We start from the raw sequence: 51,756 nt of genomic DNA on the forward strand, positions 1-51,756 counted from the left end.
GCGCGAGGCGGGCTGGGAAAACCACAGCGGCGATCGGAGGGAAAACAGGATCGCCGGTAGTGGTTGCATTGTGCCATCAGTGTGACGCAATTCACATTTATTTTTTCAAGCCGCCCTGCAGCTGCCTGCAGGAGGTCGGCCTAGCGATCCGCTGCCTCGCTCGCCAGGGCGCTGTCGGTGCGGACCTTGCGTTCGTTGCCGAAGCGGCGGGTGAAGCCGATGCGGTCGAAGTGTTCGAGCAGTTGGATGCTGCGTTTGCGGCCGAGCTGGATGCGGTCGCGGAAGGCGGCGGCGCGGATTACGCCGCTTTGTGCTTCCAGTTGCAGTACATGCCCCGCGAGTTGGCGAATGGTGAATTCGGGGTAGAACAAATCTTTCACCACCTGTTGCAGCAGGCCGAGGCGGGCGAGCTTGCGTAGCAGGTTGCGCATCTGCGCTTCGTCGACGCCGAGTTCGCGGGCGAGGTCGCGGACCCAGGGCGGGTCGAACTGGCCGGCTTCGAGCAGCGGCCACAGGCGTTCCTTCAAACCTTCTTCCGTATCGCTCAGGCGCACCCTGTGATCGGGGCGGTGCAGCCAGGGGCCGCTGGTTTCGATGCTGCCGGCGGCCAATGCCTGTTCCAGCAGGGCGATGAAAACAGGGCGTTCCAGTTGCGGCAGGGCATAGCGGCGCAGGCGGTCGCGGTCGGGGCCGAGCTCGTCCGGTTGTTCTTCGTGAAAGCGTTGCAGGGCGCCGAGCAGGCTGGCTTCTAGCTCGCTCCAGCGCGTGTTGTCATACAGCCGCGGCCCCAGCCGGGTGGCGATCTCCAGCACGCCCTGTGGCAGCTGCCAGCCTTCGCGCGGCCGGTTGAACTGGTGTTCCAGGCTTTGCGGGTCGATGCCGTTGGCGGCGCTGGCGAGCAGTGGCGGCAATGCCTGTTCCAGGCTCGGCTGGTCGAGTGCGCGCAGCTGCTCCAGGCGTGCCGCGCGGCGGCGGTTGCGCGGTGGCGCGTAGGGATCGAGCACGCGACCGCCGCCCAGGGTGCGCTGGGCGGACTGGTCGCGCAGGACGATGCGGTCGCCATGCACGGCATGGCTCGGTGCATTGAGCAGCAGTTGAGCGAAAGCACGTTCCCCCGGCGCCAGGCTGGTGTCTTCGAGCAGGGCGATGCGCGCAGTGACGTCCTGGGCGCCGAGGTGCACGTGCACGGGCGTCCAATGCTTGAGTTCGTGGGCTTCGCCGGGCAGCAGCCGCAAGTCGATGTCGATGCGCTGGGTCGGTGCATGCAGCAATGGGTGCAGCAGCCAGTCGCCGCGGTGGATCTGCTCCACCGCCAAACGGTCGCCGGCCAGATTCAGCGCCACCCGTTGGCCGGCATGGGCTTCACTGGCTTCCCGGTTTTGCGCGTGCAGGCCGCGCACCCGCACGGGCTTGCCCCTGGGTCCGAGCAGCAGCTCGTCACCGATGCACACGCGCCCGGCGAAGGCGGTACCGGTGACCACAACCCCGGCGCCGGTCACGCTGAAGGCGCGGTCGATGGCCAGGCGGAAATGGCCACTGTCGCTGCGTGCGGCCGTGCGCGCGGCTTCGTCGATCAGCGCGGCGCGCAGGGCGTCGATGCCATCGCCGCGGATGCTGGAAACCGGAAAAATCGGTGCGCCGGAGAGCGGCCCGGCGGCCAGCAGGGCTTCGATCTGCTGCTCGACTTCGGCGATTCGCGCTGGTTCGACGCGGTCGATCTTGGTCAGCGCCACCAGCGCGCGGCGAATGCCGAGCAGTTCGACGATGGCCAGGTGTTCGCGGGTCTGCGGCATCACGCCATCGTCGGCGGCGACCACCAGCAACACGCAGTCGATGCCGCTGGCGCCGGCCAGCATGTTGTGCACGAAACGCTCGTGGCCCGGCACGTCGATAAAACCGGTAAGGCTGCCCTCACCGAGGTCGGCATAGACGTAACCCAGGTCGATGGTGATGCCGCGCTCACGCTCCTCGCGGCGACGGTCGCCCTGTTGCCCGGTGAGCGCTTGCAGCAGTGCGGTCTTGCCATGGTCGATATGGCCGGCGGTACCGACGATCAACGGGCCAGCTCCTCTTGCAGGTGCGTCAGTTGCTGCAGGAAGGCCGGCTCGTCGTCGAGCTGGCGCAAGTCGAGCCAGAGGGCGTCGTCGTCGATGCGCCCGAGCACGGGAATCGGCAGGCAGCGCAGGGCTTCTTCCAGCTGGCGCAGGCTACGGCCGCGCAGGCGCCTGGGCTGCTGCGGGCGGATGCACAGCGCGGCGCTGGGCAGGCGTGCCACCGGCTGCGCGCCGCTGCCGATCATGCCCAGGGCGTCGACCACGGCAACGCTCCAGGTTTCGTCCAGGACCGCGGCCAGCGCCGGAGCGATGCGTTCGGCCTGGGCGCGGATCTCCGTCTGCGGGCGGCTGAGCAGGCGCAGGCTGGTGAGGCGTTCGGCCAGGCGGTCGGGGTCGCGATAGAGATTGAGCACCGCCTCCAGCGCGGCGAGGGTCAGCTTGTCGACGCGCAGGGCGCGCTTGAGCGGGTTCTTCTTGATCTTCTGGATCAGCGCCTTGCTGCCGACAATCAGCCCGGCCTGCGGGCCGCCGAGCAGCTTGTCGCCGCTGAAGGTGACGATGTCGGCGCCGTCGCGCAGCGCTTCCTGCACGGTGGGCTCCTTCGGCAGGCCCCAGCGCGAGAGGTCGAGCAGGCTGCCGCTGCCGAGATCTTCCAGCAACGGCAGGTCGTGGGCATGGGCGATGCGCGCCAGGTCGGCGGTGGCGACGCTGGCGGTGAAGCCCTGCACGCTGTAGTTGCTGGTGTGCACGCGCATCAGCAGGCCCGAGCGCGGGTTGATCGCCGCTTCATAGTCCTTGGCGTGGGTGCGGTTGGTGGTGCCGACTTCATGCAGCTTCACGCCGGCGCGGGCCATGATGTCGGGGATGCGAAAGGCGCCGCCGATCTCGATCAGCTCGCCGCGGGAGATGATGCCTTCCTTGCGTGCGCCGAGGCTGTTCAAGGCCAGCAGCACGGCGGCGGCGTTGTTGTTGACCACGGTGACCGCCTCGGCGCCGGTCAGCTCGCGGATCAGCCCTTCGATCAGGTCGTCGCGGTCGCCGCGCTTGCCGGTGGCCAAGTCGAATTCCAGATTGAGCGGGTAGCGCGCGGCCAGGGTGATGGCCTCGATGGCTTCATCCGGCAGCAGGGCGCGGCCGAGGTTGGTATGCAGCACCGTGCCGGTGAGGTTGAACACCCGGCGCACGCGGCTGCGGTGCTGGCTGGCCAGGCGTTCGCCGGCGCGCCCGGCGAGTACTGCCTCGGACAGCTCCAGCGCGGCGAGCTGGCCATGGCGGGCCGGTTCGCGCAACTCGTCGAGCAGGTCGCGCAGGGTCGTGAGCAACGCCTGGCGGCCATAGCGCTGTTGCAGCGGCTGGCAGGCCGGGTCACGCAGCAGCTTGTCGACCGAGGGCAGGTGGCTGCTGCTCATGCATCGCCCCCCGGCGCCAGCAGCAGGTTGGGTGCCTGGCGCTGGAAGCCCTGCTCGGCCAGCAGCAGGTCGAGATCCAGGGTGGCGAGATCGGCGGAGAGGCTTTCGCCGTCCGGCGCCAGTTCCAGATAGAGCTGCTTGAGGTAGCCGTTGCAGTCCGGGCAGACCTCGGCCTTGACGCCCTGCGGCGAGCCTTCGAAGTGCAGGTAGTCGAGCTTCCTGGTGCTGCGGCAGTGGCTGCATTTCAGCCGTACGTAGTGCCATTCGCAGGCGCACAGCGAGCAGACCAGATAGCGCAGGCCGTTGAGCTGCCCACGATGGCGGATGATGCCGGCCATCGGTGGCGCGCCGCAGCAGGGGCAGAGGGTCTGGTCTTCGCGCTCGCGCATGGCTGACAGGTCGAGCTGCAGCAGCCAGTGGCTCCAGGCCAGTTGCAGGGCGGCGCCGAGAAAGGGCACCAGGGCCGGCGGCAGGCTGTCGTACTGGCCACTGACCAGCGCCACGGCCCAGGCCTTGCGCTGGCCGCTGTCGGCGTGCCGCAGTTGATCGATGACCGCCGCCACTGACGGCTTGTCCGGCACCGTGAAAGCCTCAAGCCAGGCGTCCAGCAGCGGCAGCCAGGCGTCGTCGCGCACCAGGGTATCGGCGGCGAGCGGTGGCAGGTCGTGCTTGAGGCATTGTTGCGTGCGGTGTTCATCGACGGGCGCGGTGCCCGGCGGGTTGTCCAGCACCTGCTGCTGCGCCTGGCAGATCGCTGCGAGCAGGTGCAGGTAATCGGCGAGTGGATGGTCTTGCGCCAGTCTGTTCAGGCGCTCGCTGCGCTGGGCGAACAGATCGTGCGGCGGCAGGTTGAGGAAGGGTGGTTTGTTGGCAGCGGCTTCGATCTGCCCTGGCTCGAGAATGGTGCCTGCCACGCAGGACTCCTTTTCTTTCTGGTTGTGCCGAACAGCATAGTCCGTCGTGACCTGTTGCACGGCTTTCGAGGGTGCGCGCAGCCGAAGATTCCCGCGCATCGCACGGGAATCTTCGGTTGGGCATTGGTGCCGCCGCTCACTTGCGTTCGTTGATCTCCCTGTACCAGGCCGGATGGTGCTTGCGCGCCCAGGCGCGGCTGACTGTGCCGTAGAGCATCGAACCCATCGAGCCCTTGAGCCAGATGGCCGCATAGATGTGCACGATGATGCTGAGGATCAGCACGAAGGCCGCCGCTGCATGCAGCAGGCTCGCCCAGCGCAGCGAGGCGATGCCGAAGAAGCTGCTGAAGTACTCGCGCCAGATGACGATGCCGCTGAGCAGCAACACCAGCATGCTGACGATCAGCACCCAGAACAGCACCTTCTGCCCGGCGTTGTAGCGGCCGACTTCAGGCAGCTTGTCCTCGCGGTTGTGTACCACGTCGTTGATCTGCCTGAGCCACTGGCGGTCGCGCGCTTCGAGGCGGTTGTGCCCGGCGAAACGGATCGCCAGCACCAGGAAGAAGACGAACATCGCGACCCCGATGAACGGGTGCAGGATGCGCGTCCAGGTGCCGCCACCGAACAGTCCGGAGAGGCCGAACAGGGCGGGATGGAACAACGCCAGGCCGGACAGCGCGGCAAGGACGAAGAGGATGGCCACGGCCCAGTGATTGGTCCGCTGCGAGGGGGTGTAGCGTTCGATGTCGTTATTGTTCATCGTTGGCTCCTTGAGCGATCGACTCCGAGGATGGCCCCGCGAACGGGGCCGCCGGATTCAGGGTCGCGGCTCCTTGGGGTCGACCACATGCACCGAGGGGTCGACCTGGTGCACCACGGGCTCGCTGAGTTCGGCCTTGTCGTCCTCCTCCTCGACGCGCACCGGGCCGACCCGCGTGTAATGGAAGAAGCCGGCCAGCACCGCCGCACCCATGCCCAGCAGGGCCAGCGGCTTGGTCACGCCCTTCCACAGGCTGACCAGCGGGCTGATGGTCGGCTCGTCCGGCAGTGCGCTGTACAGCGACGGCTGGTCGGCGTGGTGCAACACGTACATCACGTGCGTACCGCCGACGCCATCGGGATCGTACAGCCCGGCCTGGTCGAACCCGCGCTCCTTCAGGTCGGCGATACGCCCGGCCGCGTGCTCCTTCATGTCATCCTTGCTGCCGAAGACGATCGCCCCGGTGGGGCAGGTCTTCACGCAGGCCGGCTCCAGCCCGACCGATACCCGGTCGGAACAGAGCGTGCATTTGTAGGCTTTCTTGTCCTTCTCGGAGATGCGCGGGACGTCGAACGGGCAACCGGTGATGCAGTAACCGCAGCCGATGCAGCGGTCCTGGTTGAAGTCGACGATGCCGTTGGCGTACTTCACGATCGCCCCCGGCGCAGGGCAGGCCTTGAGGCAGCCGGGGTCGGCGCAGTGCATGCAGCCGTCCTTGCGGATCAGCCATTCGAGGTTGCCACTGGCGGGGTTCTCGTACTCGGCGAACTTCATCACCGTCCAGGATTCGGCGGTGAGGTCGATCGGGTTGTCGTAGGTCCCGTTGCTGGTGCCGACTTCGTCGCGCAGGTCGTTCCATTCCGAACACGCCACCTGGCAGGCCTTGCAGCCGATGCACTTGGAGACATCGATGAGTTTCGCCACTTCGCCGATCTCGCGGATCGACGGCCGCTCGGTGGTCGTGGCGGAGCGGGCAATCACGTCTTGGGTAGCCATCATGCCTTCTCCACGTTGACCAGAAACGACTTGAACTCCGGCGTCTGGGTGTTGGCGTCACCCACGAACGGCGTCAGCGTGTTGGTCAGGTAACCGTTGCGCGCCACCCCGGCGAAGCCCCAGTGCAGCGGAATGCCGATGTGGTGCACGGTCTGGCCGTCCACCGTCAGCGGCTTGATGCGCTTGGTCACCACCGCCACTGCCTTGATGTAGCCGCGGTTGGACGACACCTTGACCCGCTCGCCGGCCTTGATGCCCAGCTCGTTGGCCAGCACTTCGCCGATCTCGACGAACTGCTCGGGCTGGGTGATCGCGTTGAGCCGGCAATGCTTGGTCCAGAAGTGGAAGTGCTCCGTCAGGCGGTAGGTGGTGGCCGCGTAGGGGAAGTCCTCGGCGGTGCCGAACAGCTCCATGTCGTTCTTGAACACCCTCGCGGCCGGGTTGCTGATCGCCTGGGCGTTGTCCGGGTGCATGGGGTTGCGCCCGATGGGCGTCTCGAACGGCTCGTAGTGCTCGGGGAAGGGGCCTTCGTTCATCTTGTCCACGGCGAACAGCCGCGCCACCCCTTCGGGGTTCATGATGAAGGGGTTCATCCCGGCCTCGGGTGGCGAGTCGACCTTGAAGTCCGGCACGTCGGTACCGCCCCACTTGCTGCCATCCCACCACACCAGGCGCTTCTTCTGCGCATCCCACGGGTTGCCGGCCGGGTCGGCCGAGGCGCGGTTGTAAAGGATGCGCCGGTTGGCCGGCCACGCCCAGGCCCAGCCCAGCGTCTGGCCCATGCCGTAGGGGTCGGCATTGTCGCGCCGGGCCATCTGGTTGCCGGCCTGGGTCCAGGAACCGCTGAATATCCAGCAGCCGCAGGAGGTGCTGCCATCGGCGCGCAACAGGCCGAAACCGGACAGCTGCTCGCCGGCCTTGGCCAGCGGGGCACCGCTTTGCAGGTCGAACACGTCGCCCAGCGCCTTGCCGTTGTACTCCCGGGCGATTTCCTCGGCGGATGGTTCCTCCGGCTGGCGGTAGGCCCAGTCGATGTTGAGCAGTGGCTCGGCGTAGGCGCCACCTTCCTTGCGGTACAGCTCGCGCAGACGATGGAACAGCCCACCCATGATCACCACGTCGGTCTTTGCCTGGCCCGGGGGCTCGGCGGCCTTCCAGTGCCACTGCAGCCAGCGCCCGCTATTGACCAGCGAACCGTCCTCTTCGGCGAAGCAGGTGGTCGGCAGGCGGAACACCGTGGTCTGGATGCTCGCCGTGTCGACGTCGTTGTACTCGCCGGCATTGCGCCAGAACTCCGAGGTCTCGGTGGCCAGCGGGTCCATGATCACCAGGTACTTGAGCTTGGCCAGCGCGGCGCTGACCTTGGCCTTGTTGGGGAACGAGGCGATGGGGTTGAAGCCCTGGCAGAAGTAGCCGTTGACCTGTCCCTGGTACATCATGTCGAACACCTTGAGCACGTCGTAACCAGGAATATCCAGCTTCGGCAGCCAGTCGTAGCCCCAGTTGTTCTCGGCCGTGGCGTTCTTGCCATACCAGGCCTTCATCAGGCTGACGTGGAATTTCTCGTAGTGCTGCCAGTAGGACAGCTGCCCCGGGCGCAGCGGCTTGGCGGTGCGCTTGGCGATGTAGGCGACGTAATCCTGCTCGGCCTCCAGCGGCAGGGTCAGGTAACCCGGCAGCAGGTTCGAGAGCAGGCCCAGGTCGGTCAGGCCCTGGATGTTGGAATGGCCGCGCAGGGCGTTCATGCCGCCACCGGGCATGCCGATGTTGCCGAGCAGCAGCTGCACCATGGCGCCGGTGCGGATCATCTGCGAGCCGACCGAGTGCTGCGTCCAGCCCAGCGCGTACATGATGGTCATGGCCTTGCCCGGCGCGGCAGTCTCGGCGATGGTTTCCCAGACCTTGAGCATCCTGTCCTGCGGCGTGCCGCAGATGTTGCTGACCACGTCCGGCGTGTAGCGGCTGTAATGCTGCTTGAGCAGGTTGTAGACGCAGCGGGGATGGGTCAGGCTCTTGTCGACACGCGCGAAGCCATCCTCGTCCAGCTCGTAGCTCCAGGCCGACTTGTCCGTATAGCTGCGCTTGTCGGCGTTGTAGCCATTGAACAGGCCGTTCTCGAAGCCGAAGCCTTCCTTCACGATGAACGCCACGTCGGTGTAGTTGACCACGTACTCGTGCTGGATCTTGTCGTTCTCCAGCAAATAGTTGATCAGTCCGCCGAGGAAGGCGATGTCGGTGCCGGTGCGGATCGGTGCGTAGAGATCGGCCACCGATGCCGAACGGGTGAAGCGTGGATCGACCACCACCAGCCGCGCCTTGTTGCGTGCCTTGGCTTCAGTGACCCATTTGAATCCGCACGGATGCGCCTCGGCGGCATTGCCGCCCATGATCAGGACCACGTCAGCGTTCTGGATATCGCTCCAGTGATTGGTCATGGCGCCGCGGCCAAACGTCGGGGCAAGACTTGCCACCGTCGGGCCGTGTCAGACACGTGCCTGGTTGTCGAATCCCAGAATGCCGAGCGAGCGCACCACCTTGTGGGTGATGTAGCCGGCCTCGTTGGACGACGCCGAGGCCGCGAGGAAACCGGTGCTCAACCAGCGGTTGACCGTCTGCCCCTTGTCGTTGCGCTCGATGAAATTGGCGTCGCGGTCGTCCTTCATCAGCCGGGCGATGCGGTCGAGGGCTTCGCTCCACTCGATGCGCTTCCACTCGTTGCTGCCGGCTTCGCGGACTTCCGGATGGGTCAGGCGGTTGGGGCTGTGGACGAAGTCCAGCAGGCCCGCGCCTTTCGGGCAGAGGGTGCCACGGTTGACCGGGTGGTCGGAGTCGCCCTCGATATGGATGATGTTCTGCGCGACGTTCTTGCCGCCGCTGCCCTGGCTATAGAGGATCAGCCCGCAGCCGACCGAACAGTAGGGGCAGGTGTTGCGGGTTTCACGGGTGTTGGTCAGTTTGAAATGCCGGATCGACTCGGCATACGCCGCTGGCGGGGCCATGCCCAATGCCGCCATGCTCGACGCCCCAAGGCCTGCACCGCAGACCTTGAAGAACTGTCGACGGTTCATATCCATCGGAGGTTCTCCTTATCAGGCTGTAACGCCGATACATTGCCGGCGCCTCCAAGGAGCTTAGTCAAACTTGCGCAATGTGAAGGGATTAATTCCTCGTTTCGCTAGCGCCTCGCTGGACATCTCCGGCAAGGCACCGGCTGCGCAGGAAAAGGGCGAAGCTGATCGTCCCGCACGGCCTGACCAACACCCATCAGGCGCGTTTCAACCAGGATCTGCTGGATTTGAAGTGGTGAGCGCTGCGTCGTGTCGGCCGCGGCTTGCTCCGCAGCCGGCTTTTTCGTGGCTGCCGAACAATGGTCCTGCTACTGGCGACCCGGAAACGAACAACCCCGCCAGAAGGCGGGGTTGTTCGTTGGTCGGCCCTGAGGCAGACCCTGTGGTTTCCGGCGTTATGCCGATCAGGCGTTCTGGCGGATACCGGCGACCAGCCACGGCTGGTTCTCGCCCTGCACGCGCTCCATGCGCCAGCTTTCGCTGAACGGCTCGCCCTGGTCGAAGCGCGAAGTCTTGGCCACGCCGCTGAAGGTCAGGGTGGCGGTGGTCTTCTCGGCATCGTCGTCGACGCCGTCGAGCTGGATCTGCAGATCATCGACAAAGGTCGACTGATAGGCATCACCGATCTCGGCACGCTCCTGCTTGAGGAAGCCCAGCAGCTGCGGGGTGACGAACTCGGCAATCTTGTCCATCTCGTTGGCGTCCCAGTGCTGCTGCAGCGACAGGAAGTGCTCGCGGGCTGCGGCGACGAAGCTCTGCTCGTTGAACCATGCCGGAGCGTTGATCACCGGAGCGGCGGCGGCCGGTGCGGCACTGCCGCCGAAGATCGAAGCCGGCTGCTGCGGCATTTCACGCTGCATCGGCGCGTGTCCGGCCATGGCAGGCTGCTGCTGGCGACGGCGGGCGGCGAGGAAGCGGAACAGCAGGAACGCGATCAGGCCGAAGATCAGGATATCCATGAACTGGATACCCTCGAAGCCGTCACCCATGAACATCGAGGCGAGCAGGCCACCGGCGGCCAGGCCAGCCAGCGGGCCGAGCCAGCGCGAGGCGCCGCTGGCGGCTGCCGGCGTCTGACGGCCGGCCTGAGTCGGTGCGGCCTGAGTCTGCTGAGGCGCCTGGCGGGTCTGGTGGCTGGGCGCCGAGCCGAAGCTCTTGCCGCCGCCGAAGCGCTTGGCGTGGGCGTCCAGCGCGAAGGTCAGGCTGATACACAGCGCCATGAAAATGCTAAGCACACGTTGCATTGAGTGTTCCCGCTTGAATTAAGTGGAGGTACGCGCGCCATCCTGACGAGCCGGACAGTGGTTGGCGAGGGGCAGTATGTTACGAGCTTTTGCTTGCGACCGTTGGTCGCGTCCGGCTGCGCCGACAAAGAATCGACTGGCCCGCAGATGTGAACGGAGCCTGGCGGCTCCGTTCACGAGGGATCAACGCCAGTTGTACAGTTCTTTCTCGGAGATCTCGTGCATCGGCTTGACCTGCGCCTGGAAGGCCTTCATCGACGCCCAGATACGACCGTTCAGTTCGCTCTGCGCGGCCAGTTCGCCGAGTACCAGTTCCGATTGTTCCTGCATGGCCCCGAGCACTTCGTCGGGGAAGCGCTTGAGTTCCACGCCCTGCTGCTTGAGCTGGTCGAGTGCCAGGGCATTGTTGTAGACGTAGTCATCCATCATGTCGCGGCTGGCCGCGCGGGTCGCCTCGGTGAGGATCGCCTGCAGGTCCTGGGGCAGGCTGTCGAACGCCTTCTGGTTGACCAGCAGCTCCAGCACCGCCTGTGGTTCCTGCCAGCCGGGGTAGTAGTAGTACTTGGCGGCCTTGTGCAGGCCGAAGGCCAGGTCGTTGTACGGGCTGACCCAGTCGGTCGCGTCGATGGCACCGGTCTGCAGCGCGGTGAACACTTCGCCGCCGGGCAGGTTGACGGTGGTGGCGCCGAGCCGGGCCAGCACTTCGCCGCCCAGGCCCGGCATGCGGATCTTCAGGCCGTTCAGGTCGTCCAGCGAGTTGATTTCCTTGTTGTACCAGCCGCCCATCTGCATGCCGGTATTGCCGACCACCATCGGCTTCACGCCGAAGGGGGCGTAGGCCTCGTCCCAGAACTTCTGGCCGTCGCCCTTGCTCAGCCAGGCGTTCATCTCGATGGCGGACAGGCCGAAGGGGACCGAGGTGAAGAACTGTGCGGTCGGCACCTTGCCCTTCCAGTAATAGGCGGCGCCGTGACCCAGCTCGGCGGTACCGCGGGAGACGGAGTCGAACACTTCCAGTGCCGGAACCAGTTCGCCAGCGGCATAGACCTTGATGGTCAGACGGCCATCGCTCATCACCTTGACGCGCTCGGCCAGGCGTTCGGCGGCGGTGCCCAGGCCCGGGTAGTTCTTCGGCCAGGCGGTAACCATCTTCCACGTGTAGGTTTTGGCGGGTTCGCTGGCGGCCTGCTGGCCGGTGGGTTCGACTTTCTTGTCATCGTTGCAACCGGCGAGGCCGAGGGTAGCAAGCAAGGCAGCGGCAGCACCGAACAAATGGCGGCGTTTCATGGGGGCGGTTCCTTGGTGACTTCTTTCTTTTGTATGGCGCGTTCACGTCATCGTGAACGTCATGGTTTTGGGTGGCAGGGCGGGAGCGACCCGTCGTTCAGCTTCACAGCGCTTCTAGCTTGGCATAACTGAGCATCAGCCATTTGCTGCCCTCGGCCTCGAAGTTGACCTGTACCCGGGCCTGGGCACCGGAGCCTTCGAAATTGAGGATGGTGCCTTCGCCGAACAGCGAATGGCGCACGCGCTGGCCGAGGCTGAACGGCGTTTCCGGCACGCCGGCACCGTCGAACAGCGACGAGCCGCTCATGCTCTTGCCGCTGAACGAGCGCGTCACGGTATTGCTCAGGCGCACTTCCTGGATCAGCGCCGGCGGCACTTCGCGGACGAAGCGCGAGATCTTGTTGTAGGTCTCGCTGCCGTACAGGCGGCGCGTTTCGGCGTAGGTGATGACAAGTTGCTGCATGGCCCGGGTGATGCCGACGTAGGCCAGGCGGCGTTCCTCCTCCAGGCGGCCGGATTCCTCCAGGCTCATCTTGTGCGGGAACAGCCCTTCCTCCATGCCGACCAGGAACACCAGCGGGAACTCCAGGCCCTTGGCGCTGTGCAGCGTCATCAGCTGCACGCTTTCCTCGTGATCGCCGGCCTGCTGTTCGCCGGCCTCCAGCGAGGCGTGGTCGAGGAAGGCGGCCAGCGGCGACTGGACGTCGTCATCCTCTTCGCTGTAGCTGTCGAAGGCGCGCGCGGCGGAGACCAGTTCCTCGAGGTTTTCCACCCGCGCCTGGGCCTTCTCGCCCTTCTCGTCGCGATGATAGGCGAGCAGTCCGGACTGCTCGATGACCAGCTGCGCCATGCTGTGCAGCTGCATGTCCTCGACCTTCAGCGCGAGTGTATCGATCAGCTCGACGAAGCCGTTCAGCGCACTGGCGGCACGCCCCGAAACCACCTTGGTGCCGACCGCCTGGTGCAGCGCGGCCCACATCGAAGTGCCTTCCTGACGAGCCAGCTGGCGCAGGCACTCGACGGTCTTTTCACCGATGCCGCGCGCCGGCACGTTGATCACCCGCTCCAGCGCCGCGTCGTTGTCGCGGGTCTGGATCAGGCGTAGGTAGGCCATGGCGTTCTTGATCTCGGCACGCTCGAAGAAGCGCTGGCCGCCGTAGATGCGGTAGGGAATCTTCTCGCGCAGCAGGGCCTCTTCCAGCACCCGCGACTGGGCGTTGGAGCGGTAGAGGATGGCGATTTCGCTGCGGCTCATGCCGTCGCGGATGGCCTTCTCGATGCTCTCGACCACGTAGCGCGCTTCGTCGTGTTCGTTGAAGGCGGCATACAGGCTGATCGGCTCGCCCTCGCAGCCGGAGGTCCAGAGTTCCTTGCCCAGGCGGCCCTGGTTGTTGGCGATCAGCGCGTTGGCGGCCTTAAGGATGCAGGCGGTGGAGCGGTAGTTCTGCTCCAGGCGGATGGTTTCGGCATCCGGGAAATCGGCACTGAACTGGTGCAGGTTCTCGATGCGTGCGCCGCGCCAGCCGTAGATCGACTGGTCGTCGTCGCCGACCACCATCAGGCTCTCACCGCCCTTGGCCAACAGGCGCAACCAGGCGTACTGCACGGCGTTGGTGTCCTGGAACTCATCCACCAGCACATGGCGGAAACGCCGCTGATAGTGCTCCAGCAGGCCCGGGTGATCGCGCCACAGGTCCAGGGCGCGCAGCAGCAGCTCGGAGAAGTCGATCACCCCGGCCCGCGCGCAGGCCTCTTCGTAGGCTTCGTAGATATTCAGCTGGGTGGCCAGGAACAGATCGCCACCGGCCTGGATATTGCGCGGCCGCAGGCCCTCGTCCTTCTGTGCGTTGATCCACCACTGCGCCTGGCGTGCCGGCCAGCGCTGCTCGTCGAGACCGAGCTCGCGGATCACCCGCTTGACCAGGCGTTGCTGGTCGTCGGAATCGAGAATCTGGAAATTCTGCGCCAGCTTGGCTTCCTGCCAGTGCGCGCGCAGCAGGCGGTGGGCCAGGCCGTGGAAGGTGCCGACCCACATGCCCTGCGGGTTGACGTGCAGCAACTGCTCGATGCGCTGGCGCATCTCGGCGGCGGCCTTGTTGGTGAAGGTCACCGAGAGGATCGAATGCAGCGAGGCGCGCTCGACCTGGTGCAGCCAGGCGATGCGGTGCACCAGCACACGAGTCTTGCCCGAGCCGGCGCCGGCCAATACCAGTTGACGACCCAGCGGTGCGGCCACGGCCTGGCGCTGGGCGTCGTTGAGGGAGTTCAGGAGGAGAGAGAGATCGTCATGCATCGCGGCATTCTATTGGAAATGCCTGCGCTGCGCTCGCCCTGTAGTCCGTTCGGATAAGTCGCATTGGCCGGCAGGACCGCATTCAGGTCGGCCTCCGCTTAGCCATTGGTCGATGATTGTGGCTGTTGTCGATTTTCCGACGCGCCGTAATATGACGCGGCGCTAGCAACGTGCCATTATCGGGCGTGTTTTGGTTCCTGAGGAGCCTGATTCGGGTGCATCTACTATTAGAACAACAGTCATGACCGATTCCATTCGAACCGCCTGCCCGGCCTCTGCGACGTCAGTTCCAGGCAGTCCGGCAGCCTTCGACCACGCTGCCGAACGTACGCGCCTGCTTTATCAGGGCTCGCGTATTCCAGCCCTGCTGCTGTTGCTTCTCACGCTGGTCTGCGGCGTGCTCCTCTGGGGGGAAAGCGCCGCTGTCGAACTCGCGGCCTGGCTGGGCTGGATGCTCACCCTGGGCCTGCTATGGCTGCAGCAGGTCATGGCGTTCAACAAGGCCGACACCGAGGCACAGGCCGCGCCACACTGGAGATGGCGGTTCTTGCTGGGTAGCAGCGTCTCGGCGCTCAGCCTGAGTTATGCGATGGTGGTTCTGGTGCCGGCCGATAACTTCGCCATCCAGGCGCCGCTGTACGGACTGATCGGTTCGGTAGTGGTAGCCGCCAGCGTCGCGTATGGCGTCAGCCTGCCGGCCTTCTTCAGTTTTGCGGTGCCCAGCCTGTTGCCGGCCGGGCTGTTGCTGATGAGCAGCGAACATCCGCTGCAGCAGGGCTGGGGCCTGCTGGCGATGATCGTGTTGGCGACCCTCAGTCTGATTGCCTGGCAGATCAGCCGGCTGGTTCGCGATGGGCTGGACCAGCGTCTGCACAAGTTGCGCCTGATCGAGCGGCTTGAGGCGGCCGGCCGCGACGCGGATCTGCTCAACTGTCGGCTGGCGTCGGAAGTGGAGCACCGGCGCCACGCCGAGCAGCAACTGCGCAGCGCCTACGATGGTCTCGAGCAGCGAGTGGCCGAGCGAACGGCGGAGCTGGCCCGGGTCGCCGAGGAGCTCGGGAAAAGTGAGGAGCGGCTCAATCTGGCACTGGATGCCAGCGGCCTCGGTCTGTGGGACTGGGACCTGCAGAACAATCGTGTGCACCACTCACGCCTGGAAGTGGTCTTCGGCATCGGCCAGCAGAATCATCAGGATGACAATGGCTCGCCGCTGCCGGATATCCATCGCGACGATCTGGATCGTGTTCGCGCCGCCTTGATCGCGCACCTGAAAGGCGAAACCGAGCTGTATGTCATCGAATACCGTGCGGTGCGAGCCGACGGCACTGAGCTGTGCTTCGAGGACCGCGGTCGGGTTATCCAGCGCGCCACCGACGGCCGGGCCCTGCGCATGATCGGCACCCGCCGCGATATCAGCGAGCTGCGCCGCCAGGCCGAGCAGCAACGGCTGGCGGCGGCGGTGTTCGAGGCAGCCAGCGAAGGCATGGTGATCATGAACGACCGGTACCGCGTGCTGGCGGTCAATGACGCCTGTTGCGCGCTGTCCGGCTACAGCCGTGAGGAACTGCTCGGCCGCAGTGTGGCGCGCATCTCCAGCTCGCCGGAAAGCCAGCGTCAGTACGAAGCCATGCGCGAAGCGCTGGAGCGCCACGGTTACTGGCAGGGTGAGCTGATCGAGACGCGCAAGAGCGGCGAGGTCTACCCGCAGTGGGTGCAGCTGCGCGTGGTGCGCGATGCCAACAACAGCGTCACCCACGTGGTCGCCTTCCTTTCGGATCTCAGCGTGCGCCGCCAGATCGAGGAGCGCCTGCGCTACCTGACCCATTACGATGACCTCACCGGGCTGGCCAACCGCGGCCTGCTCAAGGAGCGCCTGCACCAGGCCTGCCAGCGGGTGCGTCGCAACGGCCGCAACATGGCGGTGCTGTACATCGATCTGGATCGCTTCAAGCTACTCAACGAAAGCCTGGGCCATGAGGCGGCCGATGCGCTGCTGCGCGAGGTGTCGCGCCGGCTGACGCAGACCCTGGCCGACGCCGACACCATCGCGCGCCTGTCCGGTGACGAGTTCGTCGTGCTGCTCGACGCCTACGGCGGCCTCGGCAGCCTGACGCAGCTGGGCAGCCGGCTGCTGCGCCGCATCCGCAAGCCGATGCTCATCTGCGACCAGGAACTGGTGATCAGCGCCTCCATCGGCGTCAGCCTACTGCCGGACAACAGCCGCGATCCGGAGCTGCTGCTGCGTCAGGCCAACATGGCCATGCAACAGTCCAAGCATCTGGGCGGCAACACCCTGCAGTTCTTCACCGAACGCCCGCAGGCGTCGAGCATGCAGTACCTGCAGCTGGAGAATCAGCTGCGCAAGGCGCTGGAAGCTGGCCAGCTGGAGGTCTTCTATCAGCCACGTCTAAGCCTGGCCGACGATGCGCTGGAAGCCGCCGAGGCCCTGGTGCGCTGGCGCCACCCGCAGCGCGGCCTGATCGCCCCGGCCCATTTCATTCCGCTGGCCGAGGAAACCGGACTGATCATTCCGCTTGGCGAGTTCGTGTTGCGCGAGGCCTGCCGCCAGGCACGCCAATGGCAGCAGGAGGGACTGGCCGAGATTCGCGTGTCGGTGAACCTATCGGCCAAGCAGTTGCGCCAGGGCAACTTCGTTAGCCTGGTGCGCCAGGTACTGGACGAAACCGGCCTGCCGGCGGTGATGCTGGAACTGGAGCTGACCGAGAGCCAGCTGCTCGACGATATCGACAATGCCATCAACATCAGCGAGCAGCTGCGTGCGCTGGGCGTGAAGCTGGCAATCGACGACTTCGGCACCGGCTTCTCCTCGCTGAGTTACCTCAAGCGATTCCCGGTGGACTACGTGAAGATCGACCGTTCGTTCATTTGTGAGCTGGAGCACTCCAGCCAGGATGCCGCGATCACCCGGGCGATCATCGCCATGGTGCACAGCCTGGAGCGCCGCGTGGTGGCCGAGGGTGTGGAAACCCAGGCGCAGATGGATTTCCTCAAGGCGCACCAGTGCGATGAAATCCAGGGCTATCTGCTCAGCCCACCGGTGCCGGCCGAGCAGTTCGCCGAGCTGCTGCGCTAGGCCAGCGCGCCGGGTCGGTTTCAGCCGCGGGTGGTACTACCCTCCAGCTCGCGCATCAGCAGCGCGTAGCGCAGGTCCACATCCTCCGGCACCGGCAGGTAGACCGTATGGCCGTCGCCGGGCGCCACCTCGATGGCTTCGCCGCGGCTGTTCAGCAGCTGCTCCAGGCGCAGGTTGAGATTGCCCTGGGGCGTCATCAGCTCCAGCCTGTCGCCCACCGCGAAGCGGTTCTTCACCTTCACCTCGGCCAGGCCGTCGCGGCGTTCGCCGGTCAGTTCGCCGACGAACTGCTGGCGCTCGGAAAGCGAGAAACCGCGCTCGTAGTTCTGGTATTCATCGTGCACGTGACGGCGCAGGAAACCTTCGGTGTAGCCGCGGTGGGCCAGCGATTCCAGGGTATCCATCAGCGACCTGTCGAACGGCCGTCCGGCGAGGGCGTCGTCGATGGCCTTGCGGTAGACCTGTGCGGTGCGCGCCACGTAATAGTGGCTCTTGGTACGGCCCTCGATCTTCAGCGAGTGCACGCCCATCTGCACCAGTCGCTCGACATGCTGCACGGCGCGCAGATCCTTGGAGTTCATGATGTAGGTGCCGTGCTCGTCCTCGAAGGCGGACATGAATTCGCCCGGTCGGCTGCTGTCTTCGAGCAGGAACACTTCGTCGGTCGGCGCACCGACGCCCAGGGTCGGTTCGGGACGGTCCGCTTCGGCCGGCTGCACGACGATCGGTTCGTACTTGTGGACGATATCGCCGACCTCGTTTTCCTTCGCTTCGTAGGTCTTGTACTCCCAGCGACAGGCATTGGTGCAGGTGCCCTGGTTGGGGTCGCGCTTGTTGATGTAGCCCGACAGCAGGCAGCGGCCGGAGTAGGCCATGCACAGCGCGCCGTGGACGAAGACCTCGAGTTCCATGCCCGGCACCTGCTCGCGGATCTCGCCGATCTCTTCCAGCGACAGCTCGCGGGACAGGATCACCCGGCTGACGCCTTGGCTTTCCCAGAATTTCACCGTCGCCCAGTTCACCGCGTTGGCCTGCACCGAGAGGTGGATGGTCTGCTGCGGGAAATGCTGGCGCACCAGCATGATCAGGCCCGGATCGGACATGATCAGCGCATCCGGCCCCATCGCCACCACCGGCTCCAGGTCCTTGATGAAGGTCTTCAGCTTGGCGTTGTGCGGGGCGATGTTGACCACCACATAGAATTGCTTGCCCAGCGCATGGGCCTCGTCGATGCCGAGCTTGAGGTTGGCGTGGTCGAACTCGTTGTTGCGCACGCGCAGGCTGTAGCGCGGCTGCCCGGCATACACCGCATCGGCGCCGTAGGCGAAGGCGTAGCGCATGGATTTCAGCGTGCCGGCAGGCGACAGCAGCTCGGTGCGGTTGGGGGTGCTCATGGCGCGGGACTCGCAGCGGTATCGAAAGCGCGGCATTTTACTGCGCTTGCCTGTCGATTGCGCGTGATCTGCGATGTCGGCAAACGGCGGCGGGAGCGCCCCGGGCGAACGGGGCGTCGGAGGCTCAGGCGGCGGAGGCGTCCTTGAGCATCTCGTGGAGGCGGTCCTTGAGCTGCAGCTTCTGCTTCTTCAGTGTTTCGACTTCGCTGTCGGTGCCCGGGACGATGTGCGCTTCGATGTTCTTGACCCGCTGATCCAGTGCGTTGTGCTCATCGAACAGGCGGGCGAAGGTCTTGTTTTCCGCCTTCAGGCGGGTGATCAGGTCGCGGTACTCGGGAAACATGGCAACTCCTGTGCATGGCTGAGCGGCTGGACAGATCGGCCGGTCACGTCCGATTGCCTCTTGTCGCCATGGTCGTCCCGGCGTTGGCCGGCGGTATTGACCGGCGTCAGGCAGGCACGACGAAAGCCGCACAGCAAAACGCCGGGACGGGCCCGGCGTTTCGGTCTTGCGCCTGGATCAGGCCGCGGCGATCACATCGCCGTGGTTTTCCGGCTCGATCAGCGCGCGATGCAACGCAGCGATCGCGGCATCGTAGTCCTCTTCGTTGACCACGCACTGCATCTCCACCTGGCGGATCGACTGGTGGATCGCCTGGATACTGATGCCCGCTTCGGCCAGCGCGGCGACAGTCTTGGCCAGGATGCCCTTGACCTTGAGGTCCGAACCGATCGCCGAAACGATGGCCAGGTTGTGCACCGTGACCTCGGCCGCGGGGTATTTTTCCTCGATCAGCCTGGCCGCACGATTGATCAGCTTGCGCGAGCCGGAGGTGTAGTAGGTGATGCTGTTGGCGTCGGAGTCCTTGTTCACCACGTAGAGCTTGAGCTGCTTGAGCAGCTTGCTGATCTCCATGTCGTGGCCGATGTCGCCGAGCATGTCTTGGTCGAACACCTCGATGCCGAAGACGTCCTTGCGCCCGGCGATGATCTCCACGCAGGGCTTCTCGCTCTTGTAGTCCTGGCTGATCAGCGTGCCCCCGTGATCGGGCTCGAAGGCATTCTTGATGCGCAGCTCGACGCCGGCGCGGCGCAGGGTCTTGGCTGCGCGCGGGTGAATCGCCTCCATGCCGAGGTTCGACAACTGGTCGGCGACGTCGTAGTTGGTGCGGCCGATGGTGACCACCTTGTCGGGCCCGACCAGGTTCGGGTCGGCGGAAGAGAGGTGGAACTCCTTGTGGATGATCGCCTCATGCGCGCCGGTGGCGGCAGCGATTTGGGCGAAGGTGATCTCGCTGTAGCCGCGATCGTAGGTGTTCATCAGGCCTTCGGCACAGTGCGTGTAGCCGGTGGCGACCACCAGTTCGCGGCTCAGGTCGAAGCCGGCGAAGTGACGGGCGATCATTTCCTCGAATGGCAGCGGCGCTTCCTGCTGCCAGCCGGTGAGGTCGGCCAGGCGGGCGTTGACGCCGCGCTGCTTGAGCGCCAGCACCGAGTTGAAGGCGCTGTGCGCTTCACCGAGGGAGGCGAGCATCTCGCGTACCTTCATCAGGTGCTCGGCGAGCTGGAAGTGGCCATAGGCGCAGAGCTTCTGCAGGCTGTGCATGCACTCGCTGGCATCGTCGATACGCGAGTTGATGAACTGGTTGGCCGCATGCAGCTCGTATTCGGAACTGAACAGCTCGGCGTTCTTCGCCAGCATGTGCTGGCGCACGTGCTCCAGCGCCTCGCGCCAGGCGCCTTCGCTCTGGGCGTCGGCGAAGCGCTGGTAGACGCCGGGCTCGCCGGTCTTCTTGTGCTCCAGCAGCAGGTTGGTCATGCCGCTGTAGGCCGAGACGACGAAGACGCGCTGGTACAGTGCGGCGCCTTCCCGGCGGCCGATGAAGATATTGTCGAGTACTTCCTCGAAGCGGCTCATCGACGTGCCGCCGATCTTTTCTACGGTATGCATCTTTTTATTGCGTCCGAATCTGGCAGGCCGTTGACGGGCCCGGCGCGGCTGGCGCACCTGTCGATCAACGAGCTGGAATGAATTTCCCTGGGCCGGTAGTGATCGGCCAAGCCGGGGGAACGGGCCCGTCATCAGACGCGCCCGATCGCCTCAGAGATACTGTTGCGGCCGAATGTCCAGCGGCTTGAAGTTTTCACGCTCGGCGACGAACGCCGGGCGGGGCTTCTGCTCGCAGTACGGAGCCTGCACGGCATTATCCACGTGGTTGTAGACGTAGAACAGATTGCTCCGCGCGCTCGGCGTGATGTTGCTGTTGGAGCCGTGCATGGTATTGCAATCGAAGAACACCACGCTGCCGGCCGGGCCGGTGGCGCAGTCGATGCCGAAGCGGCTGCTCAGTTCGCTCAGGCTGTCCTGGTCGGGAACACCGAACTCCTGCCTGCGCAGGGATTTCTCGTAGTGGTTCTCCGGCGTGGCGCCGATACAGCGTACATAGTGCTTGTGCGAGCCGGGCATCAGCATCAGCGGCCCGTTGTGCGGCTCGTTGTCGGTCAGCAGGATGGAACAGGACAGGCAGCGCATGCGCGGCAGGCCGTCCTCGACGTGCCAGGTCTCGAAGTCGGAGTGCCAGTAGAACTCCTTGCCGGTGAAGCCGGGCTTGAAGTTCATCCGCGACTGATGCACATAGAGGTCGCCGCCAAGAATGAAGCGGGCAATGCCGGCGGTACGCTCGTCGGCGGCCACGCGGGCGAACAGCTCGTTGTCGCTGTGGATGTCGAACACCGAACGGATCGCGCCGCTGCCGGGTTCCTTGATGGTCTTGCCGGAGCCGCCAACGGCCGGGTCCTGGCGCACGCGCTCGAGTTCGGCACGGAATACCGCCACTTCATCGGCGCTGAACAGATTGGGGATGACCAGGTAGCCGTCGCGCTCGAAACGCTCGATCAGCTCCGCCGCTATCGGCGCATTCTCCAGGTCGCTGCGGTAGACGACCGGATCCAGGCGTTCCTGCCAGCTGGGCTGGTCTTCCTGGCGCGAGGGATACAGGTCGGCTTGCATAGAATTCACGCATACCTCCTTTCTTGTGATGACGGGGCGGCACATGGCCGCCCCGGTAAATCAAACCGCTTCGGCCTCCAGCGGATAGACGCCGCTTTCGTCGTGCACTTCCTTGCCATTGAGCGGCGGGTTGAACACGCAGGCCATCTTCATGTCCTCGCTGCCGCCGCGCAGCAGGTGCTCGTCGTGCTTGTCGAGGATGTACAGCGTGCCGGGTTCGATCTTGTAGATCTTGCCATCGGCGATGGTCTCGATTTCGCCGTTGCCGCTCATGCAGTACACCGACTCCAGATGGTTCTGGTAGTGGATGTGCGTCTCGCTGCCGGCATAGATGGTGGTGACATGGAACGAGAAGCCCATGTTGTCTTCCTTGAGCAGCAGGCGGGTGCTGTCCCAGGTACCGGTCTTGCTATGGACCTTGCGGTCGGTCTGTTCGCACTCGGCGAGGGTTCTTACGATCATGGTCGGGTCCTCAATCAGGAAGCTTGATTAGCCGTTTGCTCGCTCATCACGGCGGCAAAGGCCTTGTCGAGGGTGCTCAGTGCCTTGTCGATCTGCTCTTCGCTGATGATCAGCGGGCAGAGGCACTTCACCACTTCGCTGTGGGCGCCGCTGGTCTCGATGACCAGGCCGTTTTCGAAGGCGTGGCGGCAGACGGCGGAGGCGATGTCGCCATCCGGGCAGCTGATGCCAATCATCATTCCGCGGCCCTTGAGGAACAGCGAGTCCGGACCGTGACGGCGGATGATGCGCTGCATGCCATCGGCGATGCGCTTGCCCTTGGCCTTCACGCTGTTGGCGAACTCGTCGTTCTGCCAGAAGTGCTCGACGGCCGCGGCAGCGGTGACGAAGGCGTGGTTGTTGCCGCGGAAGGTGCCGTTGTGCTCGCCCGGCTTCCACTGGTCCAGCTCCTGGCGCAGAAGCACCATGGCGAACGGCAGGCCATAGCCGGACAGCGACTTGGACAGGGTCACGATGTCCGGGCGGATGCCCATCTCCTCGAAGCTGAAGAAGCTGCCGGTGCGGCCGCAGCCGGCCTGGATGTCATCGACGATCAGCAGCATCTCGTGCTTGCGGCAGAGCTTATCCAGCTTGCGCATCCACTCGCTCGAAGCGACGTTCAGGCCGCCTTCGCCCTGCACCACCTCGACGATCACCGCGGCCGGCTTGTCGATGCCGCTGGAGGGGTCGGAGAGCAGCTTGTCCATCATGCCGATGGTGTTGGTCTTGTCGCCGAAGTAGTTGGCGTACGGCATACGGCTGACGTCGGTCAGGCTGATGCCGGAACCGCCACGGTGATGCTGGTTGCCGGTTGCGGCCAGGGCGCCGATGCTGCAGCCGTGGAAGCCGTTGGTGAAGCTGATGATGTTGTTGCGCCCGGTGACCTTGCGCGCCAGCTTCATCGCCGCCTCGACCGCATTGGTCCCGGTCGGGCCGGTGAACTGCATGCGGTAGTCGCCCATGCCACGCGGCTCGAGGATCAGCCGGTTGAAGGTTTCGAGGAAACGCTCCTTGGCAGCGGTGTACATGTCCAGGCCGTGGGTGATGCCGTCGCTTTCGATGTACTCGAGCAGCGCCTGCTTGAGCACCGGGTGGTTGTGCCCGTAGTTGAGCGTGCCAGCACCGGCGAGGAAGTCGATGTAGCGCTTGCCGTCCTCGGTGACCAGTTCGGCGCCCTGGGCCTGGTTGAAGACCACGGGGAAGGAACGGCAGTAGCTACGAACCTTGGATTCGTTCTGTTCAAAAGTTTTCATGCGTGCTCCTTGAACTCTTCTTCTAGATGAGAAACGGCGAATGGGCCGGCGCGGTAGAGCACCTCGTCTTCGTGCTGACCGGCAAAGTGCGCGGCGCTGGAGAACAGCGTGCGCGTGGTGCAATCGGCACCCAGCCGGTCGAATGCCCGCTTGAACAGCGCCTGGGAAGCCGCGTTGTCCGGAGAGATGGTGGTTTCCATGAAGCGCACGCCATGCTCGCGAGCGACTCGAGCGGTCAGCGCCAGCAGCATGCGCAGGGCCAGGCCCTGGCCGCGCATCGAACTGTCGACGGCGACCTGCCAGACGAACAGCGTGTCCGGACGGGCAGGAGGGCGGTAACCCGAGATGAAACCAACCAGCTCGCCCTGGGCGTTCTCTGCGGCGATGGCGGTATCGGCGAAATCGGAGCACTGCAGCAGGTTGCAGTAGACCGAATTGGTATCGAGGGGCTGGCAGCGCGCCACCAGCTGATGCAGGTTGTAACCGTCGCCGTCGGTTGGGCGACGGAGCACTACGGTAGGGAAACTCAAAACAATGCCTTTGGGGTTGTTGATTGAATTCCTTATTAGGGTAGGCATATCGGGCGAAGTTTCTCAACCCTTTATCGATAATGGGTCGGCCGATTTGCCTTGCATATTGCGGCGAATCCCGCGGTATATCTGCGCTGGCAGCGAGTCTGTATCAGACCGCTTCGCGGTGAAATATCTGGGGCGCTGTCGCCTGGCCATGCGCCGATGGCGGAATAACACACCGACTTCGATTGCCGAGGTCGGCGGAAGTTCGCCTGAGTTCCGTGAGGTGCGTCTGCAAGGCCCGTAGATACTGCATTTCGCCTCGATTCCCGTGTCCGTTCAGCTTGGCCGAAGTATGGCGTGATACTCCCTGAGATTTCCGCCTCGAACTACTGGAAGAATCAGTCCGCTGGCCGTTAGTTATCAGGCTGAAGATGGCGGTTATATTTCGTTGATATGAATCTTGTGAAGTGCCGCTTCCGTTGCGGCGCTGCGAAAGTGCATAAGGATAGTTGGGCAGAGGGGCGCAGTGAGCGTTGAAAAAGTTGCCGGGTCGCCTCTATCACGCATTATTCGGGGTGTCGCGCTAGTTCAAGGAAAGTGGTTCCATGCACTTCATTGCCACCAGCGACGTCCCTGGCGTTCGATGAATTGATGGGCCTGTTCCGGGCCGTCTTCGCCTGCCGCATAGGGCCGCGGTTTACGGTAGTGGCTGTGCCAGCCGCGCAGGATCGGGTCGACCCAGTTCCAGGCCGCTTCCACTTCGTCGCGGCGCATGAACAGCGTCGAATCGCCTTCGATCACATCCAGGAGCAAGCGCTCGTAGGCTTCCCAGCGCCGCGTACTGCTGAAGGCGTTCGCCAGATTCAGGTCCAGTTCCACCGGCTCCAGCTGCATGCCCTTGCCGGGCGCCTTGGCCATCAGTTGCAGGCTGATGCTCTCTTCCGGCTGCAGGCTGATCACCAGGCGGTTGACCTCGCCCTTGGCGAACAGCAGGTGCGGGACCTGTTTGAAGGTGATGATGATCTCCGACCGCTTGCGTGCCATGCGCTTGCCGGTGCGCAGGTAGAAGGGCACGCCGGCCCAGCGCCAGTTGTCGATTTCGGCCTTCACCGCGACGAAGGTTTCGGTGTCGCTGTCGTTGTCGATGCTGGGCTCGAAGTAGTAGGCCGGTACGTCGTGGCCGCCGATCCGTCCGGCGCCGTACTGACCGCGCACGGTCTTGTCCATCACGTCGTTGCCGGTGATGGGTTTGAGCGCCTCGAGCACCTTCACCTTCTCGCCACGGATGTGCTTGGCGTCGAAACGCACCGGCGCTTCCATTGCCACCAGGCAGAGTAGCTGCAGCAGGTGGTTCTGCAGCATGTCGCGCATGGCGCCGGCGTTGTCGTAGTAACTGCCGCGGTTCTCCACGCCGAGGGTTTCGGCGACAGTGATCTGCACGTGGTCGATATGCCCGGCGCGCCAGATCGGTTCGAACAGCGCGTTGGCGAAGCGCAGGGCCATGAGGTTCTGCACGGTTTCCTTGCCCAGGTAATGGTCGATCCGGTAGATGCGCGACTCGGGAAACACCGCGCCGATGGCTTCGTTGATCTCCAGCGCCGAATCCAGCGAATGGCCGATGGGTTTTTCCAGCACGATCCGCGCATCGTCTGCGGCGAGCCCTGCGCTCTCGAGGTTGGCGGCGATGGGTTCGAACAGATCGGGCGCGGTTGCCAGGTAGTACACCCGGACCCGGCCGTCGGCCTTGCCAAGGTGGTGGGCGAGGCGAACGTATTCGCCGCGCTGGGCGGCGTCCATGGCGAAATAGTCCAGGCGTTGGGCGAAGGCTTGCCAGCTGTCGACGCTGAAGTCGGTACGCGCGACCTGTGCGCGGCAGTGCCGTTCGGCCAGTGCCAGGTAGCCGTCGCGGTCGAGCTTCCTGCGCGCCAGAGCGAGAATCCGTACGTCGGCATGCAGGCGGCCGTCGCGATGCAGGTGGTAGAGCGCCGGAAGCAGCTTGTGCAGCGTCAGGTCACCGGTTCCGCCGAACACGAGCATGTCACAGGAAATCGACATCGAATCTCTCCAGAGGCCAAAAAATGGGCGGCATGGCGAGGCTTGTAGTATAACTACCGCCCCACTACAACCCGCTGATGGCCGAGCGGCGCCCAGCGCGCCCGATTCATGCCGTCAGACGTGAGCATAGCGAGTCCGCAACGTGAATCTGCTGCAACACATCGCCCAATCGAGAAGTCTGCTACGGAAGTCGGAGCTGAAGGTGGCCGACCATGTCCTGCTCGATCCGGCGTCGGTGATGCACAGCTCGATGGCCGATCTGGCCCATGTGGTCGGCGTCAGCGAGCCGACCATCGTGCGTTTCTGCCGTGCCATTGGCTGCCTGGGTTTCCAGGATCTCAAGCTGAAGCTGGCGCAGAGCCTGGCCGCCGGTGCCAGCTTCGGCCAGTTCGCCATCAGCGAGAACGATTCGGTGGCGGACTTCGCCCTGAAGATCTTCGACACCACGCTGCACACCCTGATGGAGGTGCGCGAGCGCCTCGATCCCGAAGCGCTGCAGCGCGCCATCGCTGCCATGGCCAAGGCCGAGCGCGTGGAGTTCTATGGCTTCGGCGCGTCGGGGGCGGTGGCCACCGATGCCCAGCACAAGTTCTTCCGTCTGCTGCTGTCGGCCGCGGCCTATTCCGATCCGCACATGCAGGCGATGTCGGCGGTGACGCTCAAGCCTACCGACGTGGCCATCTGCATTTCCCAGTCTGGTCGTTCCAAGGACCTGCTGATCACCGCCAACGTGGTGCGCGAATCCGGCGCGACGCTGATTACCCTGTGCCCGAGCCAGACGCCGCTGGCCGAGCTGGCAACCATCAACCTGGCCATCGACGTTCAGGAAGACACCGAGATCTACACCCCGCTGACGTCGCGGATCGCCCATCTGGTAGTCATCGATGTGCTGGCCATGGGCGTTGCCATGGCGCGGGGGCCGAGCCTGGTCAATCACCTCAAGAGCGTGAAGCGCAGCCTGCGCAGCCTTCGCCTGTCACCGAAGTCGGTCAAGGCGCACGAGGACTGAGGGGCGTTGCACCTTCATCGGCGCGTCATCGCGCTGACTTCACCCTGTCATCCGCGCCGTCGATGCTGGTTTCCCGTTACCTGTTCTGGGAGACCGCTCATGCTCCGGCAAACCGACGTCAGCACCCCACTCGACAGCAAGGCCCGTCGCAAACAACAGGACGAGCGCCGCATGCGCTTTCGTCGCGCCATCGAAAGCTACACCGAGCAGCGCCAGCTGCACGCCGAACTGAACGACTACGCCGATGCGCTGGTACTCAGCTCGCTGCTGGAGTCGTCGGCGAGCCGGCGAAGCGCTCCGCCAGCGCACTGATTCGCGCGCGCTCCTCACGGACGAAGGCGAAAAACGCCTGGGCCACCGGGCTCAGGCGCTTGCCGCGGGGGTGGACCACGCACCAGCTGCGGTGTAGCGGCAGTTCCTGCACCGGCAATTCGCGAAGCAGGCCGCAGGCCAGCTCCAGATGCACCGCATGGCGTGGCAGCAACGCCAGACCCAGGCCCGCCACCACGCATTCGCGCAGCGCATCCAGCGAGGCGACCTGGATGGTCTGGGTGAAGTGGGCGCGCTTCTGTCGCAAGTAGTCCTCGGCGGCCTTGCGCGTGCCGGAGCCAGGTTCGCGTACCAAAAGCGGATAGCTCGTCAGATCCTGCAACGACAGCGTGGCCGCATGGCACAGCGGATGCTCGGGTGGTGCCACGGCGATGATCGGATTGTTCAGAAAGGGCATGAACTCCAGGTCCATGTCGGTGGGCACCTGGGACATGATCAGCAGGTCGTCGCGACTGAGCGTCAGGCGCTTGACCGCCTGGGCGTGGTTGACCACCACCAGTTGCAGGCTGACTTCCGGATGCAGGCGCTTGAAGGCGGCGAACAGGTGCGGCGTGATGTACTTGGCGCTGGATTCCACGGCCAGGTTCAGTTGTCCCTGCAGCGAACCCTGCAGGTCCGAGAGCTGCATGTCGAGGCTGTCGAGCCGGCCGAAGATATCGGTACTGGCCCGCTGCAGGGCTTCGGCCGCGTCAGTCAGATAAAGCTTCTTGCCCACGTACTCGAACAGTGGCTGCCCGACCAGTTCTTCGAGCTGGCGGATCTGCAGGCTGACTGCCGGCTGGGTCAGCGCCATTTCTTCGGCGGCACGACTGTAGGAGTGCGTTTCGCAGACGGCGCGAAATACCTGAAGCTGGCGCAGTGTCATGCGCATCAGTGATTTTCGCATCCGGTTCTCCGCTTTTCGTCGAATAAAGGCGTGGGCGCAGACTGCGCTTGCCGGGTTGACCGATCGGCCAGGAAGTTGGCAATTTCGGTCTATGTATAAGTAAATACTTATGACCACGCAAACAATTATTCATTTTCAGTAATTACCCCTAGGAGCGTAGGGTGAAACGACTCGTTGCAACATGCGAGATCCTGACCCGCACGCCGGGTCGCCTGCTCAACGATCCGAGGGAAGACAGCGTGATCAAGAAGCTGCTGATCGCCAACCGCGGGGAAATCGCGGTACGCATCGTCCGCGCCTGTGCCGAAATGGGCGTGCGCTCGGTGGCGGTTTTTTCCGAAGCCGACCGCCATGCCCTGCACGTCAAGCGCGCCGACGAGGCCCACTTCATCGGCGAGGACCCGCTGGCCGGCTACCTGAACCCGCGCAAGCTGGTGAACCTGGCCGTGGAAACCGGTTGCGATGCGTTGCATCCGGGCTACGGTTTCCTGTCCGAAAATGCCGAACTGGCAGATATCTGCGCCGAACGCGGAATCAAGTTCGTAGGCCCGAGTGCCGAGGTCATTCGCCGCATGGGCGACAAGACCGAAGCGCGGCGCAGCATGATCAAGGCTGGCGTACCGGTCACGCCCGGTACGGAAGGCAACGTCGCCGACCTCGCCGAAGCGTTGCGCGAAGCCGAGCGCATCGGCTATCCGGTCATGCTCAAGGCTACCTCCGGCGGCGGCGGTCGCGGCATTCGCCGCTGCAACTCGCAGGCGGAGCTGGAATCGGCTTACCCGCGGGTCATATCCGAAGCGACCAAGGCCTTCGGCAGTGCCGAAGTGTTCCTGGAAAAATGCATCGTCGAGCCCAAGCACATCGAGGCCCAGGTGCTGGCCGACAGCTTCGGCAACACCGTGCATCTGTTCGAGCGCGACTGCTCGATCCAGCGGCGCAACCAGAAGCTCATCGAGATCGCGCCGAGCCCGCAGCTGACCCCTGAGCAGCGCGCCTATATCGGTGACCTGGCGGTGCGCGCGGCCAAGGCGGTGGGCTATGAGAACGCCGGTACCGTGGAGTTCCTGCTCGCCGATGGCGAGGTGTACTTCATGGAGATGAACACCCGCGTCCAGGTCGAGCACACCATCACCGAGGAAATCACCGGCATCGACATCGTCCGCGAGCAGATCCGCATCGCCTCGGGCCTGCCGCTGTCGGTGAAGCAGGAAGACATCCAGCACCGCGGCTTCTCGCTGCAGTTCCGCATCAACGCCGAGGACCCGCGCAACAACTTCCTGCCGTGCTTCGGCAAGATCACCCGCTATTACGCGCCCGGCGGCCCCGGCGTGCGAACCGACACGGCGATCTACACCGGCTACACCATCCCGCCGTACTACGACTCCATGTGCCTGAAGCTGGTGGTCTGGGCGCTGACCTGGGAGGAGGCGCTGGCGCGTGGCTCGCGCGCGCTGGACGACATGCGCGTGCAGGGCGTGAAGACCACCGCCACCTACTACCAGCAGATTCTCGCCAACCCGGATTTCCGCAGCGGCCAGTTCAATACCAGCTTCGTCGACAACCATCCGGAACTGCTGAACTACTCGATCAAACGCAAGCCGGGCGAACTGGCCCTGGCCATCGCCGCCGCCATCGCCGCCCACGCAGGCCTGTGAGGAACGCACCATGACCGTCCAGAAAAAAATCACTGTCACCGACACCATCCTGCGTGACGCCCATCAGTCGCTGCTGGCCACCCGCATGCGCACCGAAGACATGCTGCCGATCTGCGACAAGCTCGACCGCGTCGGCTACTGGTCGCTGGAGGTCTGGGGTGGCGCCACCTTCGACGCCTGCGTGCGCTTCCTCAAGGAGGACCCCTGGGAGCGCCTGCGTCAGCTCAAGGCGGCACTGCCCAACACCCGACTGCAGATGCTGCTGCGCGGACAGAACCTGCTCGGCTACCGTCACTACAGCGACGACGTGGTCGAGGCATTCGTGGCCAAGGCCGCGGAGAATGGCATCGACGTGTTCCGCATCTTCGATGCGATGAACGATGTGCGTAACCTGGAAACCGCCATCCGCGCGGTGAAGAAAAGCGGCAAGCATGCCCAGGGCACCATCGCCTATACCACCAGCCCCGTGCACACCACCGAGGCCTTCGTCGAGCAGGCGCGGCAGATGGCGGCCATGGGGGTCGATTCCATCGCCATCAAGGACATGGCCGGCCTCCTGACCCCGTACGCCACCGGCGAGCTGGTCAGGGCGCTGAAGCAGGCGCTGCCCGAACTGGACGTGGTGATCCACTCCCACGACACCGCCGGGGTGGCCAGCATGTGCCAGCTCAAGGGTGTGGAAAATGGCGCCGACCGCATCGATACGGCGATCTCCAGCCTGGCCTGGGGCACCAGCCATCCGGGCACCGAGTCGATGGTCGCCGCCCTGCGTGGTACGCCGTATGACACCGGCCTGGATCTGGAGCTGCTGCAGGAAATCGGCCTGTACTTCTATGCGGTGCGCAAGAAGTACCACCAGTTCGAAAGCGAATTCACCGGCGTCGACACCCGCGTGCAGGTCAATCAGGTGCCCGGCGGGATGATTTCCAACCTGGCCAATCAGCTCAAGGAGCAGGGCGCGCTGCACCGGATGGACGAAGTGCTGGCCGAAATTCCCAAGGTGCGCAAGGACCTGGGCTATCCGCCGCTGGTGACGCCGACCTCGCAGATCGTCGGCACCCAGGCGTTCTTCAATGTGTTGGCTGGCGAGCGTTACAAGACCATCACCACCGAGGTGAAGTACTACCTGCAGGGCCGCTACGGCAAGGCCCCGGCGCCGGTCAGCGAGCGCCTGCGCCTGCAGGCCATCGGCAGCGAGGAGGTCATCGAGTGCCGCCCGGCCGACCTGCTGGCGCCGGAGCTGGACAAGCTGCGCAGGGAAATCGGCGAACTGGCCAAGAGCGAAGAGGACGTGCTGACCTACGCCATGTTCCCGGACATCGGCCGCAAGTTCCTCGAGGAGCGCGAGGCCGGAACGCTTCAGCCCGAAGTGCTGCTGCCGATTCCCGGTACGGCCGCGGCGCCGGCGCAGGGCGGGGTGCCGACCGAGTTCGTCATCGACGTGCACGGCGAGACCTATCGCGTCGACATCACCGGTGTCGGCGTCAAGGCCGAGGGCAAGCGGCACTTCTACCTGTCCATCGACGGCATGCCGGAAGAGGTGGTATTCGAGCCGCTCAACGACTTCGTCGGTGGTGGCGGCAGTCAGCGCAAGCAGGCCAGTGCTCCGGGTGACGTGAGCACCACCATGCCGGGCAACGTGGTCGACGTGCTGGTCGCGGTGGGCGATGCCGTCAAGGCCGGGCAGACGGTGCTGGTCAGCGAGGCGATGAAGATGGAAACCGAGATCCAGGCGCCCATCGCCGGGACCGTGAAGGCCGTTCATGTCGGCAAGGGTGACCGGGTGAATCCGGGTGAAGTCCTGATAGAGATCGAGGCCTGAGCGATGGGGGCGTGGCGGCGTGAACACGCCACGCTGCCGCCGGCCGTGGCACGGTCTGGCGGCTCCCCGTGTGGCTGGCCGCGGCCGGAGATGGCCATTGGCTGATGTCCCCCTGCGGAGCCTGCGCGGCTCTTTTTTCAGGCCCATGTCTATCGGTGACGGCCAGACGTGCTGCCCGGCGCAGTTCTGGCACGCGCTGTGATTCTCGTCGGTCGGCGGGCGTCCACCCACCACTGAAGATCGATGAGGCTTTCGATATGCGCTCAGCTGCCGGGCATTGCGGTATGCCTCTGGCATTGAGCGTGATCGCAGCGCATCGATGGCTCCCTATTCCGACGCGCCGTTCATGGCGCCAACTTTGCAATCCTCTGGAGAATTGAACATGAGTGATGACAGGACGAGCGAAACCGCCCAGGAGGCCCTCGAGCACATTGTCTCCGGGGTCAAGCATTTCCGCGAAGAGGTCTATCCGCAACAGCGCGAACTGTTCGAGAAGCTGGCCTATGAGCAGAAGCCGCGGGCGATGTTCATCACCTGCGCCGACTCGCGGATCATTCCCGAGCTGATCACCCAGAGCTCGCCCGGCGACCTGTTCGTCACCCGCAACGTCGGTAACGTGGTGCCGCCCTATGGGCAGATGAACGGTGGTGTTTCCACCGCCATCGAATTCGCCGTGATGGCGCTGGGCGTACAGCACATCATCGTCTGCGGCCACTCCGACTGCGGCGCGATGAAGGCGGTGCTCAATCCCGCTCAGCTAGAGCGCATGCCGACGGTCAAGGGCTGGCTGCGGCATGCCGAGGTGGCGAAGATCGTCGTCGAGCAGAACTGTGGCTGCGCCGATCACAACACCCTGGGCATCCTCACCGAGGAAAACGTCGTGGCCCAGCTCGACCATCTGCGTACCCATCCGTCGGTGGCGGCGCGGCTGGCCAGCGGCCAGTTGTTCATCCACGGCTGGGTATACAACATCGGCACCAGCGAAATTCGCGCCTACGACGCCGAGAAAGGCGAGTTCCGCCTGGTCGGCGACGGCCCGCTGCCGATGGCTACCCCGCGGGCGCGCTACCTGGCGAGCTGATGGCTTCCAGGCGGCCGAATGTTCAGCGGCTGCCGGCCAGCGCCTTGCCGCGTTGCTGGATCAGGTAGCAGAGGTCGGGCGTCTTGCTGCAGCCGGCGTAGCCCTCGGCGATCACCTCGTCGAGGGCTGCCTGCAGGCGGTTGACCACCTGATCCGGGACGTCGCGGTTGAGGGCCAGGTACAGCGGCTCGCTGTGAAAGCTCAGCACCACCTGCAGCTGGTGCTCGTCGACACCCTGCTGGCGTGCGTAATAGCGCCATGCCGGATCGGCCACCGCCCACAGGTCGATGCGTTCGGTGAGCAGCTTGCGCAGGTTCTCTGCGTCGTTGAGGCTGTTGCTGGTGTCGATGCCCTGGCTTTGCAGAAACAGGCTGACGCTGCCATTGGCCTGGCCGCCGATCCGATAGCCGCGCGCCTGGGTCAGGTTGTCGAACGCCAGGCCGCTGGACGCCCGCGCGAGCAGCACGCTGTCGTGATGCGCCAGTGGCCCGACCCATTTGAACAGCGAGTCGTTCTGTGGCGTTCGCGCCACGGAGAACAGCCCGTGCGCCGCCTGCTGCCGGGTCTGGTCGTAGAGACGGCTCAACGGGCCGCGCAGGGTCAGGTTGTAGGCGATGCCGGCACGCTGGAAAACGTCGCGCACCGTATCGGCAGCGATCCCTTCGATGTCGTCGCCGCGGGCGAAGCCCTTGCCGTTGGGCGCCATGTTGAAGGGCGGAAAGCTGTCTGTCTGCAGGGTGATTTCGTCACGAGCGGGCAGTTCGGCGCGGGCGGCGAACGCTGCACCGACGAGCAGGACGAACAGCGCCCCGGTAATGCGGGATCTGGCCATGGCATCGGCTCCTTGGCGCATTCTTGTAATTGTTGGCGCATGCAAGGGTAGTGCTGCCGGGCGCGCCCGGCCAGCCGGCAGCGCTCACCCTGCGGGACAGTGCGCATTCTGCCGGGGGAGCAGGATCTCAGTCGGCCATTTCGCCGCACAGGTCGCGGCAGAACCAGTATTCCACCTGGGCCTGGTCGAGGCCCGCGGCGAGCAGGGCGAACAGCTTGCCCAGCGCGGCTTCACGGGTCATACCGCCGCCAGATACCAGGCCGGCGTCACGCAGCGCGCTGCCGGCCGCATATACGCCGAAATCGACATGCCCACCCGGGCACTGGCTGATCGCCGCCAGCACCACGCCCTGGCGATGGGCATGGCGCAGCGCTTCGATGAACTGGACGTCGTCCGCCGGACCGGTGCCGCTGCCATAGCACTCGAGCAGCAGCGCCTGGGCGCCACTGGCAACCAGCGCCTGTACCTGCGCCGCTCCGATGCCGGGATACAGAGGCAGCACCACGACTTGTGCCGGACGCCGCGGCAGCAATGCAGGAGGGCATTCCCGGCCGGTTGCGGCCAGTCGCTGGCGCGGTGCTTCGGCGAAGGCGTCGAAGGCGTCGCTGCGCAGCTTGCTGACCCGCGCCCCGTGTAACAGCGTGCCGTTGAAGAACAGCTGTACGCCATGGACCTGGCCGGCCTGCAGGACACGCATGGCGCCGAACAGATTGGGCCAGGCGTCGCTGCCCTCGCTGCCTGCCGGCAGCATGGCGCCGGTGAGCAGTACCGGGACCGGCAGGCCGAGCAGCAGGAACGAGAGCGCCGCCGCGCTGTAGGCCAGGGTGTCGGTGCCGTGCAGCAACAGCACCGCATCGCAGTCGCCCTGCGCCACGGCTTCGCGGATGGTCGTCGCCATCTGCAGCCAGTGACCCGGCTGCATGTTGGCGCTGTCCAGCAATGGTTGCAGCTCCTGGAAACTCCACTCGGGCAGCGGCCCCGGCTCGCCTGCCTGCTGGGCACGCAGGCGGGCTTCGAAGCCGGACGCCGGCATCAGCCCGGCCGCACTCTGCTGCATGCCGATGGTGCCGCCGGTGTAGAGCACCAGCAGCCGTTCGATCGATTGGTTCACGCGTGCTCCTCGCTCGTCGGCGCAGGCCGTCAGGACATCGGGCGGATGAGGTCAGCCGCCCGCCGCACCATGTTAACGGAGCGGCGGGCGTCCGGCCTCTTGCATCGCGGCGCTCAGCGATGCTCGGGAGCGTCGGCCGCAGCGTTCGCGTTCGCTGCCCAGACGGCCGGGTCGAGATCGAGGTCGGCGAAGTCCTTCGGGTCGAGCACAGGCTGTTCGATGCCGGCGCGGATCTGCCGGTCATAGTCGCGCATCAGGCGCAGGCCGACCTTGAACAGCAGGGCCACGGCGACCAGGTTGGCGATGGCCAGCAGGCCCATGGTCACGTCGGCGAAGGCGAACACGGTGCCCAGGTCCTGTACCGAGCCCCACAGCACGAGGACCACCACCAGCACGCGATAGATCATCACCGGCATGCGCTTTTCGGTGAAGAAGCCCAGCGCGTTCTCGCCCAGGTAGTAGTTGTAGATCAGCGTGGTGAAGACGAACAGCAGCAGCGCGATGCTGATGAAGACCCGACCCCACTCGCCGACCACGGCGGCCATGGCGGTCTGCGTCAGGACCACGCCGGCCTGCTCCATGCCCGGCTCGTAGACACCCGAGAGCAGGATGATCAGCGCCGTGCAGCTGCACAGGATGATGGTGTCGATGAACACCGAGAGCGACTGCACGATGCCCTGTGCCACCGGGTGCTTGACCTCGGCCACCGCGGCGACGTTCGGCGCACTGCCCAGGCCGGCCTCGTTGGAGAACAGGCCGCGCTTGACGCCCATCAGGATCGCCGCGCCGATACCGCCGGCGAAGGCCTGTTCCAGACCGAAGGCACTGCGGAAGATCAGGCCGAAGGTTTCCGGTACGGCACCGAAGTTGCTTCCGATGACGAACAGCGCCATGCCCAGGTAGGAGAAGGCCATGACCGGCACCAGTACGTCGGCCCACTTGGCGATACGGCGGATGCCGCCGAAGATGATGCCGGCGATGACCAGGGTCAGCGCGATGCCGCTGGCTAAGGTCGGCACGCCAAAGGTGTCATGCAGCGAGCTGGCGACGGTGAACGACTGCACGGCGTTGAAGCCGAAGCCGAAGGTCACCAGCAGCAGGATCGAGACGACGATACCCAGCCAGCGCTGGCCGAGGCCGTGCTGGATGTAGAACGCCGGTCCGCCGCGGTAGGTGCCGTCCGGCTCGCGACGCTTGTACAGCTGCGCCAGCGAACACTCGAAGTAGCTGGTCGCCATGCCTACCAGTGCCACCACCCACATCCAGAAGATCGCGCCTGGTCCGCCGAGCATGATCGCCACCGAGACGCCGGCGATGTTGCCGGCGCCGACGCGGCCGGCGACCGAGAGCATCAGGGCCTGGAAGGAAGAGAGCTGTCCCGGCTGACGTTCGAAGGCGTGGCCGAAGATGCTGAACATGTTGCCGAAATAACGGAACTGGACGAAGCCGGAGCGGATCGTGAAGAGCAGACCGAGGCCGATCAGCATGACGATCAGCAGCTTGCTCCAGATAAGGTCGTTGAGAAGGTCGAGCATGGCGATGTTCACCTTGTTGTCGTTGTTAGGGTGTCGGCGCGCGCCGCTGCGCCGTGCAAGCGGGGGATGTTTCAACACGGCGGCCGGCAGAGCAATTTCGCGGATGGCCGCAATGTGGCGCGACCTGATGCTAGAATGGCGGCACTCGCGTCAGTTCCGGAACTCCTCCTTTGACCTCCCCCCTCGCCGAAAATCTCAGGCTGCTGTGCAGTCACTACCGCTCGATCGCCGAGGTGTGTCGCAGGCTGGCCATCAACCGGGCGCAGTTCAACAAGTACCTGGGTGGCCAGAGCCGACCGACACCATTCAACCTCAAGCGCATCGGTGACTTCTTCGGCGTCGAGGGCTATGAGCTGGAAATGCCGCCGGAGCAGTTCGCCCGACTGGTCGGTGCGCGCCATCCGGAAGCGCAGGCGGTGCCGCGTGCCGATCCGCTGCTGGCGCTGCTGCAGCCGCTGCGTGAACACGCCACGAGCCTGTCGCGCTACTGCGGCTATTACTTCGAGTACGCCAACTGCATGTCGGTACCGGGCAGCATCCTGATATCGCTGGTGCAGCTGCGCGAAGAAAACGGCTTGTACCTGTTCGAGCGCCAGGAGCGACAGGAGAGGGCCAGCCCGACCCTCGGCCAGGCCGAGGGCTGGGTGCACTGCCGCTATCTGGGGGTCGCGTTCGGCCTGCAGGACCGCCTGTTCCTGATCGACTACGAATCGCTGACGCTCAACGAGATGAGCCAGACCATCCTCATTCCCAGCTTCAAGAGCCGCATCACCCGCCTGAACGGGCTGAAGACTGGCGTCTCCTCCGGCGACCGGCGTACGCCGGCCTGCACGCCTGTGGTATGGGAGTACCTGGGTCGTGAAATCAACCGGGTCAGCGCCTATCGCCAGGTAATGCTTTACAGCCCGGACGATTCACGTATCGACCCGGAGATCCGCGAGCGGCTGGCGACGCCGCAGGTGGGCAACGGGCTATTCGAGATCGACTAGCCCGCTCGGCATCAGCCCAGCGGCGCCAGTCGTGGCGCGATCATGTTTTCCGGACGCAGGATGTCGGCGAGCATGGCGTCGTCGAGCAGGCGTTCCTCGCGTACCAGCTCCAGTACGCTGCGTCCGCCGAGCAGGGCCGTACGGGCCAGGCGGGTGCTGTTGTCGTAACCGATATAGGGGTTCAGCGCGGTGATCAGGCCGATGGAGCTTTCCATCAGCTCGCGGCAACGGGCTTCGTTGGCCGTGATGCCTTCGATGCAGTGCTCGCGCAGCATGTCCATGGCGCGCTGCAGCAGGCGGATCGAATCGAACAGCTTGTAGGCGATCAGCGGCTCCATGACGTTGAGCTGTAGCTGTCCACCTTCGGCGGCCATGGTCAGCGCCAGGTCGTTGCCGATCACTTCGAAGGCGACCTGGTTCACCGCCTCGGGGATCACCGGATTGACCTTGCCCGGCATGATCGAACTGCCCGGTTGGCGCGGCGGCAGGTTGATCTCGTTGAAGCCGGTACGCGGGCCGCTGGAGAGCAGGCGCAGGTCGTTGCAGATCTTCGAAAGCTTCACCGCCAGGCGCTTGAGCATGCCGGAGAAGAGCACGAACGAGCCCATGTCCGAGGTGGCTTCGATCAGGTCGGCGGCCTGGCGCAGCGGCTGGCCGCTGATCTCGGCCAGCCGCTGCACGGCGATCGACTGATAGCGCGGGTCGGCATTGATGCCGGTGCCGATCGCGGTGCCGCCGAGGTTCACTTCCAGCAGCAGCTCCGGCGCGAAGCCGCGCAGGTGGTGAAGATCCTCGCCGAGGGTGGTGGCGAAGGCGTGGAACTCCTGGCCGAGGGTCATGGGCACGGCGTCCTGCAACTGGGTGCGGCCCATCTTCAGTACGTGGGCGAAGGCGTGGCCCTTGCCGGTCAGCGCCTCGCAAAGGCTCTCCAGGCTGGCCAGCAGCGTGTCATGGCCGAGCAACAGGCCCAGGCGGATCGCGGTGGGATAGGCGTCGTTGGTCGACTGCGCCATGTTCACGTCGTTGTTCGGGTGCAGGTACTGGTATTCGCCCTTGGGATGACCCATCGCCTCCAGGCCGAGATTGGCGATCACCTCGTTGGCGTTCATGTTGGTCGAGGTGCCGGCGCCGCCCTGGATCATGTCCACCACGAACTGCTCGTGGAATTCGCCGCGGATCAGCCGTGCGCAAGCCTGGCTGATGGCGGTGTGCCTGGCCTGGGGCAGGTAGCCCAGCTCGCGGTTGGCGTCCGCCGCCGCCTGCTTGACCATGGCCAGGGCGACGATCAGCTTCGGGTAGTGCGACAGCGGCACGCCGGAGAGGCGGAAGTTATGCAGCGCGCGCAGGGTCTGGATGCCGTAGTAGGCGTCGGAAGGAACGGAGAGGGTGCCAAGCAGGTCTTTTTCGACTCGCGATGATGCAACTTCGGACATGATGGTAAGGTGGCTTCGGTAGGCGCAGGCGGTGCTGCAGTGCGCATAAAATAAGGTTTTCCGGGATTTTTCTGCCAATGCCGTTAGTGGCTGTCCTATGCCGCAACGGCATAATGTTCGTGTGACTTCGCATCGACGGCAATCGTATCGAGGGATGTTCTGGTGAATCTGGAAACCAAATGGCTGGAGGATTTCGTGGCGCTGGCGGCGACCCGCAGCTTCTCCCAGGCCGCGCAACGCCGCTTCGTCACCCAGCCGGCCTTCAGCCGGCGGATACGCTCGCTGGAGGAGGCCCTCGGCCTGCAACTGGTCAACCGTTCGCGCACACCGATCGAGTTGACCGAGGCCGGCCAGTTGTTCCTCGTCAGTGCGCGCAACATGGTCGAGCAGCTCGGCGAGGTGGTGCGGCACTTGCACCATGTCGAAGGCCAGCAGGGTGAAGTGCTGCAGATATCCGCCGCGCATTCGCTGGCATTGGGCTTCTTCCCGGCCTGGATCGCCAGCCTGCGCGACGAGGGACTGAACCTTGCCACGCGGCTGATCGCCACCAATGTCGGCGAGGCCGTGCATGTGCTGCGCGAGGGCGGTTGCGATCTGATTCTGGCCTACTACGACCCGGACGCCGCGCTGCAGCTCGACCCGGAGCTGTTCCCCTCGCTGCACCTGGGGCGCACCGAGATGCTGCCGGTCTGTGCGGTGGGCGCCGACGGCGTTCCGCTGTACGACGTCGACAGCGGCCAGACCGTGCCGTTGCTGGCCTACAGCGCCGGTGCCTTTCTCGGCCGCTCGGTGAACCTGCTGCTGCGCCAGCGCGCGTTGCGTTCGACCACTGTCTACGAGACCGCCATGGCCGACAGCCTGAAGAGCATGGCGCTGCAAGGTCTCGGCATTGCCTGGGTGCCGCGGTTGAGTGTGGAGCCGGAATTGCAACGCGGGGAGCTGGTTATCTGCGGTGGCGAGCAATGGCGACTGCCTTTGGAGATCCGCCTGTACCGCTGTTCGCTGATGCGCAAGGGGGCAGTGAGATTGCTCTGGCGGCGGCTGGAAAGCCGCGTTGTAATGCCGCAGCTGAGGTGATGGCTCGCCGCCTCGGCAGCGGTGCTATGATCACCGCCATGCCGTTCTACTGCTGATTGCCCGTCTAGCGCGGTCGTTGGAGTCAGTCGTGCCCACCCCAAACCCAATCGGCTTGCGTCAATGGATCTGGCGGGCTTTCGTCGGCAGTGCGCTGATTCCGCTGGTGCTGGTGGAAACCGTACTGATCGCCATCTATCTACTGACCAACAGTGCGATTCGCGATGCGCAGATCGACCATCTGCGCCAAACCACCCTGAATGACCTGCAAGCGTCGGTCAGCCCTCAGTCACGCCTGATCAGCGAGCAACTGGGGCAGATCGCCTCGCTTACCCTGCTCTATCGCAATCTGGCTGCCCAGGCGCTGCTCGAGGGCGGTCCGGTCACCAGTCCGGAACTGGAACTGAGCCCCGGCGGTGTGCGCTATAGCCCGCAGGACAATGGCGGCGCCGCGGTGTTCTACTCCGCTGCCACCCCGGCCGAGCGGCATGACCTGGGCAAAATCACCAGGCTCCACCGGCTGGAGCCGCTGATGAAGGAGATCAAGGCGCGCAACCCGCTGATCGCCAGCCTGTACTTCAACAGCTGGGACAGTTTCAACCACATCTATCCCTGGTTTTTCACCCGCGACCAGTACCCCGCGGACATGGACATTCCGAAGTACAACTTCTATTACCTCGCCGATGCCGAGCACAATCCGGCGCGCGGCGTGGTGTGGACCGATGTCTATCTCGATCCTGCCGGGCACGGCTGGATGATGTCGGCCATCGCGCCGGTCTACCGTGGCGACTTTCTGGAGGGCGTGGTCGGCATCGACATCACCGTCAGCGGCATCCTCAAGCAGATCGGCCAGTTGCAGGTGCCCTGGGGCGGCTATGCCATGCTGGTCAGCGATGACCTGTCGATCATGGCGCTGCCGGAGCTCGGCGAGGAGGACTTCGGTCTAGCCGAGCTGACCGAGCACTCCTACCTCGAAGCGATTCGCCGCGAAGTCTTCAAGCCCGAAGACTTCCGGCTCGATCGCCACCCGGAAACCTCGGCGCTGGCCGCGGCGATCTCCACGGCCGGCAGCGGGGTGCAGCGGGTAATGCTCGGCGGCCGCCCGAAGCTGGCGGCCTGGGCCACCGTGGAGCAGTCCGGCTGGCACCTGCTGGCGGTGGTCGACGAGGCGGCGGTCTTTCGCCAGACCAACGCCCTGGCCAGCCACTACCAGCAGATCGGCTATCTGCTGATCGCCGGGTTGCTGCTGTTCTACATCGGCTTCTTCGCGCTCATGTGGCTGCGTGCACGCCAGCTCAGCCATGCGTTGCGCAATCCCATCGCCGGTATCTCGCAGATGATGGAGGAGGTCGGCCGCGGGCGCTGGCAGCCGGTGCCGGTGCAGACCGATATCCGCGAGCTGGATGAGATGTCACGGCATACGCAGGACATCGGCGGTCGCCTGGCATTCAGCGAGGCCCAGCGTGGCGACGCACAGCGGCGCCTGGAGCTGGTCCTGGAAAGCGCCACCGAGGGTCTCTGGGAATACGACATCCCCAGCCATTCGCTGCGCATCCGCGGCAACATGGTGACGCACTTCGGGCTGCCTTCGGGGCCGTTTGCCGATAGCGAGTTTCGCCAGCATATCCATCCCGACGACCTGCCCCAGGCCATGGCCCAGATCGAACGGATCAGGCTGGGCCTGCAGCAGCGCTACGAGGCCAAGTATCGCTTTGCCGATGCGCGGGGCGAGTACCGCTGGCTGCTCAGCCGGGGACGGGTGCTGGAACATGATCCGGAAACCGGCGCGGCGCTGGTGCTGGCCGGCACCCACGTGGACATCGACGCACTCAAGCGCGTCGAGGAAGAGCTGCGCGCCGCGACCCTGCAGGCCCAGGCCGCGAACGAGGCGAAGGATCGGCTGCTGTCCGGAATCAGCCACGAGCTGCGCACGCCGCTCAACGCGATTCTCGGGTTCGCCCAGCTCATGCGCATGGACTGTGATGACCAGAATCAGGCCGAGGCGGCCGAATACCTGGACGAGATTCTGCTCGCCAGCCGCCACCTCAACCAGCTGCTGGGCGAGATTCTCGAGTGGTCGAGCCTGCAGAAGGAGGCGCCGCCACTCGACCTGCAACCGGTGACGGTCTGCAGTCTGATGCGCGAATGTGCCGAAATGATCGGCCTCGACCTTCAGCAGCGTGGCCTGCAATTCGAGCTGTCGCTGCCCGACGAGGATCTGCAGGTGCTCGCCGAGCCGCGCCGTCTGCGCCAGGTGCTGCTGAACCTGCTGTCCAATGCGATGAAATACAACGTCCCCGAAGGGCGCGTGGCCCTGCGCGCCGAAGCCGGTCCGACCCTGGTCCGCCTGCTGGTCGAGGACACCGGGCTGGGCATCGAGCCGGCGCAGCAGGCCCAGGTGTTCGAGCCCTTTCAGCGGCTTGGGCGCGAGAGCAGCATGATCCAGGGTACGGGCATAGGTCTGTCGCTGTGCCTGGAGTTCGCCCGGCTGATGAATGGCCAGATGGGACTGCACAGCGAGCCCGGCGTCGGCAGCCGGTTCTGGATCGAGCTGCCACGCTTCGTGCCGAACAAGGCCTGCTAGCGGGCTGGCCGTCCGGGGTACTGGCCGATGCCGCCTTGCGCTATACTGCGCGGCCTTCGCACGCGGGCGGCCATGGCCGGTTCGCGACTATCCAAGCCACGCTCTTTTGCGTGGTTTGTTGTTATTGACGCGCCCGCGGGCGCCCGATGAGAGGCACGACGATGAGCGCACTGGTAGGCGTGATCATGGGCTCCAAGTCCGACTGGTCCACCCTGAGCCACACCGCCGAGATGCTGGAAAAGCTGGGCATTCCCCATGAAGTGACGGTGGTATCCGCCCATCGCACGCCGGACCTGCTCTTCCAGTACGCCGAACAGGCCGAAGCCCGCGGGCTGCGCGTGATCATCGCCGGCGCTGGCGGTGCCGCCCATCTGCCGGGCATGTGCGCGGCCAAGACGCATCTGCCGGTGCTCGGTGTGCCGGTGCAGTCGTCGATGCTTTCCGGCGTCGATTCGCTGCTGTCGATCGTGCAGATGCCCGCTGGCGTTCCGGTCGCGACCCTGGCCATCGGCAAGGCCGGTGCGATCAACGCCGCGCTGCTGTCGGCGAGCATCCTCGGTCATGAGTTTCCCGAGTATCACCAGGCGCTGAAGACATTCCGTGACGAGCAGACCCAGACCGTTCTGGACAGCCCGGACCCGCGCGTCTGAGCCGACCCGGCCGGCGCGGCGACGCCCGCCGGCGGATGTAAACTTGCTTCCCTGCGCTGCGCAAACGCGCGCGCCAGATCTGCCGCCTAACGAAGGGCCGTTGAGATGAAAATTGGTGTGATCGGTGGCGGCCAGCTGGGCCGCATGCTGGCCCTGGCGGGCACTCCGCTGGGCATGAGCTTCGCTTTCCTCGACCCGGCGCCGGATGCCTGCGCCCAGGCTCTCGGTGAGCACATCCGCGCCGACTACGACGACAAGGATCACCTGCGCCGGCTGGCCGACGAGGTCGATCTGGTGACCTTCGAGTTCGAAAGCGTGCCGGCCGAGACGGTGGCCTTCCTCTCGCAATTCGTGCCGGTCTACCCGAATGCCGAGTCGCTGCGCATCGCCCGTGACCGCTGGTTCGAAAAATCCATGTTCAGGGATCTGGGCATTCCCACCCCGGACTTCGCCGATATCCAGTCGCAGGCCGATCTCGATGCTGCGGTCGCAGGCATCGGCCTGCCCGCCGTGCTCAAGACCCGCACCCTGGGTTACGACGGCAAGGGCCAGAAGCTGCTGCGCAAGCCCGCCGACGTCAGCAATGCCTTCGCCGAGCTGGGCAGCGTGCCGTGCATTCTCGAAGGTTTCGTGCCGTTCACCGGCGAAGTCTCGCTGATTGCCGTGCGCGGGCGTGACGGCGAAACCTGCTTCTATCCGCTGGTGCACAACAGCCACGAGAGCGGCATCCTGCGGCTGTCGGTGGCCAGCAGCAATCACCCGCTGCAGGCGCTGGCCGAGGATTATGTCGGTCGCGTGCTCAAGCAGCTGGACTACGTCGGCGTGCTGGCCTTCGAGTTCTTCGAGGTGGACGGTGGGCTGAAGGCCAACGAGATCGCGCCGCGGGTGCACAACTCCGGGCATTGGACCATCGAAGGCGCCGAGTGCAGCCAGTTCGAGAACCATCTGCGAGCCGTCGCCGGCCTGCCGCTGGGGTCGACCGCCAAGCTGGGTGAGAGCGCCATGCTCAATTTCATCGGCGAGGTTCCGCCGGTGGCAAAGGTGATCGCCATCGAGGACTGCCATCTGCACCACTACGGCAAGGCTTTCAAGGCCGGGCGCAAGGTCGGTCACGCCACCTTGCGCTGCCCGGACCGTGCCACGCTGGATCGGCAGATCACCGCTGTGGAAACGCTGATTCCCCGTGTTTGACACCCGGCTGTCTGGCTGCGGCGAACGGTGACAGAGTCTTCGGGTCCATTGGTTACCCACCTTTCGGACCTGAGGAGAACATCCAATGGGCATCATCGGCACCATCATCATCGGCTTGATCGTAGGCCTGATCGCACGCTTCCTTAAACCCGGCGACGACAGCATGGGCTGGATCATGACCATCCTGCTGGGGATCGGCGGCTCGCTGCTGGCCACCTACGGCGGCCAGGCGCTCGGCCTGTACCAGGCAGGTGAAGCCGCGGGCTTTATCGGTGCCGTGGTCGGTGCGATCATCCTGCTGGTGATCTACGCCATGGTCACAAGCCGCAAGCATTGATCCGCCGCGGGGGCCGTTCCTCGCGGCCCCCACTTCTCTCGCACGTAGCCCCCATGCGCACATTGATCGTTTCGCTGTTTTGCTGCCTCGCATTAGTTCCCACCGTCCACGCCGCATTGCCGGAACTCGACTGGCTCGAACTGATGCCTGCCGAGGATCGCCAGGCGCTGGAAGAAATGCCCGAGATCGATCACTCGACCCCCGAGAACCTGGGCTTCAGCGATCAGGGTGGACTCAAGCAGGAGTCCGGCCTGCCCGCCGTGATGTATTCGGCCAAGACCGTCGCCGCGCTGAATGATCGCGAGATCCGCCTCGGCGGCTATCCGGTCCCGCTGGAAAGCGACGCCCGCGGGCGCAGCACCGAGTTCTTCCTGGTGCCCTATCCCGGCGCCTGCATCCACGTGCCGCCGCCACCGCCGAACCAGATCGTATTGGTGCGCTATCCCAAGGGTATCGCGCTGGATGATATCTATGCGCCGCTCTGGGTCGATGGCCGGCTGAAGGTCGAACCGGTCAGCAACGACCTGGCCGAAGCCGCCTATGCGCTGGAGGCGGCGGCGGTCGAACTGGTCGACGAAAGCGATTTCTGAGTTCGCAGTCGATGGCGCTACCAACCGATATACGCCAGGCGTTACGCGGGCTTGCCGCGTACAGCGATGGCATCGATCTGCCGGTCTACCAGGCATTCGAACGTGATCCGCTGGAGCCGATCATCGGCCTGGGCGATGCCGAGGCGCCAATCTGCTTCTTCGGCCGCGACCCTGGCCGCGAGGAGGTGCGCCATGGTGAACCCTTCATCGGCTCCGGTGGACAGATCGTCAGGCGCGTCCTGTATCGCCATCTGCATGGCCAGGAGATGCCGGACTTCGAGGCGGGGCGGGCGCTTGGGCAGCACTACTTCTGGATCAACACCGTGCCGTACAAGCCCATTGGCAACAAGGCCTGGTCGATGGCAGTCAAGCGCCGCTTCCATCCGCTGATGCGCCAGTTGCTGGTGGACACCTGGAAGGGCCGGCATATCGTCACGCTTGGCCGCGAAGCCTTCCTCTGGTTCGGCATCGACCAGCCGCGCGAACAGCGCCAGCGCCTGGAGGCTTTCTGGCAGCGCGAGGATCGTTTCACGGCCGACATCGATGTGCAGTTGCAGGACCGGCAGGGCCATGCCCGCGAGTTTGTCCTGCATCCGCTACCGCACCCCTCGCCGTTGAACCAGACCTGGTTCAAGCGCTTCCCGGCACTGCTCGAAGCGCGCCTGCGCCAGCTCGACCGCCGCCGCTAATCGCTGACCTGGTTGCGCATCGCACCGGCCTGCCAGGCCGCGACGTTGCCCAGCGTGGTGCCGGCAATGGCCGCCAGCGCCTCCTCGGTGAGGAAGGCCTGGTGCGCGGTGACGATGACGTTGGGAAACGACAGCAGCCGCGCCAATACATCGTCCTGCAGCGGCAGGCCGGAATGGTCCTCGAAGAACAGCCCTGCCTCTTCCTCATAGACGTCCAGGCCCAGATAGCCGAGCTGGCCGCTCTTCAGCGCGCCGATCAGCGCTGGTGTGTCGATCAGCGCGCCGCGGCCGGTGTTGATCAGCATCGCGCGCGGCTTCATGGTCGCCAGGCTGTGCTGGTTGATCAGGTGCCGGGTCTGCTCGGTGAGCGGGCAGTGCAGGCTGACGATATCGCTGCTGGCTAGCAATTCGTCGAGCGCTACATAGTGCATGCCGAGGCGCTCCAGCTCCGGGTTGGGGAAGGGGTCGTGCAGCTGCACCTGGCAACCGAAGCCCTGCATGATTCGCGCGAACACCGTGCCGATCTGCCCGCTGCCGACCACGCCGACGCGTTTGCCCACCAGGTCGAAGCCGGTCAGTCCCTGCAGCGAGAAATTACCTTCGCGGGTGCGGTTGTAGGCGCGTGGCAGGCGCCGGTTGAGCGCCAGGATCAGCGCCACGGTGTGTTCCGCGACCGCGTGGGGTGAATAGGACGGTACCCGCACCACCGGCAACCCGAGCCGTCCGGCGCATGGCAGATCGACATGGTTGTAGCCGGCCGAACGCAGCGCGATCAGCCGTGTGCCGCCAGCGGCTAGCTTCCCCAGCACGGCTGCCGAGAGCACGTCGTTGACGAACGGGCAGACCACCTCGGCGCCAGCTGCCAGCGCGGCGGTGTCCGGGTCCAGCCGCGTTTCGAGGAAGTGCAGCTCGAAGCCATGGGCCTGATTGGCGGCCTGGAAGCTGTCGCGGTCGTAGGGCTTGCTGCTGAACAGGGTGATGCGCATGAGAGCCTCGCTGATGGAAGGCAACGGCAACAGCCTGCGACAGCTTGCCGGCTGAAGCCAAGTCGACTGGGCCGTCGATCGTGCGCCGACCGGTTGCTTCAGGCAACCGTATGTTCACGCCGTCACCTTTGCAGATGCAGCCTGAAAGCAGTCAAACCGAGGGTCTCAGCCCTTGCTGTGGCTCGGATCAGCGCTGCGAGGGTAGGTACGCTCTTCTTGAATGGTCCCATCCTTCTTGTGGATCTTCACCGAGGCCGTCTTGCCTTCAAGGAAGGTTGCCGTCACCTGCAGCATCTCGTCCTTGGTTGCAGCGGTCTTCGAAGCGCGGGTCGCCCCTTGCTTGCGCAGCTCCCAGCCCGAATCGGTGGCGCTGATGTGGTAGTTGTCCATGCGTGAATCCTCGCGGTGGGTTGCGGTTTTAGAGTGCCGGGCAATACAGGGGTTCGGTAAGGCGGTGCGGCGGGGGTCATTGGCAGCGCCACTGCGCATCGCCTGGTAGCCAGCTGCACCGGCTCGCGAGAAGAAAATCCATGCAGTTGTGCGCCTTGCCAGATTGCCGGGTGGCCGCAGGCTTCGTGCGCGGCGCGGTATGGGTTCACTGCATCGGCGCGGCGGTAGTTGCCGAGTCGAAGCGACGCTGCAATGTGGGCAGTGAAGAACCAGCGCGCATGCATCTGCACAACGGCGATCGACCCTGTACGACGGCGGCGGGCGCGATGTGCCACTGGGCGGAAACGGCCATGGCCGTCGGGGTCAGGCTGGAAAAGGAAGGGGAGATCGAGTCGCCAGCCCCGTTGGGCCGGACGATCTTTCGCTGTGATCGTCCGGCCGGCCGCGGTCTTTTGTGGCGGGAAACGACAGGTCTATCCGGGTCGTCTGGCTTCGAAGCGCTGGTCGGACGCCTGGCCAGGCTTGCGCATATTGCAGGACCGAGCGCCAGCCCCTCTTTGCGGACTAGGTTCTGTACGAAAAAGTCGTCGAGCGAAGGTCAGGCGAGGCAAAAACGGGTGAGGAAGCGGAGTTTACGTGCTGTAAATGAGCATTCCGAACCCGTTTTTAACGAAGCATCACCGAGCGCAGGCACTTTTCGTACAGAGCCTATATGAACGCCTGCCGCGACACGCCACGGGGCAGGCGACTACGCCCCGGCAACTGCTCCAGGCGCTTGCGCCATTCGGCGCGCACGGACGGAGCGGAAGCTGAAGCTGGCTTCGCTGCCGTTTCGGACGCAGGCGGAACGGCTTTCACTTCCACTACGGGTTTACTCGCTGCAGTTCTCGCCGCCACTGCGGGAACAATCGTCGCAGTCGCAGTCGCAGTCGCAGTCGCCGCCGCCTTCGCTGCAGCTCGCAGCTCAGCGAGGCTCGGCGTCTTGCGCACAGGCTCGCTCACCGCCTTTTCCACGCTGCGCAGGCAGAGCTTGCATGAAACCTGAGAGGCATCCTCCGAGCTGTTCAGGCTCGATCCCGTGCGCCCGCATGCGACATTGCCATTGGGGGCGGAGTAATGAATCACCAACGTTCTGTCTCCTGATTTTGGGGCGCGGGATTCTACACGCTCATGTCCAGCAGGCAACGAGGCGGGTGAAAACTTACAGGCGGGTCCGGGCGCCGATGCATGGCGCAGAAACGAAAAAGGCCCGCATTTCTGCGAGCCTTCAAATCGTGGTGCGGCACCAGGAATATAACTTGATAGATGAAAAGCCCGATAATGCTAAGGAAAATGCATTCCATCAACTAAGAAGGTACTCAAATAGGTACTCGCCGCCCCGCCACCTATACCCCAGAACGAGACGCCCAGCTGGACCATCAAGACCGGCAGTCGAACCTCCAGCGCAGGTCGCGAGCGACTTAAGCAGCACAGCCCGCACTCCAAGCCCGACGGAAATCCAATAGCGCCAGAAGCCAGAACTCAACTGGAGAGTGGCGACTCATCGAATTGCGCACCTGTAAAGCAATGTGTAAACTGTCAATCAAAGTGTCAAGCATGGACGAGAGCGATGGGCAGCAAACTCAAGAATCCACCAGTCTTCTTCACGATAGGCCAGGTGCAACACAACCCCCTGCTTTCACTGGACTCCTACATTCCACAGATCCAGGAGCGCATGCGCAAAGCCGGCTATCCGGGCTTCACCAAATCATCCCAGATGCAACTCTCCCTCCAGAGCGCATCAGACGGAGCGGATGACAAGGCCCCAACCCCAACAATTCAGAAGCTGGATCGCTTTGTTTTCTCCGACCTAAATGACACCAGCGCCTTCCTTCTTCAGCCGACCTCAATCACCTTTGAGACAACTATTTACGCCGGCTTCGATGAGTTTTATGAGCAGCTTGAGCTAGGGCTGAGGATTCTGGACGAAGCCATTGGCGGGCTGAGCTTCGTTGAGCGCCTAGGGTTGCGCTACCTTGATGCCGTAGCCCCCAGGCAAGGGGAGGATCTTGATCAATACCTAGCCCCGCAGGTGCTAGGGCTACCAGTCCTGATGAAGGAGTCCGCATTCAGTCACTCCTTTGCCGAAGCTGTTCTAGTGGCAGACGGGATCGGCCAGGTAGTAGCTCGCGCCGTCATCCAGAATGGCCGACTGGCGTTCCCTCCAGACATCGACCCCGAGCGCCTAAAGATACAGGAACGCTTCGCGTCGATTGCGGGCATTCACGCTCTCATTGACACAGACGGCTTCTCCGTAGAGCGGCACCCGTACGACATTTCAGGAGTGCGAGCCAGAATGGACGAGCTACACGAGCTTATCGGTCAATGCTTCCGCGCAACGACTACCGATTTTGCACGCTCAGCCTGGGATGCCTGAAGGGAGCCTCCAATCCATGCACATCGCACCCTCAAACCAAACAAGCGCGCAGCTGCAGCTAGCGAATAGCTTTCTGACATCCCAGCGCCTTGAGTATCGCGCAACGTACCAAAAGCGAGGAATGCAAGCCGTCGCGGCATGCACCAATCAAGAAGAGCGCGCCAAGGGAGCAGCCTCTCGCTTCATTCGAGGCTGCGGAGGGGTTGCGCTTGCCTTGCTGGTCGGCACCGGCGGAATAGCAACGCCTCATTACGTCACCATACGGGACGACAAAGGGTACCGCCTGCTCGATATCAAGTATTCCGAGCGAAAAATCCATGCAGACGCACAGCGCGCCAAGCTACGCAGTTCCGCCGAAAACCTTGCCTTTGTGCGCAACACGCTTAAGCCCCCGGTCACCGAATTAGCATCCTTCTTTGGCGTATCACGCCAAGCCATCTACAACTGGCAAGCCGGAGACCCAATCTCCACACACAACGAGGCATTACTTCAGCAGCTAGCAGATGCCACAACCCTGCTGCACCGAGAGGGTCTCACTGGCGGCAGTCTGATCAAGCGGCGACTGCCCGGCGGGAAAACACTCCTTGAGCAGATGCAAGGCGGGGAGTCAGGCGAATCCGCTGCCAAGGCACTCATAGCAATGCTTCAAGCAGAGAGCCAGCAGCGCTCAGGAATAACCCATCGCCTTAAAGGAAGAGCGGCAGCCACCTCCATCGACCCAAGCGATGTAGGCGCCCCTCACCTTGATGAGCAGGCATAGGGGATGAAGTAGCCGATGGGCAGCTGGAGCAGAGATACATCCTGGCGACAGGGATGCCTTCTTCAATCGGAAACGATTCGGGAGCTGGAGCTCGCGCCACACCTCCCGCCAGAGAAGGTTGCCGCAGTCATTGCCTCCCACGACTGCGATCTCGCACAGCTACCCGATAGCGAGCCCTTTGTGGAGGTAGTGCTTGGTGCCTTCCTGGATGGGGCGCCCAACGGCAACTACACCAACTGCAAGAACCTCCGCCGCTTACACGTGGGATTCTCCGCAACCGGCGAAGAAGTTCACGTCGAAATCGACACCAATAGACGAGTCCTCATCCCCAAAGATGCAGCCGACAACCCCAGGCACGGGCTAAGCGAGCACCTGCCCAGTCCCTCGCACAAGATGACAGCCAAGGAGCACGGCATATTTCAGCGCTGGCTGGCAGCCAGGTATCGTAGGTCTGCCTTCCCTGATGAGTTTGATCGGCGCCTGAAAGAGGAAACAAAGGTTGCAGAGAGGCTAGCCAAGGCGCTCAAGGATAGCGGCAACCATATTGTTGCCGTATTTTTTGATGTGGATGGCGGCACCGAAAATACCCGGAACGGGGCTGACGACCCCTACGAGCTAGTTATTACACTGCTCTACGCGACAGACGTCGACCCTGATATCGCATGGCGTGCAGCTGTCGAAGCAGCGGAGACTATTCAGTCGATTTTCGACAAGCGCTGCCGAATCAAAACGGGTGATCACGACACCTGGAAATGGATCGAGCTAGTCGATATCGAGATCGTTTCTGACGAAGCCTTATCGTACGCCCAATCACAACTACTCAAAAAGTGGCAGGCAGACCATATCAGCCTGCGCACTGACCCAGAACAGCCGATGCTTGAAGACTGACGACAGAAAACCGAGACGGAAGGTACGCCCTGAAGCGCAAGCGCCTGAAAAAATTGAGATTTCCCCTTATGTCGCTATTGACTAACGACAGAGCGCATGAGAATATGAGATTTGCTGCGATAGTTTCTTGAGCAGCAAAAAGCCCACTCCCCACAAGATTCAGGGGTGTGAGCTTATAGCCGTGCTTCGAAGGTTTTGGCGAACCCTAGAGCACATTTAACTAAACCAACCTTGGAGGCCAGGTTTTTTCAATCGCGGGGACACATTCTACGGATATAAACTACCCCTGACAAGCCTGCTTGACCGACGGTCATTCGACCCCAGGTGCCTCCGAGGTCTCTCTAATGGAGAACTTCGTATGAGTACTATGATCTGCAGGCCATTCATCACCCTTCGCAATGGTCGTCGCCTGTACGCCCATGAGGTAGGTAAAACTGCCTTCTGCTTTGAGGTTGATGAAGTGAAACCAGCAAAACCCCAAGGTTCCCTTGAGGTTCAGCTGGAGTTCGATGAGCTTGAGGAGCCGGGTCCCCAACTCCACTAAGCGACACCGAGCACTTCACAGTGCCTTAAACCTACCGGAGGGGGCATCGCCCCCTCCTTTTTTTCCTCTGCACCACTACTTTAGACCACTTCAGTCTGCTGTGATGCTGCTGTTTCCAAAACGGTCG

44 protein-coding genes are annotated in these 51,756 nt (G+C 64.3%); 19 read left to right on the top strand and 25 right to left on the bottom strand.

Annotation, left to right across the window (positions count from 1 at the left end):
- Positions 1-140 precede the first annotated feature (140 nt).
- From selB to uvrD, 9 genes are all read right to left on the bottom strand, one after another.
- Complete coding sequence (gene selB / locus B597_RS34270) at positions 141-2,057, bottom strand: selenocysteine-specific translation elongation factor (RefSeq protein ID WP_003291742.1); 1,917 nt, start codon at positions 2,055-2,057, stop codon at positions 141-143.
- Complete coding sequence (gene selA / locus B597_RS34275) at positions 2,054-3,463, bottom strand: L-seryl-tRNA(Sec) selenium transferase (protein WP_003291743.1); 1,410 nt, start codon at positions 3,461-3,463, stop codon at positions 2,054-2,056. The genes selB and selA overlap by 4 nt, the downstream gene beginning before the upstream one ends.
- A complete protein-coding gene (gene fdhE / locus B597_RS34280; RefSeq protein ID WP_024161974.1) occupies positions 3,460-4,377 on the bottom strand; it encodes a formate dehydrogenase accessory protein FdhE in 918 nt (305 codons plus the stop codon). The genes selA and fdhE overlap by 4 nt, the downstream gene beginning before the upstream one ends.
- A gap of 136 nt (positions 4,378-4,513) precedes the next feature.
- Positions 4,514-5,137 carry a formate dehydrogenase subunit gamma gene (locus B597_RS34285; protein WP_003291744.1) on the bottom strand — a complete coding sequence of 208 codons (624 nt, stop codon included), beginning with the start codon at positions 5,135-5,137 and terminating at the stop codon, positions 4,514-4,516.
- Between the two features lie 57 nt (positions 5,138-5,194).
- Positions 5,195-6,133 (bottom strand): formate dehydrogenase subunit beta, encoded by a 939-nt coding sequence (gene fdxH, locus B597_RS34290; RefSeq protein WP_003291745.1) that lies wholly within the window; start codon positions 6,131-6,133, stop codon positions 5,195-5,197.
- Positions 6,133-9,207 (bottom strand): formate dehydrogenase-N subunit alpha, encoded by a 3,075-nt coding sequence (fdnG, locus tag B597_RS34295; RefSeq protein ID WP_152028161.1) that lies wholly within the window; start codon positions 9,205-9,207, stop codon positions 6,133-6,135. The genes fdxH and fdnG overlap by 1 nt, the downstream gene beginning before the upstream one ends.
- A gap of 398 nt (positions 9,208-9,605) precedes the next feature.
- Positions 9,606-10,445 carry a Tim44 domain-containing protein gene (locus B597_RS34305; RefSeq protein WP_024161975.1) on the bottom strand — a complete coding sequence of 280 codons (840 nt, stop codon included), beginning with the start codon at positions 10,443-10,445 and terminating at the stop codon, positions 9,606-9,608.
- A gap of 183 nt (positions 10,446-10,628) precedes the next feature.
- Complete coding sequence (locus B597_RS34310; RefSeq protein WP_003296763.1) at positions 10,629-11,732, bottom strand: TRAP transporter substrate-binding protein; 1,104 nt, start codon at positions 11,730-11,732, stop codon at positions 10,629-10,631.
- A 103-nt stretch (positions 11,733-11,835) separates the two neighbouring features.
- Complete coding sequence (uvrD, locus tag B597_RS34315; RefSeq protein WP_003296765.1) at positions 11,836-14,025, bottom strand: DNA helicase II; 2,190 nt, start codon at positions 14,023-14,025, stop codon at positions 11,836-11,838.
- A gap of 241 nt (positions 14,026-14,266) precedes the next feature.
- Here uvrD and B597_RS34320 point away from each other — a divergent pair, with 241 nt between their 5' ends.
- Positions 14,267-17,119, top strand: a complete 2,853-nt coding sequence (locus B597_RS34320) for an EAL domain-containing protein (protein ID WP_024161976.1) — start codon at positions 14,267-14,269, stop codon at positions 17,117-17,119.
- Positions 17,120-17,139: 20 nt separating this feature from the next.
- Here the strand turns inward: B597_RS34320 and yegQ are convergent, their stop codons facing one another.
- The 8 genes from yegQ to zwf form a co-directional block, all read right to left on the bottom strand.
- The gene (gene yegQ / locus B597_RS34325; protein ID WP_031323422.1) at positions 17,140-18,513 is read right to left on the bottom strand and encodes a prephenate-dependent tRNA uridine(34) hydroxylase TrhP; all 1,374 of its coding nucleotides are present in this window, start codon (positions 18,511-18,513) and stop codon (positions 17,140-17,142) included.
- Positions 18,514-18,637: 124 nt separating this feature from the next.
- The gene (locus tag B597_RS34330; RefSeq protein WP_003296769.1) at positions 18,638-18,856 is read right to left on the bottom strand and encodes an HP1242/YdcH family protein; all 219 of its coding nucleotides are present in this window, start codon (positions 18,854-18,856) and stop codon (positions 18,638-18,640) included.
- A 177-nt stretch (positions 18,857-19,033) separates the two neighbouring features.
- Positions 19,034-20,464: an aspartate kinase gene (locus B597_RS34335; RefSeq protein ID WP_003296770.1), complete on the bottom strand. Its 1,431-nt coding sequence runs from the start codon at positions 20,462-20,464 to the stop codon at positions 19,034-19,036.
- A gap of 150 nt (positions 20,465-20,614) precedes the next feature.
- Positions 20,615-21,523, bottom strand: coding sequence for an ectoine hydroxylase (thpD, locus tag B597_RS34340; protein ID WP_003296771.1), 909 nt, complete (start codon positions 21,521-21,523; stop codon positions 20,615-20,617).
- A 60-nt stretch (positions 21,524-21,583) separates the two neighbouring features.
- Positions 21,584-21,985 carry an ectoine synthase gene (locus B597_RS34345; RefSeq protein ID WP_003296773.1) on the bottom strand — a complete coding sequence of 134 codons (402 nt, stop codon included), beginning with the start codon at positions 21,983-21,985 and terminating at the stop codon, positions 21,584-21,586.
- Between the two features lie 14 nt (positions 21,986-21,999).
- On the bottom strand, positions 22,000-23,277 hold the full coding sequence (ectB, locus tag B597_RS34350) for a diaminobutyrate--2-oxoglutarate transaminase (RefSeq protein ID WP_003296775.1): 1,278 nt from the start codon (positions 23,275-23,277) through the stop codon (positions 22,000-22,002).
- Positions 23,274-23,789: a diaminobutyrate acetyltransferase gene (ectA, locus tag B597_RS34355; RefSeq protein WP_003296778.1), complete on the bottom strand. Its 516-nt coding sequence runs from the start codon at positions 23,787-23,789 to the stop codon at positions 23,274-23,276. Before ectA ends, ectB begins: the two co-directional genes overlap by 4 nt.
- A 615-nt stretch (positions 23,790-24,404) precedes the next feature.
- Entirely contained in the window at positions 24,405-25,847 is a 1,443-nt protein-coding gene (gene zwf / locus B597_RS34360) for a glucose-6-phosphate dehydrogenase (RefSeq protein WP_003296779.1), read from the bottom strand.
- A 142-nt stretch (positions 25,848-25,989) separates the two neighbouring features.
- Here zwf and hexR point away from each other — a divergent pair, with 142 nt between their 5' ends.
- Together hexR and B597_RS34370 are read left to right on the top strand one after the other, a co-directional pair.
- Positions 25,990-26,856 carry a transcriptional regulator HexR gene (gene hexR, locus B597_RS34365; protein ID WP_003296780.1) on the top strand — a complete coding sequence of 289 codons (867 nt, stop codon included), beginning with the start codon at positions 25,990-25,992 and terminating at the stop codon, positions 26,854-26,856.
- A gap of 99 nt (positions 26,857-26,955) precedes the next feature.
- The gene (locus B597_RS34370) at positions 26,956-27,168 is read left to right on the top strand and encodes a PA3496 family putative envelope integrity protein (protein ID WP_003296781.1); all 213 of its coding nucleotides are present in this window, start codon (positions 26,956-26,958) and stop codon (positions 27,166-27,168) included.
- Here B597_RS34370 and B597_RS34375 read toward each other — a convergent pair.
- On the bottom strand, positions 27,113-28,072 hold the full coding sequence (locus B597_RS34375) for a LysR family transcriptional regulator (RefSeq protein WP_003296782.1): 960 nt from the start codon (positions 28,070-28,072) through the stop codon (positions 27,113-27,115). The two genes, B597_RS34370 and B597_RS34375, sit on opposite strands and share 56 nt — an antisense overlap.
- Positions 28,073-28,311: 239 nt before the next feature.
- Between B597_RS34375 and B597_RS34380 the strand changes: the two genes are divergently transcribed.
- From B597_RS34380 to B597_RS34390, 3 genes are all read left to right on the top strand, one after another.
- On the top strand, positions 28,312-29,727 hold the full coding sequence (locus B597_RS34380) for an acetyl-CoA carboxylase biotin carboxylase subunit (protein ID WP_031323426.1): 1,416 nt from the start codon (positions 28,312-28,314) through the stop codon (positions 29,725-29,727).
- Between the two features lie 10 nt (positions 29,728-29,737).
- On the top strand, positions 29,738-31,549 hold the full coding sequence (gene oadA, locus B597_RS34385) for a sodium-extruding oxaloacetate decarboxylase subunit alpha (RefSeq protein WP_003296783.1): 1,812 nt from the start codon (positions 29,738-29,740) through the stop codon (positions 31,547-31,549).
- 382 nt (positions 31,550-31,931) lie between these two features.
- Entirely contained in the window at positions 31,932-32,630 is a 699-nt protein-coding gene (locus B597_RS34390; protein ID WP_003296784.1) for a carbonic anhydrase, read from the top strand.
- 22 nt (positions 32,631-32,652) lie between these two features.
- Here B597_RS34390 and B597_RS34395 read toward each other — a convergent pair whose 3' ends face one another.
- The 3 genes from B597_RS34395 to B597_RS34405 all read right to left on the bottom strand — a co-directional run bounded on the left by B597_RS34395 (position 32,653) and on the right by B597_RS34405 (position 36,108).
- Positions 32,653-33,462: a substrate-binding periplasmic protein gene (locus tag B597_RS34395; RefSeq protein WP_003296785.1), complete on the bottom strand. Its 810-nt coding sequence runs from the start codon at positions 33,460-33,462 to the stop codon at positions 32,653-32,655.
- A 127-nt stretch (positions 33,463-33,589) separates the two neighbouring features.
- Positions 33,590-34,573: an asparaginase gene (locus B597_RS34400; protein WP_003296786.1), complete on the bottom strand. Its 984-nt coding sequence runs from the start codon at positions 34,571-34,573 to the stop codon at positions 33,590-33,592.
- A gap of 113 nt (positions 34,574-34,686) precedes the next feature.
- Positions 34,687-36,108: an alanine/glycine:cation symporter family protein gene (locus tag B597_RS34405; RefSeq protein WP_031323428.1), complete on the bottom strand. Its 1,422-nt coding sequence runs from the start codon at positions 36,106-36,108 to the stop codon at positions 34,687-34,689.
- Between the two features lie 170 nt (positions 36,109-36,278).
- Between B597_RS34405 and B597_RS34410 the strand changes: the two genes are divergently transcribed.
- On the top strand, positions 36,279-37,097 hold the full coding sequence (locus tag B597_RS34410) for a helix-turn-helix domain-containing protein (RefSeq protein WP_024161980.1): 819 nt from the start codon (positions 36,279-36,281) through the stop codon (positions 37,095-37,097).
- Positions 37,098-37,108: 11 nt separating this feature from the next.
- Here the strand turns inward: B597_RS34410 and B597_RS34415 are convergent, their stop codons facing one another.
- On the bottom strand, positions 37,109-38,530 hold the full coding sequence (locus B597_RS34415) for an aspartate ammonia-lyase (RefSeq protein ID WP_003296789.1): 1,422 nt from the start codon (positions 38,528-38,530) through the stop codon (positions 37,109-37,111).
- 162 nt (positions 38,531-38,692) lie between these two features.
- On the opposite strand from B597_RS34415, the gene B597_RS34420 reads away from it, so the two are divergent.
- The 7 genes from B597_RS34420 (at position 38,693) to B597_RS34450 (ending at position 45,645) form a co-directional block, all read left to right on the top strand.
- Positions 38,693-39,607: a LysR substrate-binding domain-containing protein gene (locus B597_RS34420; RefSeq protein ID WP_003296790.1), complete on the top strand. Its 915-nt coding sequence runs from the start codon at positions 38,693-38,695 to the stop codon at positions 39,605-39,607.
- 88 nt (positions 39,608-39,695) lie between these two features.
- A complete protein-coding gene (locus B597_RS34425; RefSeq protein ID WP_003296791.1) occupies positions 39,696-42,188 on the top strand; it encodes an ATP-binding protein in 2,493 nt (830 codons plus the stop codon).
- 161 nt (positions 42,189-42,349) lie between these two features.
- Positions 42,350-42,838, top strand: coding sequence for a 5-(carboxyamino)imidazole ribonucleotide mutase (gene purE / locus B597_RS34430; RefSeq protein ID WP_003296792.1), 489 nt, complete (start codon positions 42,350-42,352; stop codon positions 42,836-42,838).
- 105 nt (positions 42,839-42,943) lie between these two features.
- The gene (locus B597_RS34435) at positions 42,944-44,029 is read left to right on the top strand and encodes a 5-(carboxyamino)imidazole ribonucleotide synthase (RefSeq protein WP_003296794.1); all 1,086 of its coding nucleotides are present in this window, start codon (positions 42,944-42,946) and stop codon (positions 44,027-44,029) included.
- 85 nt (positions 44,030-44,114) lie between these two features.
- Complete coding sequence (locus B597_RS34440) at positions 44,115-44,366, top strand: GlsB/YeaQ/YmgE family stress response membrane protein (protein ID WP_003296796.1); 252 nt, start codon at positions 44,115-44,117, stop codon at positions 44,364-44,366.
- Between the two features lie 53 nt (positions 44,367-44,419).
- Entirely contained in the window at positions 44,420-44,956 is a 537-nt protein-coding gene (locus tag B597_RS34445) for a DUF3299 domain-containing protein (RefSeq protein ID WP_003296797.1), read from the top strand.
- 11 nt (positions 44,957-44,967) lie between these two features.
- Positions 44,968-45,645, top strand: a complete 678-nt coding sequence (locus B597_RS34450; protein WP_003296798.1) for a uracil-DNA glycosylase family protein — start codon at positions 44,968-44,970, stop codon at positions 45,643-45,645.
- Here the strand turns inward: B597_RS34450 and B597_RS34455 are convergent.
- Both B597_RS34455 and B597_RS34460 read right to left on the bottom strand, forming a co-directional pair.
- Positions 45,642-46,631 carry a 2-hydroxyacid dehydrogenase gene (locus tag B597_RS34455; RefSeq protein WP_003296799.1) on the bottom strand — a complete coding sequence of 330 codons (990 nt, stop codon included), beginning with the start codon at positions 46,629-46,631 and terminating at the stop codon, positions 45,642-45,644. The genes B597_RS34450 and B597_RS34455 overlap by 4 nt on opposite strands.
- Before the next feature lie 165 nt (positions 46,632-46,796).
- The gene (locus tag B597_RS34460; protein ID WP_003296800.1) at positions 46,797-47,021 is read right to left on the bottom strand and encodes a DUF2188 domain-containing protein; all 225 of its coding nucleotides are present in this window, start codon (positions 47,019-47,021) and stop codon (positions 46,797-46,799) included.
- Positions 47,022-47,299: 278 nt separating this feature from the next.
- On the opposite strand from B597_RS34460, the gene B597_RS46395 reads away from it, so the two are divergent.
- Complete coding sequence (locus B597_RS46395) at positions 47,300-47,737, top strand: nucleotidyltransferase family protein (protein WP_226924987.1); 438 nt, start codon at positions 47,300-47,302, stop codon at positions 47,735-47,737.
- On the opposite strand, the gene B597_RS47620 is transcribed toward B597_RS46395, so the two are convergent.
- Positions 47,730-48,149 carry a hypothetical protein gene (locus B597_RS47620; RefSeq protein ID WP_003296803.1) on the bottom strand — a complete coding sequence of 140 codons (420 nt, stop codon included), beginning with the start codon at positions 48,147-48,149 and terminating at the stop codon, positions 47,730-47,732. The two genes, B597_RS46395 and B597_RS47620, sit on opposite strands and share 8 nt — an antisense overlap.
- 481 nt (positions 48,150-48,630) lie before the next feature.
- Between B597_RS47620 and B597_RS34465 the strand changes: the two genes are divergently transcribed.
- The 4 genes from B597_RS34465 to B597_RS47000 all read left to right on the top strand — a co-directional run bounded on the left by B597_RS34465 (position 48,631) and on the right by B597_RS47000 (position 51,629).
- Positions 48,631-49,437: a TIGR04255 family protein gene (locus B597_RS34465; RefSeq protein ID WP_003296297.1), complete on the top strand. Its 807-nt coding sequence runs from the start codon at positions 48,631-48,633 to the stop codon at positions 49,435-49,437.
- A 16-nt stretch (positions 49,438-49,453) separates the two neighbouring features.
- A complete protein-coding gene (locus tag B597_RS34470; RefSeq protein ID WP_003296298.1) occupies positions 49,454-50,197 on the top strand; it encodes a hypothetical protein in 744 nt (247 codons plus the stop codon).
- A gap of 15 nt (positions 50,198-50,212) precedes the next feature.
- Positions 50,213-51,085 carry a hypothetical protein gene (locus B597_RS47625; protein WP_003296299.1) on the top strand — a complete coding sequence of 291 codons (873 nt, stop codon included), beginning with the start codon at positions 50,213-50,215 and terminating at the stop codon, positions 51,083-51,085.
- Positions 51,086-51,443: 358 nt separating this feature from the next.
- Entirely contained in the window at positions 51,444-51,629 is a 186-nt protein-coding gene (locus B597_RS47000; RefSeq protein ID WP_152028162.1) for a hypothetical protein, read from the top strand.
- Positions 51,630-51,756: the final 127 nt, after the last annotated feature.

It is taken from the genome of Stutzerimonas stutzeri KOS6, assembly GCF_000307775.2.
In the GTDB taxonomy this organism is placed as follows: domain Bacteria; phylum Pseudomonadota; class Gammaproteobacteria; order Pseudomonadales; family Pseudomonadaceae; genus Stutzerimonas; species Stutzerimonas stutzeri_B.

Coding starts and splice junctions, on each gene's coding strand:
- selA (WP_003291743.1), bottom strand. CDS start 3,463: ATGAGCAGCAGCCACCTGCCCTCGGTCGACAAGCTGCTGCGTGACCCG.
- B597_RS34285 (WP_003291744.1), bottom strand. CDS start 5,137: ATGAACAATAACGACATCGAACGCTACACCCCCTCGCAGCGGACCAAT.
- fdxH (WP_003291745.1), bottom strand. CDS start 6,133: ATGGCTACCCAAGACGTGATTGCCCGCTCCGCCACGACCACCGAGCGG.
- B597_RS34305 (WP_024161975.1), bottom strand. CDS start 10,445: ATGCAACGTGTGCTTAGCATTTTCATGGCGCTGTGTATCAGCCTGACC.
- B597_RS34310 (WP_003296763.1), bottom strand. CDS start 11,732: ATGAAACGCCGCCATTTGTTCGGTGCTGCCGCTGCCTTGCTTGCTACC.
- uvrD (WP_003296765.1), bottom strand. CDS start 14,025: ATGCATGACGATCTCTCTCTCCTCCTGAACTCCCTCAACGACGCCCAG.
- B597_RS34320 (WP_024161976.1), top strand. CDS start 14,267: ATGACCGATTCCATTCGAACCGCCTGCCCGGCCTCTGCGACGTCAGTT.
- yegQ (WP_031323422.1), bottom strand. CDS start 18,513: ATGAGCACCCCCAACCGCACCGAGCTGCTGTCGCCTGCCGGCACGCTG.
- B597_RS34330 (WP_003296769.1), bottom strand. CDS start 18,856: ATGTTTCCCGAGTACCGCGACCTGATCACCCGCCTGAAGGCGGAAAAC.
- B597_RS34335 (WP_003296770.1), bottom strand. CDS start 20,464: ATGCATACCGTAGAAAAGATCGGCGGCACGTCGATGAGCCGCTTCGAG.
- thpD (WP_003296771.1), bottom strand. CDS start 21,523: ATGCAAGCCGACCTGTATCCCTCGCGCCAGGAAGACCAGCCCAGCTGG.
- B597_RS34345 (WP_003296773.1), bottom strand. CDS start 21,985: ATGATCGTAAGAACCCTCGCCGAGTGCGAACAGACCGACCGCAAGGTC.
- ectB (WP_003296775.1), bottom strand. CDS start 23,277: ATGAAAACTTTTGAACAGAACGAATCCAAGGTTCGTAGCTACTGCCGT.
- zwf (WP_003296779.1), bottom strand. CDS start 25,847: ATGTCGATTTCCTGTGACATGCTCGTGTTCGGCGGAACCGGTGACCTG.
- B597_RS34370 (WP_003296781.1), top strand. CDS start 26,956: ATGCTCCGGCAAACCGACGTCAGCACCCCACTCGACAGCAAGGCCCGT.
- B597_RS34375 (WP_003296782.1), bottom strand. CDS start 28,072: ATGCGAAAATCACTGATGCGCATGACACTGCGCCAGCTTCAGGTATTT.
- oadA (WP_003296783.1), top strand. CDS start 29,738: ATGACCGTCCAGAAAAAAATCACTGTCACCGACACCATCCTGCGTGAC.
- B597_RS34390 (WP_003296784.1), top strand. CDS start 31,932: ATGAGTGATGACAGGACGAGCGAAACCGCCCAGGAGGCCCTCGAGCAC.
- B597_RS34395 (WP_003296785.1), bottom strand. CDS start 33,462: ATGGCCAGATCCCGCATTACCGGGGCGCTGTTCGTCCTGCTCGTCGGT.
- B597_RS34405 (WP_031323428.1), bottom strand. CDS start 36,108: ATGCTCGACCTTCTCAACGACCTTATCTGGAGCAAGCTGCTGATCGTC.
- B597_RS34415 (WP_003296789.1), bottom strand. CDS start 38,530: ATGTCCGAAGTTGCATCATCGCGAGTCGAAAAAGACCTGCTTGGCACC.
- purE (WP_003296792.1), top strand. CDS start 42,350: ATGAGCGCACTGGTAGGCGTGATCATGGGCTCCAAGTCCGACTGGTCC.
- B597_RS34435 (WP_003296794.1), top strand. CDS start 42,944: ATGAAAATTGGTGTGATCGGTGGCGGCCAGCTGGGCCGCATGCTGGCC.
- B597_RS34440 (WP_003296796.1), top strand. CDS start 44,115: ATGGGCATCATCGGCACCATCATCATCGGCTTGATCGTAGGCCTGATC.
- B597_RS34445 (WP_003296797.1), top strand. CDS start 44,420: ATGCGCACATTGATCGTTTCGCTGTTTTGCTGCCTCGCATTAGTTCCC.
- B597_RS34450 (WP_003296798.1), top strand. CDS start 44,968: ATGGCGCTACCAACCGATATACGCCAGGCGTTACGCGGGCTTGCCGCG.
- B597_RS34455 (WP_003296799.1), bottom strand. CDS start 46,631: ATGCGCATCACCCTGTTCAGCAGCAAGCCCTACGACCGCGACAGCTTC.
- B597_RS34460 (WP_003296800.1), bottom strand. CDS start 47,021: ATGGACAACTACCACATCAGCGCCACCGATTCGGGCTGGGAGCTGCGC.
- B597_RS46395 (WP_226924987.1), top strand. CDS start 47,300: ATGCATCTGCACAACGGCGATCGACCCTGTACGACGGCGGCGGGCGCG.
- B597_RS34465 (WP_003296297.1), top strand. CDS start 48,631: ATGGGCAGCAAACTCAAGAATCCACCAGTCTTCTTCACGATAGGCCAG.
- B597_RS34470 (WP_003296298.1), top strand. CDS start 49,454: ATGCACATCGCACCCTCAAACCAAACAAGCGCGCAGCTGCAGCTAGCG.
- B597_RS47625 (WP_003296299.1), top strand. CDS start 50,213: ATGGGCAGCTGGAGCAGAGATACATCCTGGCGACAGGGATGCCTTCTT.
- B597_RS47000 (WP_152028162.1), top strand. CDS start 51,444: ATGAGTACTATGATCTGCAGGCCATTCATCACCCTTCGCAATGGTCGT.